This is a genomic window from Brucella sp. MAB-22, from assembly GCF_025908475.1.
Classification (GTDB): domain Bacteria; phylum Pseudomonadota; class Alphaproteobacteria; order Rhizobiales; family Rhizobiaceae; genus Brucella; species Brucella anthropi.
The window spans coordinates 516,334-571,634 of sequence record NZ_CP109782.1 but is presented as its reverse complement, the minus strand read 5'-3'; the positions used below and the strand labels follow the sequence as shown (position 1 = coordinate 571,634).

The following is a 55,301-nucleotide window of genomic DNA, read 5'->3' as shown; positions in this document are numbered from 1 at the left end:
AGGCCGTACCATGTCATTGCATACTGCAAATGGTTGTTGGGAAAATCGATAATCGTCACGCCACCGATAGGCAGACCACCTGGATTGGGTTTGTTATCTGCATCGACGAAGAACGGCACGACCTCATCCAGATTTGGCAGATCGGCGCTTTCGGCCATCGCCGTCCAGTCTTTCCAATAGAAAATATTCTTGGCGATATCGTTGTCTGGAAGGAAAAACCCGGGCTTTGCCGGCAAGGGGTCGCGTGCCAGACCGGTCACACTCACCAGGCCATCGACCTGTCCTTCAACACGTGTTGAAGGATCTTTTTTTTCGTAGGGAACGAAGCCGCGATTAACCAGCACGAAACGCCCATCTTCAAGCATCAATGGCGTATAGACATTATATCCGGCGGCTCCTTCATAGGTGGCCAGAAAATGCCGCTCTCCCTGATGCATGAAAGTGCCCGAGACCGTCACCGGGCGATATTCGACCGATCCCTCCTGCTTGTAGATTTTTTCCATTTCGGAAAGCGGCAAAGGCGCTTCATGAACGCGCTGTTCGGTCGATGCGATCAGCGCTTCCTTCCATTGCAGACGCTCCACCTGCCAGGTGCCAAGCGCCAGCAAAATGACGAGCGCTATGGCGGATGCGATCACCACACCCCACGGAAAGCGATGCGACTGCTGTGCTGTCGTCATTTACTGTCATCCTGTCGGCTGTCTATCCGCCCCGGCGCTGCCTTGTTGCGATATTGCATATTGATAAGGATGCCTTTGGCCCATCGCATGGCGACGAGGCTGAGGATAATGGCGAGCGGCACCCAGAGAATGAAATGTACCCAGAGCGGCGGCCCCACATTCACTTCCATCCAGAGCGCAAGACCAACGACGATGAAGCCTATAATCAAAATGACAAACGCCGCCGGACCATCGCCGGAATCAGCAAACGCGTAATCCAGTCCGCAAGCCGAGCAGCGTGGAGCGACTTTCAGGAAGCCGTCGAACAGCTTCCCCTCGCCGCAACGCGGGCAGTGTCCGGCAATGCCACTCTTTATGGGATCGACCGGCGGATAAATGTTCTGATCCGGCATTACGCTTCCCTTCTCAATATCTTTTCACAAACAAAAGGCGGCCATGTTGCCAGGGCCGCCTCGGAATTTTTACCCGCTAATGATCAGCCGGCGTGCATCGGTGCGCCCCATCCACCCCATACATAGATGGCGAAGAAAAGGAACAGCCAGACCACGTCAACGAAGTGCCAATACCAGGCAGCGGCTTCGAAACCGAAATGCTGCTTTGGCGTGAAGTCACCGCCGATTGCGCGGAAGAGGCAGACCAGAAGGAAGATCGTGCCGACGATAACGTGGAAACCATGGAAACCGGTCGCCATGAAGAAGGTCGCGCCGTAGATCGAATCCTTGAACGCAAACGGTGCGTGGATGTATTCGTATGCCTGCACAAAGGAGAACAGAACACCCAGCGCCACGGTGATTGCGAGACCGGTGATCATGCCCTTGCGGTCATTGTGCAGCAGCGCGTGGTGCGCCCAGGTCAGCGTCGTGCCCGACAGAAGCAGGATCACGGTGTTGTAGAGCGGCAGGTGCAGCGGATCGAGAACCTCGATGCCCTTCGGAGGCCAGACGCCGCCTGTGAACGTGGCGCGCGCTACCTGATGCACTTCATTCGGGAAGAGGCTTGCATCGAAGAACGCCCAGAACCACGCCACGAAGAACATAACTTCCGAGGCGATGAACATGATCATGCCGTAGCGCAGATGCAGCGACACGACGCGGGTATGGTGGCCCTCATGCCCTTCCTTGATCGTATCAGCCCACCAGCCATACATGCAGTAAAGCACGATCGCGAGGCCGATGAAGAATATCCACGGCGTCACAATGTTGAGGCCGAAGAACGGCAGCTCACCGGCATTGATGTAACGCATCCAGGCAATACCGCCGACGGCAAGCACGAATGCACCCACCGAGCTCAGGAACGGCCAAGGACTGGGCGCGATAATATGATAGTCGTGATTTTTCTGATGAACGTCGGCCATGTCTCTCCCCGTAAATCCCCTTAGGGGCTCCTCTCTCGTACCTTCCTGCTCAAACCCCTAACGCGGTGCCAAGCAAGTCTGTCTGTAACAAGCGGTATTTCTTGTCAGAATAAAACCGCTTCATTGTTTTGTCTTTGCGGCATTATGCGCCGCTAGAACATTTCGTGATTCCCTGGATCATTGGAAATGCTCAATCTTCTTGTTTTATGCGCATTATCCTACGCAAAACCGCTCCGCACTTTTGCTGGAAATGCTCGATCTTTTGTTTTTACGCATGTCTCCTGAAACCGGTTCCCACTTTTGGGAGACATGCGCTAGGCATCAGCTTCCGTTGGTTGGCGTCTCGGCCTTGGCATTTGCGACCGGCTTCGGCTTTTCAATCGGAAAGAATGTATAGGACAGTGTTATTGTTTTGACGTCCTTCAGATCGGGATCGTTGACGATCTCCGGATCAACAAAGAACACCACCGGCATTTCCATGTCTTCGCCCGGCTGCAGGGTCGTATCCGTGAAACAGAAGCATTCAACCTTGTTGAAGTAAGCTCCTGCCCGACCTGGCGCGACGTTGAAGCTTGCGCGACCATAGGTCGGCTGATCGAACAGGTTACGCGCTTCATACTTGATCATCGTCGTTTCGCCGATGCGAACCGTGACCTCGCGCTGTACGGGCTTGAAATCCCATGCCAGTCCATTGGCCGTATTCGCGTCGAAACGCACCTTGATGGTCTTGTCGAGGATAGTATCCGAATATTGCTCCACCCGCTGCGTCGTGCCGCCATAGCCCGTCACCTGACAGAAAATGCGGTAGAGCGGAACGGAAGCATAGGCTGCACCGATCATGCAGACAAAGAAAGACAGGCACGCAAAAGCAATCGTCGCATTGGAGCGCTGTTGCTTCTTCAGCTTTTGATCCTTTTCCTGCTGATCCGCCATTTTCTCCTCCCAGATTAAGTTTAAAGCGTATCGCGTATTATCTACTTCATACGACAGGCTTTAAACCGTTGTATGTATGCAGTCTTTATCCCAAGATCGGCTCCCGTGTTTGGGAGACAAGCTAGATCGGCCGCACCAAAACGTTCACACCCAGTTTCGCAATTGTGCCGATGTAAACAAGCAGCACGAACAGCGCCAGAGCGATTGCCAATCCCCAAGAGCGATTGCGCTGGGCTCGCTTCTGCTGTTCCGTCGGAACAATCAGCTCCAGCTCGTTGTCCGTCGGCTTCTGTACGGTTTTATCCATTAGAACCCTCCAAAGGCGATCAACGCCTTCATTACCAGTGCCTCGACAAGCAGCACCGCAAACAATCCCGACAGGTATAGCAGCGAGAAACGGAACAACTTGCGGGCGGCGGCCAGCATTTCAGGCTGTGATCCGGCAACCCACATGCGCCATGCATAGTAAACGAAGGCCAGTCCAAGCAGCGTGGAAATCGCGCCATAGACCGGACCCGCAAAGCCAAGCACCCACGGCAGAACGCCAACCGGCGCCATGATGATCGAGTAGAAGAGTGCCTGACGCCGGGTCGAAAGCTCGCCCTTGACGTTCGGCATCATCGGAATACGCGCCGCTTCATAATCATTGGCTGAAAAGAGCGACAACGCCCAGAAATGCGGAGGGGTCCACAGGAAGATAATCATGAACAGAACGACGCTGTCCCAGGTGATTTCGCCTGTTGCAGCCGCCCAGCCGATCATCGGAGGGAATGCGCCTGCCGCACCGCCGATGACGATGTTCTGTGGCGTCGAGCGCTTCAGCCACATCGTATAAACGACGGCATAGAAGAAAATCGTAAAGGCAAGTAGTGCGGCCGACAGCCAGTTGACCATCAGGCCAAGCGTGACGACTGAAAAGGCTGAAAGTGTCAGGCCGAAGGCCAGAACTTGATTGGGCGCAATAATGCCAGCTGGAATAGGCCGGTTGCGCGTGCGCTTCATCACTGCGTCAATATCAGCATCATACCACATGTTCAGCGCACCAGACGCGCCAGCGCCGACCGCTACGCACAAGATGCTGATGGCAGCGAGCACAGGATTCATATGTCCCGGTGCGACCACGAGACCGACCAGCCCGGTGAAGACCACAAGGGACATCACCCGGGGCTTCAAAAGAACAAGGTAATCCCGCGCAGTCGCTTCGGAGAGAGCGAGCGCGTCGTCGGTACCTGCGTTTTTTTCCACCAGAGACATTTTGACTTTAAAAACCTCAAATTCACCGGTCCGAACACCGCGCCCCTACAGCACGGATCGGCACAATCACAACAATGTCCTCCCGGAAACCGTTCTGTTCCCGCCGGAAATGCCGTGCTTGATGGCCGACTTTTTCGTCTACCGGCGACGGGCGGAACAGAATGCCGCCCGCCCATAGCACATTTTGTAAAGAAGGGCGAAGTCTTTTCCGGACTCCGCCCATCGCACGATTACTTGATGCGCGGCAGCTGTTCCCACTGGTGGAACGGCGGTGGCGACGAGAGCTGCCATTCCAGCGTGGTTGCGCCTTCACCCCATGGGTTTGCACCGGCTTCACGCTTCTTCGCAAATGCCTCGAAGACATTGTAGAGGAAGATCAGGACTGCGAAGCCCGAAATATAGGAGCCGTAGGACGACACCATGTTCCAGCCTGCATAGGCATCCGGATAGTCGATGTAACGGCGCGGCATGCCAGCAAGACCGAGGAAGTGCTGCGGGAAGAAGACCAGGTTCACGCCAACGAAGGTGACCCAGAAATGCAGCTTCGCCGTAAATTCATTGTACATGTAGCCGCTCATCTTCGGGAACCAGTAGTACCAGCCCGCGAAGATCGCAAACACCGCACCCAGCGACAGAACGTAGTGGAAGTGCGCCACAACGTAGTAGGTGTCGTGCAGCGCGCGGTCGAGACCGGCATTGGCGAGCTGAACGCCCGTCACACCACCGACCGTGAACAGGAAGATAAAGCCGATTGCCCACAGCATCGGTGCGCGGAACGTGATCGAACCGCCCCACATCGTCGCGATCCACGAGAAGATCTTGATACCCGTCGGAACAGCGATGACCATCGTAGCGAACACGAAGTAACGCTGCGTGTCGAGTGACAGGCCAACCGTATACATGTGGTGAGCCCAGACGACGAAGCCCACGACACCGATTGCCACCATGGCGTAAGCCATGCCGAGGTAACCGAAGATCGGCTTGCGCGAGAAGGTCGACACGATGTGGCTGACAATGCCGAAGCCCGGCAGGATCAGAATGTACACTTCCGGATGCCCGAAGAACCAGAACAGATGCTGGTAAAGGATCGGATCACCACCACCGTCCGGCGTGAAGAAGGTCGTTCCGAAATTGCGATCGGTCAGCAGCATGGTGATGCCACCTGCCAGAACCGGCAGCGAAAGCAGCAGCAGGAATGCCGTCACCAGAACAGCCCAGGCGAAGAGCGGCATCTTGTGCAGCGTCATGCCCGGAGCGCGCATGTTCAGGATCGTGGTGATGAAATTGATCGCGCCGAGAATCGACGAAGCACCGGAAATGTGCAGCGCCAGAATGGCGAAATCGATTGCCGGACCAGGCTGGCCGGTCGTCGATAGCGGCGGATACAGTGTCCAGCCGCCACCGGGGCCCCAACCACCGGGTGCCGAAGGCATGAACAGCGAGATCATCAGCAGCAACAGCGCAGGCGGCAGAAGCCAGAACGAGATGTTGTTCATGCGCGGGAAAGCCATGTCCGGCGCGCCGATCATCAGCGGCACCATCCAGTTGGCAAAACCACCGATCAGCGCGGGCATGACCATGAAGAAGATCATGACCAGAGCATGCGCGGAGGTGAACACATTGAACATCTGCTTGCCGGCATCAAGCGCGGCATCGCCCTCAACACCGTAAACCATGGACGCCAAGCCATGGAAAATCTGGATGCCCGGTTCCTGGAGTTCAGCGCGCATCGCGATCGACAGGGCGCCGCCGATAATACCGGCGATGATTGCAAAAATCAGGTACAGGGTACCGATGTCTTTATGATTGGTCGAGTATACCCAACGAACCCAGCCGTGCGGCTTGTGGTCGTCGTGAGCACCATGCTCGTGAGCTGCTGTGCCAGCCATGGAATTCGCTCCCGTTTTTCAACAGTCTTGGCGTTCGGGATCAGAGACCCGCCGCAGCCACTTTATCATTTGCGCCACCTTCAACAGCGGCCTGAAGCGCCTTGTTCGCGCCGTTCAGATCCGATCCCGCAGCGGCGATCCAGGTCTGATACTGCTCTTTCGAGACAACGCGCACGGCGATCGGCATGAAGCCATGATCCTTGCCGCAAAGCTCAGAGCACTGACCGTAGTAGAGGCCTTCCTTGTCCGCTTTGAACCAGGCTTCGTTGATACGACCCGGAACAGCGTCCATCTTCACGCCGAAAGCCGGAATGGTCCACGAATGGATCACATCGGCAGCAGTGACGAGAAGACGAACCGTTTCGCCGACCGGAACCACGACTTCATTGTCGACGGCGAGAAGACGCGGATAACGCGCGCGGTCTTCCTTGCCGGCAGCGGCGCGATCGCCATCCTTCAGAAGAAGGGCATCAAAGCTGACCGGATTATCGACCTGATATTCGTAACCCCAATACCACTGATAACCCGTCGCCTTGACCGTCAGCGTCGGATCTTCCGGCGAATACTGCGCCGTCAGAAGCTGGAAAGACGGAACCGCCAAAAACAGAAGAATGATCACAGGCCCGATGGTCCAGACCACTTCAATAGCGGTATTGTGGCTGGTTTTGGACGGCTCCGGGTTCGCGCTCGCACGAAAGCGAAACACCACCCAAAGCAACAAAAACAGAACCAGCAAGGTAATTGGAATGATGAACCAGAGCGTATAGCGCTCAAACCAATGAATCTGTTCGGCAATTCCAGTCGCTGCGTCCTGAAATCTCCATTCCCAGGGACGAGGCTGGTCCGCAAAAGCGGCACCAGTCGTCCACAGCACTGCAAGAGCGCCGCCGAAGGCGCCCTTCGTTGTGGCAACAATCTTATCCACCAGAACTCTCTCCCTTTTCGCCCTTTCGAGCTGGACGCCGGACGCTAAAGACGGCCGCATCCCCCGTCGGCGTTCAAACCACACCTTAGCGCACACCGCAAGGAAGGCGAATATGTTCCTGTGCGGCATTTTTGCGCGCAGTCCATGTGGGAAAGAGCGAATGTCCGAGTTTAATCAATGCGCCGGAGCTGCTCGTTTTCACCGTGAAAACTTGGGAAAACCGTACGAAACCCATAATGAAGCCATGATTTGACAAGACGTTTCCTTTAACGTGCCGCGTGACAATCGACGCAACAGACGGTATCACCGTTGCTATGATGGCCAGGACTGATAATCGCCAATCACGGCGCTTTTCATGGCCAATGCAGCGCGTTAACGTCCCGGTGATTCGATCTGGAGATTTCATGACTTTTCGCATGCTTGCCCGCCGCACGATCAGCCAGCGCCTCGCAACTCTTGCAACAGGCGTCAGCTTGACGCTTGCCGTTGCAACGCTTCCTTCGGTTGCTCAGGAAACACCGGCGCAGTTACAAACCCCACAAGAGGCCCCTGCTGCCCAGTCGCAGGCGGCTCCGAGCAGCCCGCAGCAGAGCGGCAAGCTCAAGTCGCAGCATGGCGCATGGTCCGTTCTGTGTGATACGCCTGCGGGCGCCAAGACTGAGCAATGCGCGCTGATCCAGAATGTGGTCGCCGCAAAGCGCCCTGAACTGGGTCTTTCGGTCGTCGTTCTCAAGACAGCAGACAACAAGGCGCGCATCCTTCGCGTTCTGGCGCCGCTAGGCGTTCTGTTGCCCAACGGTCTTGGCCTCAATGTCGACGGCAAGGATATCGGTCGCGCCTATTTCGTCCGCTGCTTCGAAGACGGCTGCTACGCCGAAGTGATCCTTGAGGATGAACTTCTCAAGACATTGCGTTCCGGCAAGGCTGCGACCTTCATCGTCTTCCAGACGCCGGAAGAAGGCGTGGGCATTCCTGTCGATCTCAAGGGATTCGGTGAAGGCTTCGACGCGTTGCCTTGATCACAACTGAGATGACCGGTTGTTCTCAACCGATTTAAGGCTTACATCCTGCAGCAAACACATGCTGCAGGATTTATTTTATGAAAAGCCTGATCGACAGTTTCGACGCCAGCCGCGACGATATCGAGCGTCTTGTCGCCCAAAGCCTGAAGGGCAGCGACGACGGAGAGCTCTTCGTGGAATATCGCGAGGCGGAGGCGCTTGTTTTCGACAATGGTCGTCTCAAGACCGGCTCCTTCAATCAGGATCAGGGATTCGGCCTGCGCTCGGTCGCAGGCGAAGCAATCGGCTATGCCCACGCGGGCGATCTTTCGCTTGCCGCCTTGAAGCGCGCTTCCGATGCGGTTTCTGCAACCCTTAAGGGCTATGGCGGAAACTATTCGGCGGCACCTGCCGGCACCAACCGTCACCTTTACACGGATGAAAACCCCATCGGTTCGCCGACATTCGATTCCAAGGTGCAGCTTTTGCAGCAAATAGACGCCTATCTGCGTGCCAAGGACCCGAAAGTACGTCAGGTTTCCGTTTCGCTCGCAGGCTCGTGGCAGCAGGTCGAAATTCTGCGCGCCGACGGTCATTTCGTACGCGATATACGACCCATGGTGCGCCTGAGCGTTGCGGTAGTGGCAGGCGATGGCGACCGTCAGGAATCAGGTTCGCATACGGTTGGCGGACGCAAGGGCTTTGGCGAGTTCATCACCGCTGAAAGCTGGCAGCATGCCGCCGATGAGGCATTGCGTCAGGCACTCGTCAATCTGGAAGCTATCCCTGCCCCGGCCGGCACATTCGACGTCGTTCTGGCCAATGGCTGGCCGGGTGTGATGCTGCATGAAGCCGTCGGGCACGGGTTGGAAGGCGACTTCAATCGAAAGAAGACCTCTGCCTTTGCCGGCCTGCTTGGACAGCAGGTTGCCTCCAAGGGGGTCACGGTCGTCGACGATGGCACCATCGCCGAGCGACGCGGCTCTCTCACGATTGACGATGAAGGTACGCCCACCAATCGCACCGTTCTGATCGAAGACGGTAAACTCGTTAATTATATGCAGGATCGCCAGAACGCCCGCCTGATGGGCATGGAAGCTACCGGCAATGGACGCCGCGAATCCTATGCTCACGCACCTATGCCGCGCATGACGAACACTTACATGCTTTCCGGCGACAAGACGCCGGAAGAGATCATCGCCTCCATGAAAAAGGGCATCTATGCCGTTTCCTTCGGCGGTGGTCAGGTCGATATCACCTCCGGCAAGTTCGTGTTCGGCTGTACGGAAGCCTACATGATCGAGGACGGCAAGGTCGGCGCGCCGATCAAGGGAGCGATGCTGATCGGCAATGGTCCGGATGCGATGCAGCGGATTTCGATGATCGGCAACGATATGAAGCTTGATACGGGTAGCGGCAATTGCGGCAAGGGTGGTCAGTGGGTACCTGTCGGCGTCGGCCAGCCGCATCTGCGCATGGATCAGGTAACAGTGGGAGGCACGGCTGTATAAGAGCCCTGCCGTCTTCCGCGCTTTCGCTCAGATGCCTGCTTTTTAGTGTCATCTAACTTGCAGATATCACCGGTAAAGTGCAGGCTATCAGGGTAACAGCCTGCATAGCGATATTCGATGTCAGGCCGATCTGGAGAGAGGAATGCCTGAATCGCCTTACGACTGGACGGGCAAGCGAACGGAAAAACGTGACCGGCAAAAGCGTATGCTGGTCGTGACAGCCATCACGATGGGCGCACTCATTCTTGTCCTCGGCATGGTGGACGGCCTGCTGATCCTGCTAGGCTGATATGCTGCCGATTTACGAAATCGATTGTGCCGGGATAGAAAACCCTGACGATCTTTGGCGACGGTATCTTTCCGCTGTTCCAGCCCAAGACCCGGAATCCTTCGGTTACACACTCGACTCATTCTGGGACGCTGTGCAATGGCAAGGTCCAGGCTGGCCCGGTGAATGCGAACTGGTTTTCAGGAATGCCGAAGCTCTGGGCAAGTTGAAGACACGCGGCGGCAAGCCGTTTCTCGAAGCGTTCAAGCGCCTCGTGAGCGAAACAGATCGGATAGTCGTCAGATTCGCGTAAAAACCGGGTCTCGATTTATATGCCCGGATTTTCTTCCAGCAAACCGGTCACGAAATCGAACAGACCCGGGCGGCGGTCACGGCGAAGACGTTCAGCTTCAATGATCGACTTGATAGCCGCAAAGGAGCGATCAAGATCCTCATTGATGACGATATAATCGTACTTCACCCATTTTTGGATTTCAAAACGCGCATTCTGCAAACGGGTCTCGATGACATCCGCCGTATCTTCCGCGCGACGGTTCAGGCGCTGCTGCAATTCGCGCATGGTGGGCGGAAGAATAAAGATCGACACCACATCGGCTGGCATCTTTGCTTGCAACTGGTCTGCACCCTGCCAGTCAATGTCAAACAGCATATCCTGACCGTCGGCCAGCGCGATCTCAGCCGTTTCGCGCAGCGTGCCATAGAAATTGCCATGGACCTCGGCCCATTCGATCAGCTCATCATTGTCACGAAGACGTTCAAACTCGCGGATCGTCTTGAAATGGTAGTGAACCCCTTCGATCTCGCTCGGGCGGCGCTGGCGCGTCGTCACGCTGATCGACAGCGAGAGGTTCATCTTCTTGTCTTCCAGCAACAGCCGGGCAATGGTGGACTTACCGGCTCCGGATGGCGACGAGATCACCACCATCAAGCCTCTACGTGCGACGCCATTTTCAACCGAAGAGATGGCCATGATACCTGTTACTCCAGATTTTGTACTTGTTCGCGAAACTGGTCCACGACTGCCTTCAGTTCCAGACCGATGGCTGTGATCGACGCTGCATTCGATTTGGAACACAGTGTATTAGCTTCACGATTAAATTCCTGTGAAAGAAAATCGAGCTTGCGCCCGACGGGGCCACCATCCGCCAGAAGCTTGCGGGCGGATGCCACATGGGTCTCCAACCGGTCAAGCTCTTCCTGAATATCGGCCTTGGTCGCCAGAAACGCCGCTTCCTGATAGAGCCGCGTCTCATCAAGCTCGCGTGCGGAATCCATCAGCAGCGCCACCTGTCCAGCGAGACGGGCCTTGATCGCGTCTGTGCTCCGCGACGGGTCGCGGCGGGCATTCACGGTCAGGCGCTCGATACTATCGACATGCGCGGACAGAATAGTGAAAAGAGCCTTGCCCTCCTGCTTGCGGGCATCGGCGATTGCTTTCAGCGTTTCCTCAAAACCTGAGACGACGGCAGCTTCCAGTCCGCCGCGCTCGTCTTCGTCATCAGCCATCTGTGCCTGATCGATGATACCGCGCAATGAAAGAATGCCGTCTACGCTGGCGGGGGCCAGTCCGTGCGTTGCCTGCAAATCCGCACCGAGCTTCAGGATCTCGGCGAGCATGGCCTGATTGATGCTGAAACCAGCCTGCGCCTCGCTGCGCTCCACACTGAGGCTTGCCTGAAAATTGCCACGCGAAAAATGACGCGCCAGCATGGAGCGTACAGGATGTTCGGCGGCTTCAAGGCCTTGCGGCAGACGCAGCCGAAGGTCGAGCCCCTTACCATTGACGGAACGCACTTCCCAGACGATGCGCGCTTCTCCGCCTTCCATGGCATGTTGCACGGCATGGCGTGCAAAACCGGTCATGCTTTGGAGCGCCATGCGTTCCATCCCCTCAACTCACGCCCGCGACAGTGCGGACTTACTCTAAAAACCAATCCGAAGCCGGTGGCGAACACCGGCTTCGGTTACACATTCTCAAACTCACCAAAGCCGTAGCGAAAAGCTACTGCCCCGCGCTTTGGTTTGTATTGCTGCCGCTATTGTTCTGTTGCTCGATATTCTTTTGCTGTTCCACGGAGCGCCATTTACGGACGTTGGCGTTGTGTTCCTGCAGCGTCTTCGAGAACACATGGCCACCCGTGCCATCGGCAACGAAATAGAGGTCTTCCGTATCCAGCGGATTGGCGACAGCTTCCAGCGCAGCCTTGCCCGGATTGGCAATCGGCGTCGGCGGAAGACCGTTGATCACATAGGTATTGTAAGGTGTCGGCTTTTCGATGTCCGACTTGAAGATCGGCCGATCAGAAGGTTTGCCAGCTCCGCCGAACAGGCCATAAATAATGGTCGGATCGGACTGGATGCGCATGCCCTTCTTCAAGCGATTGACGAAGACCGACGCCACATGCGGGCGTTCCGACGCGATACCGGTTTCCTTTTCAACGATGGAAGCCAGCGTCACAAATTCGTTCTTGTCCTTGATCGGCAGGTCGGAACCACGCTTTGCCCAGGCGTCGTCCACGAGCTTCTTCTGGGAGGAGACCATACGATCGATGATTTCTGAACGCGTCGTGCCACGCGTGAAATTCAACGTATCGGTAAAGAGCGAACCTTCCGGCGGCATGTCCTTCGGCATGTCACCAACCAGTGTCGGATCAGCCGAGATACGATCGAAAATCTGCTTGACCGTCAGACCTTCCGGAATGGTCAGCGGATACATGATGGATTTGCCGCTGATGAGGATATTCATCACATCGCGCATCGAAGCGCCCGCCGGGATGGCGTATTCGCCCGCCTTCAGATCATTTTCATGACCGAGCGTCCGCATCCCATAGCGGAAAATACGCGCGTCACTGACGATTTCACGATTTTCCAGGCTGTTGGAAACTTCGGCGATACCAGCGCCGCGCTTGACGAGAAACGTCGTTTCGGCAGTAAGCGGACCTTGTCCGTCAAACTGCATCTTGCCGAAATAGAACAAGGCCGACGCGCCGAGCAGAACAAGCACGACCAGCGACAGCATAAAATTCATGAAAACGACGATCTGGCTGCGCGCATGGCGCGAACGCTTGCGCGGCGGCGGCGTTCCCGGCTCGGGCCGCAGAGCTTCAGACGCGGATTTCGGCACGAACGGCTTTGAAGTCGCGTTCGTTTCCTGCGTCGCGCCTTTGGGCTGCTCGTCTGCAGGGGGTGTTCCGGATGGCGCCTCTGAATTCACTCAATCACCTCGGTCCAGAGTATTTCGTTAGTTTAAATCAAACCACGAGAATGGCTCTGTCTATCTATTTTGGCGAACCTCCCGACACATTGTGCCGAATGCCCGCCCAGAACGGCTTTTTGCACTTATTTCGTCAGAGTGGATAAAACTCTTCGGAGTCGTAACCACACTAACCGCTGTTCGCGATTTTAAACATCGCATCCGGTTTTATTTTGGCAAAAACGCGGAGAAATCCCCGCGTTTTTTTAAATTCGATATTCTATTTTCAGCGATACCGATCAGGAGTATCGGCGCAGGACCAGCGAAGCGTTGGTTCCGCCAAATCCGAAGGAGTTCGACAGAGCCACATCGATCTTGCGTTCACGCGCCTTGTGCGGAACCAGATCGATCTTCGTCGAGACAGCCGGATTATCGAGATTGAGCGTCGCCGGCGCAATATTGTCGCGGATGGCAAGCGTCGAGAAAATCGCTTCGGCTGCACCGGCAGCACCAAGCAGATGGCCGATAGCCGACTTGGTCGAGGACATCGAAATCTTCGACGCAGCATCGCCGACCACCCGCTCGACAGCGCCGAGTTCGATGGTGTCAGCCATGGTCGACGTGCCATGGGCGTTGATGTAGTCGATCTGGTCCGGCGTGATTTCAGCGCGCTTCAGGGCAGCGACCATGCAACGTTCGGCACCCTCGCCGCTCTCGGTCGGAGCAGTGATGTGGTAAGCATCGCCCGAAAGACCGTAGCCGATAACTTCCGCATAGATTTTCGCGCCGCGCGCCAGTGCGTGTTCCAGCTCTTCGAGAACCACAACGCCCGCACCTTCGCCCATCACGAAACCGTCACGGTCTTCGTCATAAGGACGGGAAGCTGCGGTCGGATCGTCGTTACGCTTGGTGGACAGCGCCTTGCAAGCGGCAAAGCCTGCCAGCGAAATGCGACTGACCGGCGATTCCGTTCCACCGGCAACCATGACATCCGCATCGCCGAAAGCGATCAGACGGGCAGCGTCGCCGATAGCATGTGTGCCGGTTGCGCAAGCCGTTACAACCGAATGGTTTGGACCGCGGAGCCCGTGCTTGATGGAAACATGGCCGGAAGCCAGATTGATCAGGCGACCAGGAATAAAGAACGGAGAAATGCGGCGTGGGCCCTTGTCGCGCAGCGTGTAGCCGGCCTCGACAATACCTTCGATACCGCCGATGCCGGAACCGATAAGAACACCGGTACGGACCTGATCTTCGTCACTTTCAGGATGCCAGTCGGCATCGTCCAGCGCCTGATCGGCAGCGCCGACAGCATAAACGATGAAAGGATCAACCTTACGCTGTTCCTTGGGCTCCATATGGAGGTCGGCGTTGAAGGTGCCATTGGTGCCATCGCCAACCGGAATGCGGCAGGCTATCTGGCAGGCCAGATCGTCAACTTCAAATTCCGTGATGCGGCGAGCACCGCTTTCACCGGCAATAAGACGCTTCCAGGTCTCTTCGACACCGCTGGCAAGCGGCGACACCAGACCCAGACCGGTGATGACGACACGCCTCATATCCACCCCTTAAAACTTTGTTATGTCACGAACACCGCCCCGCAGGCTTTAACCGGCAGAACATATGTCCGGGCCTGACTGGAAGGGATGGTGCTCCAATTGTTGAAACCGGAGCCTGCCATGACGAACACGATCTTCGATCAGCGTTCCGGCAGATTCACAAACAGGCCGCTGAACGGCCTTTGTGCATGTGCGTCCCGATCGTGAAGACGAAAGAAACGACTTAAAATAAGCAGGGCCGGGATTCGCGAGAACCCCAGCCCAATGCCCAAGTTCAGATTAGGCGGAAGCCTTGTCGATGAACTTCACAGCGTCGCCGACCGTAAGGATCGTTTCGGCAGCGTCGTCAGGAATTTCAACGCCGAATTCTTCTTCGAAAGCCATGACCAGCTCGACCGTGTCGAGGCTGTCTGCGCCGAGGTCATCGATGAAGCTTGCGCCTTCCGTGACCTTGTCGGCATCTACGCCCAGATGTTCAACAACGATTTTCTTGACGCGCTCTGCGGTATCGCTCATGTCGGAACCTCGACCTGTGTGTTTGTTGCTCTGCCTTGGTTAGCGGCATGCAGGATTGTAATCAAGTTATAAGATGTCTGCCAAGTTTCGAGCGAAGCCGCCCGGACAGTCATCCTGTGGATATTCCTTTCGGAACAGGATCGCGGCACTTCTACTCAGAATGCCGCAATTCTCGATGGGCGCATTACCATGCTTCTTGAGCAAGGCAAAGCGCCTTTTCCTTCTTCAGCCCCCGTATTAAGGCATTTTATACCATAATAGGGAGAAGAAGGAGGGTTAGATCATGGCCATGCCGCCATTGATGTGCAGGGTCTGGCCCGTCACATAGGCTGCCGCGTCGCTTGCCAGATAGACAACTGCCGCTGCAATATCACCACCAACGCCCATGCGCTTCATGGGAATATTGCTCATGATCGCTTCCTTCTGCTTTTCGTTCAGCTTGTCGGTCATGGCCGATTCGATGAAGCCCGGAGCGATGCAGTTAACCGTTACATTGCGGCTGGCGATTTCCTGCGCCAACGACTTGGAGAAACCAATGAGGCCTGCTTTCGACGCGCAATAGTTTGCCTGACCCGGATTGCCGGTCACGCCAACAATCGACGTGATGTTAATGATACGACCATTGCGGCGGCGCATCATCGGATGGGTCAGCTCACGCGTCAGATTAAAAACGGACGTAAGATTAACGTTGAGAACCGCATCCCAGTCTTCGTCGCTCATGCGCACGAACAGGCCGTCGCGGGTAATGCCGGCATTGTTGACGAGAATGTCGACGCCGCCCATTTCCTCTTCCGCCTTCTGGCCGAGAGCCTTGACGGCTTCACGGTCAGAAAGATTGGCCGGAAAGATGAAGGTGCGGTCACCAAGTTCAGCGGCAAGCTCTTTCAGCTTTTCTTCGCGTGTGCCGTGCAGGCCGACGATTGCGCCCTGCGCATGAAGAGCGCGGGCAATCGCTTCGCCAAGACCACCGGTTGCGCCGGTTACCAGAGCCTTGCGGCCAGTCAGATCAAACATGCGAAATCCCTTTTAGCTTCTCAATTTCCATCGCATGATCTTATCCGAAAAGTCTGCAACTTTTCGGGATCAAGCGCCGAGAGCAGCAAGCGCTGCTTCGATTTCTTCAGCCGAACCAACGGCGGCGCCAGTCACATCCTTCGAGATGCGACGCGCCAGACCAGTCAGAACCTTGCCTGAACCTACTTCATAAAGCGTGGTGACGCCATTGGCCGCAAACCATTCGACCGTTTCGCGCCAGCGCACCTGACCTGTAACCTGCTCAACCAGCAGATCGGCAATCTCGTTGGCGTCGGTAACCGGCGCTGCGCGCACATTGGCGATGAGCGGCACGATCGGATTGTGCTTTTCAACCGAAGCAAGCGCTTCACGCATTGCGTCAGCAGCGGGGCTCATCAAAGTTGAATGGAAGGGAGCGGATACGGGCAGCATGATGGCCCGCTTGGCACCCTTTTCGGATGCAAGCTTTGCAGCCAGTTCGACCGCAGCCTTGGAACCGGAAATGACGAGCTGTCCACCACCATTATCATTGGCGATCTGGACCGAGCCGGATGCCTTGGCTTCAGCGCAGACAGCTTCTACGTCGCCATGCTCCAGGCCGATGATCGCAGCCATCGCGCCTTCGCCAACGGGAACAGCCTTCTGCATCGCATTGCCGCGAATGCGCAGGAGGCGCGCCGTATCGGCAAGCGAGAATGTTCCGGCTGCGCAAAGTGCTGAATATTCACCAAGCGAATGTCCGGCAACGTAGGAAACCTTGTCTTTCAACGAAAAGCCGCGCGCTTCCATAACGCGCAGCACGGCCATCGAGACGGCCATCAGCGCAGGCTGGGCATTGGCGGTCAGCGTCAGCACGTCTTCCGGCCCTTCGAACATGGTAGCGGAAAGCTTTTCGCCCAGTGCAGCGTCGACTTCATCGAAAACGGCGCGCGCTTCAGCGAACTGTTCGGCCAGAGCCTTGCCCATACCCACAGCCTGGCTGCCTTGTCCGGGGAAAGTAAATGCTACCGCCATTGATGCCTCGTTCTGGTTTTAAGCATATGATAATGTCGAAACCGATATCCGTTTTCGCCGACATGCCTTGCAATTAAATGCACAATTTGGCGGGATGTGCCTCAGTGAGGGCAGCAAAGTCAAGTATTTCCCGGTTTTTGTGCGGTTTGCGCCTTGCAAAGCCGGGGAAAAACACGTAATAGCCGCCCGTTCATTGCTCGGCACCAGCTGGGGGCTGAACGGAGGGCCGGTTGTTTGTGCAGTTAAATTCACGAACATCCGTAGAAGTCACAAGCGCTTCTGCCTCCCGTGTCTCCGCTCTCGATCGTCTCAGTGAGCGTCCTTTCTTCACCGGTTTTCCGGCAAAAGAGAAGTCGCAGAGGCTTAGCCGTTGGTGTCGGCATGTTGTAACAGAAGAAAGGCAAAGCCAATGGCTCTTTATGAACATGTGCTTCTTGCCCGCCAGGACATTTCCCAGCAGCAGGTCGACGCTCTCGTCGAACAGTACAAGGGTGTCCTCGAAGCTAATGGCGGCAAGGTCGGTAAGGTCGAAAGCTGGGGTCTGCGTCCCCTCACCTACCGTATCAAGAAGAATCGCAAGGCGTATTACACGCTCGTAAACATCGACGCTCCGGCTGCAGCCGTTGCCGAAATGGAACGCCAGATGCGCATCAACGAAGACGTTCTTCGTTTCCTCACCGTTCGCGTTGAAGAACACGAAGAAGGCCAGTCGGCCATGCTCACCCGCCGTGACGACCGTCGCGAACGCGATGGTGATGATCGTCCGCGTCGTCGTGAAGGCGGTTTCGACCGTGGTGATCGCGGTGACCGTGGTGATCGCGGCCCACGTCGCCCACGCGACAACGAAGCTGGTGAAGGAGCATAATCATGGTTGATATCAATCAGATCCCGACCCGTCGTCCTTTCCATCGCCGTCGCAAGACGTGCCCGTTCTCCGGCGCAAACGCACCGAAGATCGACTACAAGGACATCAAGCTTCTGCAGCGTTACATTTCCGAACGCGGCAAGATCGTTCCTTCCCGTATTACGGCTGTCAGCCAGAAGAAGCAGCGTGAACTCGCCAAGGCGATCAAGCGCGCTCGTTTCCTCGGCCTGCTGCCTTACGTTGTGAAGTAAGAACAAGATTCTGGGAGGCGTTCTCGCAGAGATTGCCTCCCAACCCCCTTTCCTTCATTGCGATGGGCGCAATGAAACGTAATAAAAACCCAAGTTGGGGCAGCGGCCTCTAACTGCACGAACCGGCAAGACCGGAGCAGGACAGCGAAACTGATGAAATTCAATAGAACCATTATCGGTATCGGCATATTGGCGGGGCTTGCCTCGGCCTTGATGTCGTCCGGCGTCATCGCCCAGGGTGGCGCGATGGCTGCTATGGCCATGGTTCTCTACTTCCTGACACCACTTCCCATCTTCGTTGTTGCCCTTGGCTGGGGTTCGAGCGCCGGTATCGTTGCCGCCGCCACAGCTACGGTTGCCGTCGGCGTTGTCGCCGTCCCGCTTGCAGCACTTCTGATGGCATTGACGAGCTTCATTCCCGCAGCAACCGGCGCCTATCTGTCCGGCCTCGCGCGGCCAGCCGAAGAACTCGGCGGACCGAAGGATGTTCTGGTCTGGTATCCGCTTTCAGACATTGTGTTCCGGCTTGCCATGATGGTGGCGCTCAGCTTCATCGTCATCGGTGCGATCCTGGGCTTTGGCCCGGACATGGCGCGCGAACTCGCAAATACGCTTATCGACCGGGTTGCCGAAGCCGATCCGCAGTTCACGGCCAGCGATGACATTCGCAACAATGTAACGTCGCTGCTGATGGTCGCCTTGCCTGCAATCCAGCCGGCAACCTGCCTCGCGATTCTCGTTGGCAATCTTTATCTGGCACAGCGCCTGATCTCCATGTCGGGTCGCCTGCGCCGTCCGCGTGATGACTGGCCCGCAACGCTGCGTATGCCGCGCCCGGCCCTGCTCGTCTTCGCGGTCGCTCTTGCGGTTGCATTTCTTCCCGGCGGCACCGGATTGATCGCAACCGTCGTTGCTGGCGCGCTTAGCGCTGGTTTCATGATGTCAGGTCTTGCCATCATGCATTTCCGCACACGCGGCAAGGTGTGGCGCCCGGTAGCGCTATGGCTCGCCTACTTTGCGATCATACTCTTCGCATTCCTGCTTTTCATCTTCATGGTTCTCGGACTTTTCGACACTTCGCGCGGCGCGCCGGTCTCGAAAATGCCGGGCGCTGACAGTCAGTAACCGAATCAGAAACTCGAAAGGAAACTCCAATGGAAGTCATTCTTCTGGAACGCATTGGCCGCCTCGGCCAGATGGGCGAAACCGTCAAGGTCAAGGACGGCTATGCCCGTAACTTCCTGCTCCCGCAGGGCAAGGCTCTTCGTGCCAACGAAGCCAACAAGAAGAAGTTCGAAGGCCAGCGCGCTCAGCTCGAAGCCCAGAACCTGGAGCGCAAGAACGAAGCTCAGGCCGTTGCTGAAAAGCTCAATGGCGAAAGCTTCATCGTTGTACGTTCGGCTGGTGAAACCGGCCAGCTCTACGGTTCCGTTTCGACCCGTGACATCGCCGACATCATCTCGGCCAATGGCTTCACCCTGCACCGCAACCAGGTTGAACTGAACCATCCGATCAAGACGATCGGCCTGCACGAAGTCTCGATTTCGCTGCATCCGGAAGTTCAGGTTCAGGTTACGGTCAACATCGCACGTTCGACCGAAGAAGCCGAACGTCAGGCAAAGGGTGAAGACCTGACCTCGATCGAAGCCATCTACGGCATCGAAGAACAGCCTCTGTCGGAAGAAGTTTTCGACGAAGAGGACGAAGCTGAAGATCAGGCTTAATTTAGCCACCTATTATCTATGGGAATGCAAAGCCAGACAGCACGCATTCCCATCGTGGTAAACTTTATATGATCGTGCCCGGCGGCCTCCGCCGGGCATTTTCTCTTTTCAGATCGGCAAAACTCCTTATTCTACATATTAGTATTGGATTGGAGAGGTGCTGACGGAAACGTCCGCGTTGCTTGGGCATTACTCCCGAGGCCGATTGACCGAGGGGATATTGCCTGAAAATCTGATGACAGAGCGGCTCTGATACTTATGCACCGCCGCCTGCCATGCAAACGCATGGACGTACGCCTGCTTCGATCCCCAAGAGGAGATGGGGCCGATGTATGGAATGATGCGTACTGTTCTTTCGCATATGATTAAAACCGGCGACCTGACGGTCACCGATTCTAGTGGTGCGCTTACCCGGTACGGCGACAGGACTGGCGAACCAGTTCATATACACTTCAAGACGAAGCACGCCGAGCGGGCCGTAGCCCTCGACCCGGAGTTGAAACTCGCCGAGTGTTTCATGGATGGCGAGATCGATTTTTTGAAGGGCGGCATCTACACGCTCCTTCAGGTGGTATTCGAGAATACCGGGCCGACTGCGGCGACCGAACCGTGGATGAAAGCTCTGGCGAAGCTGCGCATTTTTTTCCGTCGCTTCCAGCAGATGAACACGATTTCGCGGTCTTCAAACAATATCAAAAGTCATTATGACCTTTCCGGTGAGCTCTACGATCTGTTTCTCGATCCGGACAAGCAATATTCCTGTGCCTATTTCGATCCGCCAAACGCTACGCTTGCCGAGGCGCAGCTTGCCAAAAAGCGCCATATCGCGGCAAAATTGCTGGTGAAGGAAGGCGACAAGGTGCTCGATATCGGCTGCGGCTGGGGTGGTATGGGGCTCTATTTGGCTCGTTATCTCAAGGCCAATGTCACCGGTGTAACCTTATCCGAAGAGCAGCATGCCATTGCCAATCAGCGAGCGCAGGATGAAGGACTGGCCGACCGTGCGAAGTTCGAATTGACCGACTATCGCAACATCGACGACAAGTTTGACCGGCTGGTATCGGTTGGCATGTTCGAGCATGTCGGGGTCGGGCATTTCGCCGAGTATTTCCAGCACGTCGCTCGCCTGATGAAGCAGGATGGCGTTTTCCTTCTGCATGCCATCGGACGCGCCGATGGGCCGGGAGCGACCAATCCGTTCATCCGCAAGTACATCTTTCCGGGCGGGTATATTCCGGCACTTTCTGAGGTTCTGCCGCATATCGAAAAGGCCGGGCTCTATGTCACCGACGTAGAAATCCTGCGGCTTCATTATGCGGAAACGCTGAAGGCTTGGCGGGAAGCATTCATGGCCAATCGCGACAAGGCCAAGGCGCTTTATGACGAGCGTTTCTGCCGCATGTGGGAGTTTTATCTGGCAGCGTCTGAAAGCGCTTTCCGCTGGCAGAACATGATGGTGTTCCACATTCAGATCGCCCACAAACAGGAATCCGTTCCGCTGACCCGCAACTATATTGAGGCCGAGGAAAAGCGTCTCAAGCGCCTCGACAGCGCGCCCAAAGGCGCCAACAGCGAGGGTCGGGCCGTCAAGAAAAGCATGAACGCCTGAGGTGAAGCCGATCTGCTATAAATAAGGCGGGCTGTTCCGTTGGAGCAGCCCGCTTTCTCTGATCTTATTCCGGCTTTGGCACGCCTGCTTCCCATTTGTCCCAATGGGTGACGATGTCGTTCACGACCGGAGCGCCGACGAGGTAGATGTTTTCGACCGTTTCCGCAAAACCCCCTGCCGTTTCGCCCGGCGCGGGATCCAGATGCTGTAGCGTGGTTTCTTTCGGATTCCCCTGATCGAAGTTCACCGAACCGCGCAGGCTGAGGATGCGGTCTGTACCGTGCTGCCGCTTGATAACGAGCGCAAGCGCTGCGGCTTCCATCTCGGTGGCGAGATAGTCGTCGGCACCATAGAGCTTGGCGATATACTGAGCCTCTTTCGACAGTCCCGGACCGTGGAAGAATGTATCTCCGGTCATATGCGTGCCCGTCTTCAATGCCGGTTTCGCCTGCGCAGCCTTGTCGGGATAACGCATGCGATACGCCTGGGCCTCGGGCGAATCGCGAAGCTCCACATTGGAGCCCAAACGCATTGCCGCCGCGACCAAATCAGGATTAAGCTTGAAAACACGATACTCTTCATATCCCTTTCGCGGGATGAAGACCGGTTCGCCCGGCTTGCCTTCTTCCGGTGCCCAGCGATGGCCCAGATCGTAATCGACGAGCCACGTCGCCCAACTCACATCACCTATCGTACCGCGTGAAGGTGGCGTGCCTGCCACACCGGACAGGATGTAATAAGTTTTGGAGAAGTCGAAGGCTGGGTCGAGCATGATTGCCTGCATGCTGGCCGAGGAGTTCACCTTGCCCATGCCAAGAACTGAGCCGCATACACCGTCATCGTTGCAATAAACGGGTTTCAGCGCCCCTTTGACTTCGATGGGCTTCGCATCCTTCCAGTAATGCTCATACCACCGTTGAAACTCACCGGCCCGGTCGCCACTGTTCTGACCGATCTCGAACATGGCGGCGATAAACACTTTGACCTTGATCGGTTCCGAGGCTGCCGACGAAGCCGTTGATGAAGAAAAGAGAGCCAATGCTGTCAGAAGCCAGGCTGCAATGGTGCGGTGTCGCATGAATATTCCTCGTGAATGTAAGCCGGGCTTTGCTTTGAATGCCCGCACAGATCAGGGAGCTTTGGGTTGGGAGAAGATTAATATCGCCGATTGCTCCCCGCAATCTCCGTCAATAGGAAGTGCATAAAGGCAACGCCTGAACTGTGGATCAGTGTGAATCATGGTATAGGTTTTCTCTTCCAGCAGGAATCATCCGAAGCTGCGTTGCGTTTGGCATCGCTTGAGGGCTAGCTGGGTGCATCAGGGACAGGATTAAGAATCATGGCGGAAGCGGCGGTACGCAAACTCGACGATGCGCGGGATCAGAAAGACGCGCTTTATCGGGAAGCACCCCATAATATTGAAGCGGAACAGGCGCTGCTGGGCGCGATCCTGATCAATAACGATGCCTTTTACCGGGTATCGGACTTCCTCAAGCCAACCCATTTCTTCGAGCCTCTGCACCGTCGCATCTATGAGATCACGACTGATCTCATTCGCGTCGGCAAGATGGCCAATCCCGTAACGATGAAGACCTTCCTGCCAACCGAAGGCAAGGTGGGCGATCTCACGATCTTCCAATATGTGACCCGTCTCGCAACCGAAGCCGTCACCATTATCAACGCCGAGGATTATGGCCGCGCGATTTACGATCTGGCAACACGCCGCGCGCTCATCGGCATTGGCGAAGACATGGTCAATATCGCCTATGATGCGCCAGTCGACAACACGCCGCAGGAACAGATCGAAGACGCAGAACGCCGCCTGTTCGAACTGGCCGAAACGGGTCGCTATGACGGCGGCTTTCAGGCATTCAAGGACGCGGTTACAACCGCTGTCGACATGGCCAATGCCGCCTTCATGCGTGACGGGCATCTTTCCGGTGTTTCCACCGGCATCCATACGCTCGATGGCAAAATGGGCGGCTTGCAGCCTTCCGACTTGATTATCCTCGCCGGTCGTCCAGGTATGGGCAAGACCTCACTTGCCACCAACATCGCGTTCAACATCGCCAATGCCTATGAAAGCGAGCAGCAGGCCGACGGTAGCGTAAAAGCCATAAATGGTGGCGTGGTCGGCTTCTTCTCGCTCGAAATGTCTGCGGAACAGCTCGCAACCCGTATCATTTCCGAGCAGACGGAAGTCTCCTCTTCGAAAATCCGCCGCGGTGACATCACCGAAACCGATTTCGAAAAGCTCGTGGCCTGCTCTCAGGTCATGCAGAAGATCCCGCTCTATATCGACCAGACCGGTGGTATCTCGATTGCGCAGCTCGCCGCCCGCGCCCGTCGCCTCAAGCGCCAGCGCGGTCTTGATGTTCTGGTCATCGACTACGTGCAGCTGATGACCGGTTCGTCGAAAGCTTCGGCGCAGAACCGCGTGCAGGAAATTACCGAAATCACCACCGGTCTCAAGGCGCTCGGCAAGGAGCTGAACGTTCCCATTATCGCGCTTTCACAGCTCTCCCGTCAGGTGGAAAGCCGCGACGACAAGCGACCACAGCTCTCCGATCTTCGTGAATCAGGCTCCATCGAGCAGGACGCCGACGTGGTGCTTTTCGTATTCCGCGAGGAATATTACGTCAAGAACCTCGAACCGCGTGACGAATTCGACCCGAAATATGAAGAATGGAAGCAGCACTTTGAAAAAGTGCGCGGCACTGCTGACGTCATCATCGCCAAGCAGCGTCACGGGCCTACCGGCACCGTCAAGCTCGCCTTCCAGTCTGAGTTCACGCGATTTGCAGATCTGGCCGAAGGTTCCTATCTCCCGGAACAGTATGAATAAGAAGATCACGATCAAGACGGAGCGCGTCTGATGGCCAAGGCGCGCGTTCAATTCATCTGCCAGAATTGCGGCGCGGTTCATTCGCGCTGGGCGGGTAAGTGCGACTCATGCGGCGAGTGGAACACGCTTGTCGAGGAAGGCACCAATAGCGGTATCGGGTCTGGGCCCGGCGCCATGTTGTCCAAGCGCAAAGGTCGCGCTGTAGCCCTCACCTCCCTGTCTGGCGACATTGAAGATGCGCCACGTATCATTTCCGGTATCAGCGAGCTCGACCGGGTTACCGGTGGCGGATTCGTGCGCGGTTCAGCCCTTCTGATCGGCGGTGATCCCGGCATCGGCAAATCCACGCTTTTGACGCAGGCTGCAGCAGCCCTTTCCAATCGTGGCCATCGCATTGTTTATGTTTCAGGCGAAGAAGCCGTCGCGCAGATACGCCTGCGTGCGCAGCGTCTGGGCGTGGCATCGTCAGCGGTGGAGCTTGCAGCCGAAACCAACGTCGAAGACATCATCGCCACCATTTCTGATACCAAGCGACCCGATCTCGTCATCATAGATTCGATCCAGACGCTCTGGACCGATATGGCAGATTCTGCGCCCGGCACGGTCACGCAGGTGCGTTCGTCGGCACAAGCCATGATCCGCTATGCCAAGCAGACTGGTTCCGCAGTCGTACTGGTGGGACATGTTACAAAAGACGGCCAGATTGCAGGCCCTCGTGTGGTCGAACATATGGTCGATGGTGTCCTCTATTTCGAAGGTGAAGGCGGACATCACTATCGCATCCTGCGCACGGTGAAAAACCGTTTTGGCCCCACCGACGAAATCGGCGTCTTCGAGATGTCCGATGGCGGACTGCGTGAGGTTTCCAACCCGTCCGAGCTTTTCCTTGGTGAACGTAACGCCAAGGCTCCCGGTGCCGCAGTTTTCGCCGGCATGGAAGGCACGCGCCCGGTGCTGGTGGAGATACAGGCGCTTGTCGCCCCCTCCTCGCTCGGCACCCCGCGTCGTGCGGTCGTCGGCTGGGACGGCGGACGACTTGCCATGATCCTCGCCGTTCTCGAATCACATTGCGGCGTTCGTTTCGGGCAGCATGATGTCTATCTGAATGTCGCAGGCGGCTATCGTATCAGCGAGCCGGCAGCTGATATAGCTGTGGCTGCTGCACTGGTTTCATCCATGGCCGGTATTGCCCTTCCGCCAGATTGTGTTTATTTCGGCGAAATCAGCCTTTCCGGTGCTGTTCGTGCGGTAACGCATGCAGTACAGAGGCTCAAGGAAGCCGAGAAGCTCGGTTTCCGGCAGGCAGAGGTGCCCGGCGGCAGCGGCGAACTTTGGAAAGATCGCAACTTCCGCCTCATGGAAACTTCGGCCCTGCCCGACCTTGTTGCGCGCATCGCGGCTTCAGGCTCCGGAAAGAAGCAATAAATCTGGAGTTTTTTGACTGGAAGAATCTGTCAACCTTCCGGTGATAAGCTCCAGCATCTTTGACTGCCCCGCGTATTAAAGTGATTGCGCATAATAACTGAGGACAGGCAGAATGCCGATAACCATGCTTGATGGAATTCTACTCGGGATAACGCTGGTTTCAGCCGTTTTGGCGATGGTGCGCGGTTTTTCCCGCGAGGTGCTGTCGCTGGTATCGTGGGCGGCAGCGGCCGCTGCGGCCTACCTTTTCTACCAGCCGGTTCTGCCTTTCGTGCAGCCCTATATTAACAACGAAACCATCGCGAAGATTGCCGCCGCTGGCGCCGTCTTCCTCGTCGTGCTGATCGTCGTTTCGCTGATCACCATGAAGATCGCCGATTTCATCATCGACAGCCGTATCGGCGCGCTTGACCGCACGCTAGGCTTTCTGTTCGGCGGCGTGCGCGGTGTGCTTCTCGTTGTCGTTGCCATGCTGTTCTTCAACTGGCTCGTCCCGACGAACCAGCCAGCCTGGGTGACGAACGCGAAATCGAAGCCAATGCTCGATTCGTTCGGCCAGCAGCTGATCGACCTTCTGCCAGCTAATCCCGACCAGATGATCGACAAGTTCAAGCCGCAGCAGAACGCTCCAGCGTCCGGCGAGCAGGAAGAAGCGCCTGTTCCGGACGATACGCCTGCACAGCAATAAGCTGTTCCGAGATATCGAGAAGCCGTCAGCCCTGCTGGCGGCTTTTTCAATTCTGGAGGCAAAAGCCGACAGATGTGAAATAGCCAAAATGACGCTTACACATTGTCATTTCGGTTCCGCGATCATATTTCAGGCGGGAATTTGCGAGATTATTCGCCGGCATCGTGCGATACTAATGTTCATGAGACTATATCGACGCAGCGGTGAACTCTTCGCTTTTAACAAAAAGCTATCTTGTGATAGAGAGGCGCTTGAAGTCTTTACGCATGTCGTTATCGGAAAACCGGTCTCCACTTTTCCGCGACATGCTTTAGTTGCCTCTGCAATCGAAAGGCCTTGCGGCAATGACCAGCCATTCTTCTGAAAATGCCTCCTTTATGCTGGACGATGACACCCTGCATGAAGAGTGCGGCGTATTTGGCATACTTGGCCATGAAGACGCAGCCGCGCTGACCGCATTGGGCCTGCATGCCCTCCAGCATCGCGGGCAGGAAGCCGCCGGTATCGTTTCCTATCACAATCGCCGTTTTCATTCCGAACGCCATATGGGCCTCGTCGGCGATCATTTCACCGATGCAGCAACGCTGAACCGCCTGCCCGGTGACCGCGCCATCGGTCATGTGCGCTATTCCACCACCGGCGAGACGATCCTGCGCAATGTGCAGCCATTGTTCGCGGAACTGGAAGTCGGCGGCATTGCCATTGCCCATAACGGCAATTTCACCAACGGCATAACGCTGCGCAAACAACTGATTGCTTCCGGCGCAATCTTCCAGGCGACGTCCGATACCGAAGTCGTGCTGCACATGATCGCCCGTTCGCGCCATGCATCCTCGTCCGACCGTTTCGTCGATGCCATTCGTCAGGTCGAAGGCGGTTACGCCATGCTGGCGCTGACCCGCACCAAGCTGATTGCCGCGCGTGACGTAATCGGCATCCGCCCGCTTGTCATGGGTGAGCTCGACGGCAAGCCTATCTTCTGCTCAGAGACCTGTGCCCTCGACATTATCGGCGCGAAGTATGTTCGCGACGTCGAAAATGGCGAAGTGATCATCTGCGAGATCCAGAAAGACGGCTCCATCACCATCGAATCCATCAAGGCTGAAAACCCACAGCCGGAACGGCTCTGCCTGTTCGAATATGTCTATTTCGCCCGCCCCGACTCCGTCGTCGGCGGTCGCAGCGTCTATGTCGCGCGCAAGAATATGGGCATGGAGCTTGCCAAGGAAGCCGGGATCGAAGCTGATGTTGTCGTGCCGGTGCCTGACGGCGGCACGCCTGCCGCTCTCGGCTTCGCGCAGGCCAGCGGCATTCCGTTCGAATATGGCATCATCCGCAATCATTATGTGGGCCGTACCTTTATCGAGCCGACTCAGCAAATTCGCGCTCTTGGTGTCAAGTTGAAGCATTCGGCCAATCGCGCCATGATCGAAGGCAAGCGGGTCGTGCTGGTGGATGATTCCATCGTAAGGGGCACCACGTCCGTCAAGATCGTCCAGATGATCCGCGATGCAGGCGCAAAGGAAGTGCATATCCGCGTGGCAAGTCCAATGATCTACCACCCGGATTTCTACGGTATCGACACCCCCCATGCCGATAAGCTGCTGGCCAACCAGCACAAAGACCTGGAATCAATGTGCCGCTACATCGGCGCGGATTCCCTGGCATTTCTTTCCATCGACGGGCTCTACAAGGCCGTTGGCGGGAAGCCACGTGATCCGAAAGCACCGGCTTTCACCGATCACTATTTCACGGGCGAATATCCGACCCGCCTCCTCGATCAGGAAGGCGAGAGCAATGTGCATACGCTGTCGCTGCTCGCAAGCAACGGCTGATCGCCCAATTCTTCACGCAGGCGGCCCAAAAGGCCGCCTGTTTCATGTTTTTGCATCATATGGGGACTAGATGAGCATCGACCTTACGGGCCGCATCGCACTGGTAACAGGCGCATCGCGCGGTATTGGCTATTTTCTTTCACTTGAACTGGCAAAACGCGGCGCACATGTAATCGCAGTCGCTCGCACCGTCGGCGGGCTTGAAGAGCTGGACGACGATATCCGCAAACTGGGTGGCAATGCGACGCTGGTGCCTCTCGATATTACCGATATGGAAGCGATCGACCGCCTCGGCGGTTCCATTCATGAGCGCTGGGGCAAGCTCGATATCATGGTTGCCAATGCGGGTGTCCTCGGCACGATCTCACCGATCGGCCATGTCGAGGCCAAGACGTTCGAGAAGCTCATGAACGTCAATGTCACCAGCGTATGGCGTCTTATTCGATCCACCGATCCGCTGCTACGGGCTTCCGATGCCGGACGTGCCATTCTGCTCTCCTCCGGTGTGGCACATACCTGCCGCGCCTTCTGGGGGCCGTATGCTGCCTCGAAAGCTGCTGTCGAAGTCATGGCACGCAGCTGGGCTGAAGAAACGAAGCAGATGAAGCTCAAGATCAACTCGGTCAATCCGGGCGCCACCCGCACCGCCATGCGCGCGCAGGCCATGCCGGGCGAAGATCCTGAAACGCTGCCAACACCACAGTCGGTCGCAGAAAAGATCGTCAAGCTTGCCGATCCTGCACTTGACGTCACGGGCAAGCTTTTCGACGTGCGTCAGGACCGCTTCCTCGACTATCATCTGCCGAGCTGATTTCGGTCCTCCGGCCTTGCCTATATGCAAGGCCGGTTCTATGTATTTACTTATTAATGTTTCCCGCCTGGCCATCTGTTGGCTCTTTTTTCAGCGGGCATTTCTCCCCCTCTCAGATCCCTCTGTCACGTGCTGCCAAATTTGGTGCGCGTTCCCTTTGCTATTGGAGAACTTATGACCAAAGATCACCAGCGTTTCATTATTATCAGCGGCGGGCCCGGATCAGGCAAAAGCACACTGATCGATGCACTCGAAAGGCAGGGCTTTCCCCGCACTGTGGAGGCTGGACGTGCCATCATTCAGGATCAGGTCGCCATCGGCGGAAATGCGCTGCCCTGGAGTGATCGCGCGCTTTTTGCGGAGCTTATGCTTTCATGGGAAATGCGCTCGCACACGATGGCGGAACAACAGCGTGGGACGGTCCTCTTCGACCGCGGTGTTCCTGACGTAATCGGCTATCTGATGTTGTGTAACCTGCCCGTTCCGCAGCATATGGAAGAAGCCGCACGGCAGTTTCAGTACAACAGAACAGTGTTTCTTGCTCCGCCATGGGCGGAAATCTTTGGTCAGGATGCCGAGCGGAAGCAGGATTTCGAGGAAGCCGCACGCACATTCGAGGCGATGGATAAAACCTACAAACGGCTTGGATATGAAATCGCGCTCCTGCCAAAATCATCGGTCGAGGAGCGCGTTGGTTTCATCAAACAGGCATTGCCATCAGTTTTCCTCTGACGGTGTATCCTCTTCGGTTCCGGCTTCTTCCTCCGCTTTTCGGTCAGCAGCTTCGCGCTTGTTCCAGGCAGCCAGACTGAACGGAAGAAACACGAGATAGGCGAGCGCCGTGAGGCTCAATGTCTGCCAGGTAAAGCTCATCAGGAACGCGACGTAAACCACCACGAACAGGATGAGCGGCATGACGATATCGCGCCGGACAAGGCTTCCGGCGGACTTACCGTTATAGACCGGCAGGCGGCTTACAAGCAGAAACGCGATTGCGACGGTATAGATCGCCACGCCAAAAGCGAGCGCCCGCGTTGGTGTCAGACCAAGAAAGCCGAGGTAGACCGGCAACAGGACAAGCATGGCGCCTGCCGGTGCAGGCACACCGATGAAATAGTTGCTCTGCCATGCCGGACGGTTCGGGTCTTCGAGCATGACATTGAAACGCGCAAGCCGCAGGCAGCAGGCGATGGCATAAAGAAGTGCAGCAATCCAGCCGAACGAGCGCGCCTGATCGAGCATGAAGGCATAGAGCACCAGAGCGGGTGCGACACCGAAATTGACGATATCGGCGAGCGAATCCATCTGCGCGCCGAACTTCGACGAACCCTTCATCATGCGAGCAACGCGCCCATCAATGCCATCGAGAAAGGCTGCGACGAGCACCATCACGACGGCAAGCTCGAAGCGGTTCTCGAAAGCCAGACGGATGCCGGTAAGACCAGCACAGATGGCGAGAACCGTTATGACATTGGGAATGACGATACGCAGCGGTATCTGCGACAGCTTGGGGCCGCGCGATGAATCCACGCGGCCATTGGGCTCAAAAGGCGGAAAAGGCGTCTCCATCGGCTCAGCCGATCCGCACCACAGGTTCGCCGCGCACGCTGCCATAATCGGCCAGCACGGTTTCACCGGCGACTGCCGTCTGGCCAACTGCAACACGAACGGTCGCATCGGCAGGAAGATACACATCGACGCGCGATCCGAAACGGATCAGGCCGAACCGCTCGCCCACGGACAAATCATCATCCTCGTTCGACCAGCAAACGATGCGCCGCGCGACCAGACCGGCAATCTGGACAACACCGATCTTGCCATGCGGGCTTTCGATAAGGACGCTGTTGCGTTCATTTTCCGTGCTGGCCTTGTCCAGTTCCGCGTTGAGGAACTTGCCCGGACGATGCACGACCTTCTCGATCTTGCCACGCACCGGAGACCGGTTGATGTGAACCGAGAACACATTCATGAAAACCGACACGCGCATGCGTGGTTCAGCGCCAAGATCCAGCTCGGCTGGTGGCACAGCCGGACCGACGAAGGAAACCTTGCCGTCAGCGGGGCTGATGACCAGATCGTCGTCCATCGGCGTCACGCGCTCCGGATCACGATAGAAGTAGATGCACCAGACGGTCAGCACCATGCCGATCCAGAACAACGGGTCCCAAAGCCAGCCCAGAATTAGCGAAACCACGAAAAAGCCCGCGATAAACGGATAGCCTTCCCGATGGATCGGCACGAAAGTATTGCGGATGGTGTCAGTAAGGCTCATCGCTCTTCCTTTGAGTTTGGCCGTTATTTACCTCATCCTATTCAGAATCGAAATCCATTTCGCAAATTATTCACGGCTGTTAGGGCACGTGATCGCGCCCTAATATAACTAGCTGCCGATAAACTGCCTATTCCGCCGCCGGAACACCACGTGTGACGATACCCAATTCGTCGCTTTCGCGAACCTGACGCAGACGCTCTTCCGCCTCATCCGCCTCGCGCTGACGAGCCCACATGGACGCGTAAAGCCCCTTATGCTTGAGAAGCATGCGGTGAGTGCCGCGCTCGGCAATCAGACCGTCCTTCAGAACGATGATCTCATCCGCACTGATGACGGTCGACAGACGGTGTGCGATGACAAGCGTGGTACGCCCACGGCTAACGATGTCGAGTGCAGACTGGATTTCCTGCTCGGTCGCGGTATCGAGCGCGGAGGTCGCCTCATCGAGGATCAGGATCGGCGGTGCTTTCAGGATCGTGCGGGCAATCGCGACACGCTGTTTCTCACCGCCCGAAAGCTTGAGGCCGCGTTCGCCAACCATGGCCTGATAGCCTTCCGGCAGATGCTTGATGAAGCCGGAAATCTGCGCCAGCTCAGCCGCCTTTTCCACTTCTTCGGTCGTGGCATCAGGACGGCCATAACGAATGTTGTAAGCGATCGTATCGTTGAACAGCACAGTGTCCTGCGGCACCATGCCGATGACCTTGCGCAGGCTTTCCTGCGTGACGTCGCGAACGTCCTGCCCGTCGATGGAAACCGATCCCGACTGGACATCATAGAAGCGAAACAGCAGTCGCGAGATCGTGGATTTACCCGCACCCGACGGCCCGACTATCGCTACCGTCTTTCCTGCCGGAACTTCAAAACTGATGCCCTTGAGGATCGGGCGGTTCGCATCATAGGCAAAATGCACATCATCGAAACGGATTGCGCCGTGATCGATTTTCAATGCTGGTGCATTGGGCTTGTCGACGACTTCCTGCTTCACATCGAGGAGATCGAACATCTGCTCGATATCGGTCAAACCCTGACGGATTTCGCGATAGATGAAACCGATGAAATTGAGCGGGATGGATAGCTGCATCAGCATGGCATTGATGAAAACGAAATCGCCGATGGATTGCGTTCCGGCCCGGACTTCCAACGCCGACATGACCATGACTACCGCCATGCCGACACCAAAGATAACGGCCTGACCGAAGTTCAGCCAGCCAAGCGACGTCCAGGTCTGGGTTGCAGCCTTTTCATAGCGAGCCATCGAAGCATCGAAGCGTTTTGCTTCCATGTTCTCGTTGCCGAAATATTTGACCGTTTCGAAGTTGAGCAGCGAGTCGATTGCCTTGGTGTTGGCATCCGTATCGGAGTCGTTCATTTCGCGGCGAATATTGATGCGCCAGTCGCTCGCCTTGATCGTAAACCAGGTATAGAGCCAGACCGTTGCAGCGACCACAAGCAGATAGGAAATGCCGTAAGCGAAGGCGAAAATCACCGCCGTCAGCGCAAATTCGAGAATGGTGGGCAGCGTGTTGAGGATCGTGAAACGAACAATCGTTTCGATGCCCTTGGTTCCGCGCTCAATGACCCGCGAAAGCCCGCCCGTACGCCGTTCAAGATGGAACCTGAGCGACAGCTGGTGCATGTGCACGAAGGTTCGGTAGGCCAGCTGGCGCACCGCATATTGCCCGACGCTTGCAAACAATGCGTCGCGAAGCTGGTTGAGGCCAGCCTGTACGATCTTGGCGCCGTTATAAGCCAGCACAAGCATCACTGCGCCGACCAGAAACAGCGGGATATAATCCGGCGGGTTCAATTGACCGGTCAAGGCATTCGTCACCCATTTGAAGAAATAGGGCACGAGGATGAGCACGATCTTGGAAATCACCAGATAGAACGTGGCCCAGACGACGCGCATACGCAGATCGGGCCTGTCGGACGGCCACATATAGGGCCAGAGATTTCGCAGTGTCTTGAACGTTTCGCCGGAGTCGGCGGAAACCGTTTTGGGGGAACTCATGGTGCGTTCTTTCAAGTCGGTGGGCTCAAGCGATTTCGTACGAGATGAAACTCCGTCATCGCTCTATCTATTTGTATTGACGCATCGCTTCCGAAAGCCACTTCGAGCTTTTCGAGATGCGCTCTATCTCTTTGTTTTCACGCATGTCTTTATCCCGAAACCGGTTCACACTTTCGGGAGACATGCTCTAGCCGCAGCATCTGCTCTTGAAGGAAGCAAAATGCGTGCGGACAGCGTTTAGTTGCTGCCAGTTGACGCTGTAACGCGAGGACTGGCGCTCAGGCCGATAGTCGATAAGACCAGCCTGCACGAGAACCTTGAGGTGTTGGGAAACCGTCGATTGCGCAAGGTCGAGCTTGCCGACAATATCCTTGCAGCAGCAGGCGTCCTCCATCATCAACTGGCGGATAATGCGAATGCGGACAGGATGGCCCAGCGCGGCGCAAATGCGCGCTGCCGCTTCATCGTCAATGCCGAGCTGCGCCAGATCGGCGACAGTTTCGGTCGAGCTTTTGTCCAGAACTATCTTCATCGTATATCGACGATATACGATTATGCTCAGAAGTTCAAGATTTGGAGACGTTCATTCCAGAAAAGACCGCCAAAACGGAAACACACTATCGTGACTGACGTTTATTGCTGAAGCGCACCTCCCTGCGTTGGGAGCCGCGCTTCAGTTCCATGAACTCTCCGTCAGTTAGCGCGATCTTCCAACTGGCGCTTGGCTTCGCCATCGCCCAAGGGTTCCTTTGGCATGTTGAATACCTGACCCGGCCAGATGAGATCTGGATTGCGGATCTGGTCGCGGTTGGCGAGATAGATCGTCGTATATCGCGTACCCTTGCCATAGGCGCGCTTGGAAATCGTCCAGAGATTATCCCCACGCCGAATGATGACGGAGCCATCGACTTTCTGCAGTGGAGTTGCCGACGAAGCGGCCTTATCACCAATCGCTTCCGATGCAGCCGCCGTCTGACCGTCCGTGTCGGAAGCAACAGCCGAGATATTCTCGCCAGCTTCGCGACGGAACGGGACGCGGGCTGTGGCCAGAACCTGATTGGCATTGTCGAGCAGGTCGGCGCGAATGATGTAATCACCAACGCTGAGCGGTTGTTTGCTCTGCACGAGGAAACGGCCATCAGGCGAAATGAGGCTCGCGCCAAGCAATGTATCATTGGCATGGACGATCACGCGATTGCCGCCCTTGGCTTTACCCGCCACGAAAACAGCCTGACCTTCAATCTCCACAGCCTCGATTGCAATCGGCAAATCCTGTGCAGGTTTGGCTTCCGGCTTGTCGGCCTTGGTCGCAGCTTCAGGGTTAGCTTCCGCATTGTCCTGTGGCTTCTCTGCCGTTTCAGGCTTGGTAATCAGGCGGCTTGCCTGGCCCGGCTCCTCAACCAGCGCCAGCACCTGCCCCGACTTGGTTTCAGGCACCGACACGATGGCGGTCTGCGCGGAAGTGGCGACATTGTTGTCAGCACCGGTTGAACGCAAGACCAGCTGATGATCACCTGCCTTCAAAGGATTATCCAGAACAATGGCAAAATCCCCATTAGCTCCGGCCTTGGCTTTGCCCACAACGGTGGCACCTGCGACAACCTCGACATCAGCGTTGGGAAGGGACTTACCTGCGATCACGACCGAACCGTCAGGCTCGACACGAAGGAGATCGAAAACCGGCGTTTTGCTGGCCTGCTCTGCGGGAGCGGCATCAGCCTGCTTGGCTGGCTCTTCGGATTGCACGCCTTGCGGCTTCGCATCGTTTGCCGCAGCATCGCCCGCAGGCTTGGCAGCGTCTGGCGTCTTCGTCTCGGATGGTGTTGCTTCTGGCTGCGCTGGCGCATTGCTCGAAGCTGGTGCAGTGGCATTAGGTTGCGGGGCTTCAACGCGGGATCGTGTTGCATTCCAATAGAGGCCGAGCCCGGCGACGATTGCGACGAGCCCGATACCGAGCAATCCTAAACTGTTCTTTTGCATTTCGTTTCGAAATCCACGCCAGAGACTATAATAGCGGGTTTATAGCTTTTGGCTTCCCCCTACAAGGAATCTGCACCGAAACAGCAAAAGGTACGAGGCTTTTTATTAGCTAGGTTACTGTTCTACACAGTTTGTCGGCTTTGATTGGTCCGGATCGTCCATAAGGTTATAGAGATCGGCCGTTTCGCCCTTGGTCCACCAGATATAGACGCCACCGGCATATTTGGCTCCAGACCCTGAAATGACGTTGGAAGCGACAATAGTCTCGTCTTCGAGCTCCAGCTCAGCAAGCGAAATATCACCGGCATTGTAGTAGGTTACCGAGACATTCTTCTCGCCACATTTATACAGAACGGAGTTGGTCGTTACTTCGGTATCGTCCGGCAGTTTGATGTTGATCTCGCCAGCCGATGCGGATGATGCGGCAAAGGTGAGCCCGAGAAACACAACCCAGTTCTTCATATCCAATCCACTTCTCAATCTGGAGTACATACGGATTGAGATATAACAATCGCTGTGAATGTCCACCCGGAACCTGACGTAAACGTCTCACTGACGGCAATCTTCACCGCAAAATGAAATCGCAGACGCTTGACGCTGAAAGGTCAAAAGCGCACAAGAAAATCATGTCTGAGATTCGATCCATCTGTGTTTATTGCGGCTCGTCTACGGGCCTGAATCCCATCTATCGTGAAGCGGGCGTCACACTCGGCCGGTCCATCGCCGAACATGGTCTGCGCCTTGTTTATGGCGGTGGCACGCGCGGCATCATGGGCGCGGTTGCGCAAGGCGTGATGGAGGCCGGCGGCGAAGTCACCGGCATCATTCCGACCTTCCTGCTCGACAAGGAAGCAAGCCTTGAAAAGGCCGAACAGCTCACCGAACTTATCGTCGTGGGTGACATGCATGAGCGCAAACACCTCATGTTCCAGAAGTCGGATGCGTTCGTCACCCTTCCCGGTGGCATCGGCACGGTTGAGGAAATCGTGGAAATGATGACCTGGGCGCAGCTCGGTAAGCATCGCAAGCCGATGGTGTTCGCTAACATCAACAATTTCTGGCAGCCTATGCTTTCGCTTCTTGAGCACATGACGACCGAAGGCTTCCTGCACACCGCACATCAGGTAAAGCCGCTGGTCATCAACAAGGCGGAGGACATCGTTCCCGCCATTATCGCTGCCAACGGCAAGGCGCATGAAGGCGACCAGAAGATCATCGAAAAGATGTGATTGCGGCTTTCGCCCAAAACACAAAACCGAGTAACAAGGGCGGAGTGATCCGCCCTTAATTTTATCCGGGAGGGGTTGATGAAGACGATCGGGCTTATAGGCGGGATGAGCTGGGAAAGCTCGCAGGAATATTATCGCATCATCAATCAGGAAATCCGCGCACGGCTCGGCGGCACGCACTCCGCCAAGAGCCTGATGTGGTCGATGGATTTTGGTGAAATCGAGCAGCTTCAGCATCAAGGCAAATGGGACGAGCTGACCAGGCTCATGATCGAGGCCGCGCAGAACCTTGAAAAGGGCGGCGCAGATTTCATCCTGATCTGCACCAACACCATGCATAAAATGGCCGCTGACGTTGAAAACGCCACATCGATCCCGCTTGTGCATATTGCTGACCCGACGGCGAAAAAGATCAAGGCCGCAGGCTTGTCCAAAGTCGGGCTCCTAGGCACCGCCTTCACGATGGAGCAGGATTTCTACAAAGGCCGCCTCGCGGCCAAACATGGGCTTGAGGTTCTGACGCCCGACGATACCGACCGCAAAACCGTGCATGACATCATCTATCACGAGCTGGTTGTCGGCGAAGTACGCGATGCGTCACGCGAAAAATACCGTGCTGTCATCAGTCGTCTGGTTGAGCGCGGCGCCAAAGCCATCATTCTCGGCTGCACCGAAATCATGCTGCTCATCGGCCAGCAAGATAGCCCCGTGCCAGTATTCGATACGACGCGCCTACATGCAGAAGCGGCGGTGGATTGGGCGTTGATTTAAACGCTCACTTCTTCACCAGCGTCGCCACGGCCTCAACATGTGGCGACCAGAGGAACTGGTCAATCGGCGTGACACGTGTAACGCGATAGCCGCCCTTCACCAGAATGGCCAGATCGCGGGCGAGCGTCACCGGATTGCATGAAACCGCGACAACCTTCTCCACTTTGGATTTTGCCATTTCAAGCGCCTGTTCTTCCGCACCTGCGCGCGGCGGATCGAAAACCACGGCGTTATAAGGCAGCAACTCCTTCGGCATCAGCGGACGGCGGAACAGGTCGCGACGTTCGACCGAAACGGGCTTCAATCCCTGCACATGGCGCACGCCACGGTCGAGAGCCGCAAGGGCCAGCGCGTCGTTTTCAACGGCATGAACAGCGCTTTTTTCTGCAATCCGCAGCGCAAATGTGCCGACACCGCAGAAGAGATCTGCCACACGCTTGGCCTTACCGACATGGTCCAGAACAAGCTGCACCATTGCTTCCTCGGCATCGGCCGTTGCCTGCAAGAAGCAACCCGGCGGAACCGGAACCGGCACCTTGCCGAAATGGATGAGCGGCTTCTTCGGCTCGACAATGATCTCGCCTTCATGCGAAAGGCGCGCAAAGCCCTTTTTCATGACAAGCGCGGTCAGCGCGCGCCGTTGCTCATCGCTCAGCTTACCGCAACCGCTTGCCGCAAGATCGAGGCCGGATTCCGTCTGCGTCGCTGCCAGCTTGAACGGTTTGGAACCGGGTGCAATCAAGGCCCCGACTTCACGCAGATCATCAAGCCGCGCAATGATTTCCGGCACCGTGACCGCACATTCGACAATATCGATGATTTCATGGCTGAGGTGACGGTTGAAGCCGAGCAACACGCCCTTCTCCGTCTTGCGCGCCGCAAAAACAGCACGGCGGCGTGTCCGCGGCTGGCAAGCCACCAGCGGTGCAACCTCCGTGTCGATCCCCCTGCCCTTCAGCGCGGAGACAACCAGTTCTCGCTTCCACAGGCGATAGGGTTCATCCTGCCAATGCTGCAGCGCGCAGCCACCGCAATCCTCGAAATGCTGGCAGGCAGGCGCCTGCCGCTCGGGCGATGTTTCGAGAAGCGCCATAACCGTTGCGCGGTTCTTGTCGCGCGCAACATTGGCCACTTCGCCCGGCAGTGTGAAAGGCACATAAATCTGGCCATCAGGAAGGTTGGCGACGCCATCGCCGCCCGCACCAATCGAGCGGATTGTTATTTGCCCCATTGCCTGCGTTGTCATAGGTCCTTCTTTCCTGCCAGGAGATATTCACGATTGCCATCGCCGCCTTCGATGGGTGACGGGCAGAGGCCGAGCGCGCGCCAGCCGGGCAGCGTCTCAAGCCATGATTTCAGTTCTTCTGCTATGCGTTCGCCATCTTTCGGATCGCGCAAAATGCCGCCCTTGCCGATAGCCTCGCGGCCCGCTTCAAATTGCGGCTTTACGAGAAGCGCGCAGATAGCACCTTTTTGCGCAAAGGCCAATGCCGGAGGCAAGGCAAGTTTCAGCGAAATAAAACTCACGTCCGAAACCACGCAATCGATTTCGCGTCCATCGAGATGGGAAAGTTCCAGAGCACGAGCGTTGAGCCCTTCCTTGTTGGTGACGCGAGGATCGGCGCGCAAGCTTTCGTGCAACTGGTCGTGGCCGACATCAATGGCAAGAACATGGCTTGCGCCGCGCTCCAGCAAAACTTGCGTGAAACCGCCTGTCGAGGCACCGATGTCAAGCGCGGTACGCCCCTTCACATCAAGCTCGAAATGGTCAAGCGCCGCGATAAGCTTCAAGGCAGCGCGGGAAACGTAGGCACTCGCCGGATCATCCACGGCGATCTTTGCGGTGCGCAAAGCCGTCTGGCCCGGCTTGGTGACGGGCTTGCCGTCCACCTTGACCGTGCCTCGCTGGATTGCATCACGCGCCCGCGAACGCGTTGCAAACAGTCCAAGCTCCACCAGCAGCTGATCGAGCCGCAGGTTCTTGTCGCTCGTTTCTCCGCTCATCGGTCAGGCGCTAAACGGCGCTGCAACGGCCTCGCGGCCAAGAGCTGCAAACACCGCATGCACGATGCCTGTCCGGTCAAGACCGGCCTCGGCATACATGGCATCCGGCTTGCCGTGGTCCTGATAAGTATCCGGCAAGGTCAAAGCCCGCACCTTGAGGCCACGATCCAAAAGGCCGTCAGTCGCAAGGAATTGCAGCACGTGGGAAGCAAAGCCACCGACAGCGCCTTCTTCCACCATCACCAGCACTTCATGCTCGCGTGCCAGACGACGGATCAGATCGTGGTCGAGTGGCTTGGCAAAGCGTGCATCGGCAACCGTGGTGGAAAGACCGGCTGCACCCAGCTCATCGGCGGCGGCAAGACATTCCTGCAAGCGCGTTCCGAAGGACAGCAGAGCAACCTTCGTGCCTTCGCGCACGATGCGGCCCTTGCCGATTTCGAGCAGTTGTCCGCGCTCTGGCAGGTCAACACCGACACCATCGCCGCGCGGATAGCGGAAAGAGATCGGGCCTTCATCATATTCGGCAGCCGTGCGCACCATATGGCGCAGTTCGGCTTCATCCGATGCAGCCATCACCACGAAACCGGGAAGAGCTGCGAGAAAGCCCGTATCGAAGGAGCCTGCATGGGTCGGGCCATCGGCACCAACCAGTCCGGCGCGATCAATGGGGAAGCGCACCGGCAGATTCTGGATCGACACGTCATGCACGACCTGGTCGTAACCACGCTGCAGGAAGGTGGAATAGATCGCGCAGAACGGCTTATAGCCCTCGCTAGCCAGACCGGCGGCGAAGGTTACCGCATGTTGCTCGGCAATACCGACATCGAATGTGCGCTGCGGAAACACTTCGCCAAAAAGATCAAGCCCGGTGCCCGATGGCATGGCAGCGGTGATCGCCACTATTCTGTCGTCGTGACGGGCTTCTTCGATCAGGCTCGTGCCGAAAATCTTGGTGTAGCTCGGCGCATTTGCAGGGGGCTTCGACTGCTTGCCGGTGATGACGTCGAACTTGTTGACGCCGTGATATTTGTCGGCGGCAGCTTCTGCGGGCGCATAACCCTTGCCCTTCTGCGTCACCACATGAATGAGCACCGGGCCTTCCTGCGTATCGCGCACGTTTTTCAGGATCGGCAGCAGATGATCCAGATTATGGCCGTCGATAGGACCGACATAATAGAAGCCCAGCTCCTCGAACAGGGTGCCGCCGGTGAAGAAGGCACGCGCATATTCTTCCGATTTGCGGGCCTTGTCCTGCAAAAACTTCGGCAGTTTCTTGGCGACCTGCTTGGCAGCCTCGCGAACGCTGCGATAGGTCTTGCCGGAGACAAGACGCGCCAGATAGGCGCTCATCGCACCGGTCGGCGGCGCAATCGACATGTCATTATCGTTGAGGATGACAATGAGGCGCGCGTCGAGCGCACCAGCATTGTTCATAGCCTCATAGGCCATGCCTGCCGACATGGAGCCATCGCCAATGACGGCAATAACATTGCGCTTTTCGCCCGAAAGATCGGATGCGACCGCCATACCGAGGCCGGCGGAAATCGATGTCGATGAATGTGCAGCGCCAAAAGGATCATATTCGCTTTCAGTGCGCTTGGTGAAACCCGAAAGGCCGCCGGTCTGGCGCAACGTGCGGATACGGTCGCGGCGCCCGGTCAAAATCTTGTGCGGATAAGCCTGATGACCAACGTCCCAGATAATACGGTCGTGCGGCGTGTCGAAGACATGGTGCAATGCCACTGTCAGCTCCACCACTCCCAGTCCCGCTCCCAGATGCCCGCCTGTCGTTGAAACCACGTCGATCAGCTCTGCACGCAATTCCTGCGCGAGCTGCGGCAAATCGGATTCCGGCAATGCGCGCAGGGCTTCCGGGATCGGTGCCTTGTCAAGCAATGGGGTCGTGGGTCGGGACATTAAAACAACCTGTTTCTGGTTCGGTTTTGTTGTCGGTATAGCAGCAACGCGACAGGATCAAGCAGGGCGGGACATCGTGTCCTACAGCGGGAGGCAATCCACATTATTCAGGCAGAGGTATGAAATCCTTCTCGTCACCGGGCACGATATCGAAACGCCCGCTACGCCATTCTTCCTTGGCCTGCTCTATCCTCTCTCGCGATGAGGATACGAAGTTCCACCATACATAGCGCTTCGAGCCGAGAGTTGCACCGCCAAAAAGCATAATATGAGCACCTTCCGGCCCGGCCTGCACGACAATATCGTCACCAGGGCGGAATGCCAGCAAACGGTCCGGCGGGAAGACCTCACCGCCAATGCCGACATTGCCCTGCAGCGTATAGATGGCGCGTTCTTCGGCCACGGGCGGGATCGGAAAGCGCCCGTTCGGTTCTATACGAATATCCGCATAAAGCGTATCGGCGTGCTGGATCACCGGAGACTTCAGCCCCAGCATGGAACCCATGATCAGCCGACCGGAGAAATCGCGATCCTCCATCACCGGCAGTTCTGGCGCATTGGTGTGAAAAAATTCCGGGCTGATTTCTTCCAGCACATCGGGCAGCGCGAGCCAGGTCTGAATGCCGGAAATGGACAGTGGTCCGTTGCGCTCTTCTTCTGGCGATCGTTCGGAATGCACAATGCCACGACCGGCGGTCATGAGGTTCACATCACCGGGACGAATAACCATTTCGGTGCCGAGACTGTCTCTGTGGCGGATATGTCCGTCAAACAGATAGGTCACGGTCGAAAGGCCGATATGCGGGTGCGGGCGCACATCCAGCGCATCACCATCCCGCAAAACGGCGGGTCCCATGCGATCAAAGAAAATGAACGGCCCGACCAGACGGCGGCGCACGGTCGGCAAGGCTCGCCGCACTTCCAGTCCACCGATGTCGCTTGTGCGTGGAATGACCAGCGTTTCAATGCTGTCTACCGACGTCTTGTCGCCAAGAACCGGATCAGGACACGGAAAGAAACTCATGCAACGCAACTCCAGCTATTGCTCTACAACGCTTATATAAGCGGCGCCGTCATTTTATCGAATGTAGCTCCAAAACAAAACCGCACCGACAAGCGGTGCGGTTCGATCAGGATGCAAATTCTGTCAGCGCCCCTGCAACAGCTTGGAAAGCGAGCTGGCGTCAGGTACCTGTCCGTTGGTCGTCAGCTTGTCCACCAATCCCGGCAGAACCTGCGACAGCTGATCCAGAAGTTCCTGCTGGTCGATACCGGCGTGCTGAGCAATTTCGCTCAGCGTTTTCTGGCCGATTGCGTCGCCAAGCTGGCCCGGCTCGATTGAATGATTGGTTCCCTGTCCGACCCAGGAATCCACCTTTTCACCTAGGCCAGCCTGTTTCAACTGATCAAGGAGGCCGCCAAGACCACCGCCCAGCGAACCCGGAGCCGAGGGAGCTGCTGAGGCATTTCCGGCAGCCGCACCGCCAAGCAGGCCGCCAAGCCCGCCAAGGATACCGCCGAGCAGGCCGCCGCCCGCTTGCGACTGATCCGGTACTGGTATGGGCTGCGCCTGAGTGGCCTCCGTCTCTTCGCTATTACCCTTCAGCATCTTGCCGATCAGCAGGGCGCCGAGCGCAATCAGAACCGGTTTCGCGAGGCTTCCGCCGGGAATGGGCGAATTGCCTGAGTTGTCGTCATAACTTCCCATCACACGATACTCCCTGTTATCCGATGCCAACTGTGCATTCGGTAAGTTAAAGTTAAATGGGTTTCCCGATTTGACAAGCATTATACCTTGCAAATTTTATAGCAGTGTGAAAATTTCCTAAGTGCGTGATGCAAAAGTGTATTTACGCATCGGGAGATATTAGATGTCTGTTATAAGCTGGATAATACTAGGCTTGATTGCCGGCTTCATCGGCAGCAAGATCGTTAATAAAAGTGGCCAGGGCCTGTTCCTGGATATTGCTCTCGGCATTGTCGGTGCCATTGTCGGCGGTGTGATCTCGTCTCAGCTTTTTGGACGTGGCGTCACTGGCGCATTCGATCCGATCAGCCTTGTTATCGCGATCATCGGCTCAATAATCGTGTTGTGGGTATACCACGCAATTACCGGCAAGCGTTCCATCGGCTGATGTGATAGTTACAGATTTCAGGCTCCGGCTCGTCCGGAGCCTTTTTAGTTCTGTCGGCCGAAAGACCTGCCAATCAATGAGCTTTCTGGAACCATATATTGCAGCCTATGGCGCGCTTGCGCTTTTCGTAATCGTATATTTCGAATCCTTCGGTGCACCATTGCCCGGTGAGAGCGCCCTTATAGCAAGCTCGCTGCTTGCCTTGCATGGAACGCTCAATATCGAAGCCGTACTGATTGCCGTATTCATCGGCGCCATACTTGGCGATTGCACCGGATACCTGATCGGCCGTTTCGGTGGCCGCCGCCTGATCCTGCGATACGGGCACCTCGTCAAGCTGACGCCTGAACGGCTGGAACAGTTCGAGAAACTTTTCGACAGCAAGGGAATTTACGTGGTCGCGACGGCTCGCTTCGTCGTGCTCCTGCGACAGCTCAACGGCATCGTTGCGGGTTCGATGAAAATGAACCCGCTGCATTTTCTGGCGGCCAATATCGTCGGAGCTGCAGGATGGACACTGGTCTGGGGCCTAGGTCCCTACATGCTGAGCGGGATTCTCGCGCCTTATGTCACCCAGCTCAAAACGCTGTTCTGAGCAGAATTATTGGACCAGTTTATTCCGGATCGAGCGGTTCGGTTCCGACCGGCTGGCCGTCGCGGCCAATGCGAATCTTCTCCACCTTGTCCTCGGCAGACTTCAGCAGCGTGTCGCAATGCTTTTTCAGAGCCTCGCCACGCTCATAGATGCGAATGGACTCTTCCAGCGGCACGTCGCCCCGCTCCAGATCGTCGACGATCTTCTCAAGCTGCTTCAACGCATCCTCGAAGCTCATTACTGCAATGTCGGCGTTGGACGGTTCGGTTACCATGATTCATCCTTTCAACAGCCGCGTAATATGCGTAGACGCGGACTGCGACAAGCCCTCTAGATCATATCCACCTTCAAGCACACTCACTAGCCGGTGATCGCAGAACCTTTCTGCCCGCTCCATGAGTTTGCCCGTCGCCCAGTCAAAATCCGCTTCATCAAGATTGAGCTCGGCCAGCGGATCGCGAAAATGAGCATCGAAGCCCGCCGAAATAAGGATCAAATCTGGCCGGAAATTGTCCAAAGCGGGCAATACACGACTATTAAATGCCTCGCGGAATTCGCGGCTTCCCGTATCGGGGGAAAGCGGTGCATTGAAGATGTTGCCGACGCCGGTTTCGTCCTTCGACCCCGTTCCGGGATATAAAGGAAACTGATGCGTCGAACAGAACAGAACGCTTGGATCGTCCTTGAAAATATCCTGCGTTCCGTTGCCGTGATGGACATCCCAATCGACGATGGCGACACGTTCCGCGCCGTGACGCTGCTGTGCATGACGGGCCGCAATCGCAATATTGTTGAAAAGGCAAAAGCCCATCGCAGTGGAAAGCTCGGCATGATGTCCCGGCGGGCGGGCTGCAACGAACACGTTGTTTGCTGCACCGGAAAAGACATCATCGACCGCCGCCGTCGCCGCACCAATCGCTGTCAGCGCTGCATCCAGACTTTTCGGGCTGACATAGGTGTCGCCATCAAGCTTCACCACGGGCGCTGGCGCTTCCTCGTCCGAAGCAGGCTCCGGTATTCCGGCGCGTATGGCTTCCAGATGTTTTTCCGGATGGGCAAGCAACACTGACGCCTCGTCGCCGCGCGGCGCTTCCACCCGGTCGAGCCGATAGAAATCCGGCCCCTCCAATTCGCTCATCAAGGCACGGATACGATCCGGGCGCTCGGGATGGCCGGGTGGGGTCAGATGTTCGAGATAGATCGGATGCCAGTAAAGCCGTGTCGTCATCGATTCACTATAGCATCTCACTGGCGCATGACCATGACGGTCATGCGCCAGCTTTGTCTGAAGGAGATTAGATGATTTCCGTACGGGCGATGTGGATGCCGAAACCTTCAAGGCCGACATAGTGGCGCTCACGCGATGCCAAAAGCACAATCGACGTGATTCCGAGATCCTTCAATATCTGCGCACCAAGGCCGATCTGACGCCATTCCTCCTCGCGGGCAACCGCTTCGGCATGGCTTTCATGCTCGCTCTGGATCGCGTCACGGGCGCGGGTGTCGTGGTGATCGGAACGCACGCCAACAGAACCTTCGCGCAGATAGACCAGTACGCCGCGACCTTCCTTGCCCATCTTTTCCATGATGGCATCGAGATTGCTGCCGCCTTTGCCAAAGACATCGTTCAGCACATCTTCGCGATGCAGGCGGACCGGCACTTCCTCGCCGTCACGAATATCGCCGAACACGACGGCTACGTGCTGCATGGGTTCCCATGGCAGTTCGTAGGTGTAGGCATGGGCCGCACCTGCACAGGTCTTGACCGGTGCATCACCAACGCGCTTGACCAGCGTTTCCTTGCGCTGGCGATAGGCGATGAGGTCGGCGACCGTAACCCGATGCAGCGTGTGCTTTTCAGCAAAGGCCTTCACGTCCGGACCACGCATGACGGAACCGTCATCGTTGACCAGTTCGCAGATAACGCCGATGGGCGGCAGGTTTGCGAGCTTGCAGAGGTCGACAGCGGCTTCCGTATGGCCGGAGCGCATCAAGACGCCGCCTTCGCGGGCAACCAGCGGAAAAATATGGCCGGGACGCACAAAATCCGAAGCACCGGCATTCGGGTTCGCCAGATTGCGCACGGTCAGCGTGCGGTCTTCTGCCGAAATGCCGGTCGTCGTGCCATGGCGGTAATCAACCGTCACAGTGAACGCTGTTGTGTGAGCGGATTCGTTTTCGGCAACCATCGGCGCGAGGTTGAGACGCTTGGCTTCGTCGCGAGTCATCGGCGTACAGACGATGCCGGACGTATGGCGGACGATAAAGGCCATCTTTTCCGGCGTGCAATGCACGGCGGCAACAATCAGGTCGCCTTCGTTCTCGCGCCCGTCATCATCCATGACCACAACGATTTCGCCGCGTTCGAAAGCGCGAAGCGCATCCACGACCTGTTTCTGGTTATAGCTCATTTCGACCTCTATGTGTCAGGCAACCAACGGGCCCTATCGTCGGTCAGATATGGCCAATATGGCCGAATTCAATCAGATGCGGCCAGTCTGGCCCCAAATTGTTTAGACGCGGCCAGTTTGGCCCCAAGTTAGTCAGACGCGGCCAGTCTGGCCGCGGTGACGCAGATAATGATCTGCAATCGCACAGGCCACCATCGCCTCGCCGATCGGTACGGCACGAATACCCACACACGGATCGTGACGGCCCTTGGTCATCACATCCACTTCCTTACCGTCCTTGTCGATGGAGCGACGCGGGGTCAGGATCGACGAGGTCGGCTTGACGGCGAAACGCGCCACAACCGGCGCACCGGTCGCAATGCCACCCAGAATGCCGCCCGCATGATTGGACAGGAACAGCGGCTTGCCGTCATTGCCCATGCGCATTTCGTCGGCGTTCTCTTCGCCGGTAAGACGGGCAGCCTCGAAACCGTTGCCGATTTCCACACCCTTCACGGCGTTGATCGACATCAGCAGGCTTGCAATATCCTGATCGAGCTTGCCGTAGATCGGCGCCCCGATACCAGCAGGCACACCTTCAGCGATAATCTCGATGACTGCACCGACCGACGATCCACTTTTGCGAATGCCATCAAGATAGTCTGCGAACAGCTCGACCGAACCCGCATCCGGCGAGAAGAAAGGATTGTTGTCCACTTCCGACCAGTTCCAGCGACGGCGGTCGATACCGTGCACGCCCATGGCCACCAGCGCGCCCTTGACCTCAAGCCCCGGCACGACCTTGCGCGCTATGGCGCCTGCTGCCACACGAGCTGCCGTTTCGCGCGCCGACGAACGTCCGCCGCCGCGATAGTCGCGAATGCCGTATTTGACGTCATAGGTATAATCGGCGTGGCCCGGACGATATTGACGGGCAATCTCGCCATAATCCTTCGAGCGCTGATCGGTGTTCTCGATCATCATCGAGATCGGTGTGCCAGTCGTCGTCATGGTCACGCCGTCGTCGCCCAAAAGAACACCGGAAAGCACGCGCACCTGATCCGGTTCGCGGCGCTGCGTCGTATATTTGGACTGGCCGGGCTTGCGCTTGTCGAGATAGGCCTGAATTTCGGCTTCTGTGAACGTAATGCCGGGCGGGCAGCCGTCAACAACGCAACCGAGCGCCAGACCGTGGCTTTCGCCCCAGGTGGTTACGCGGAACAGATGACCGAAACTATTGTGAGACATGCGCGACGCCTGAATAAATTGTCCTTGTCCGGAGCAGGTCAAGGAGAGAGCAGCTACTTTACGGCCCGGTTTTATTGAGCTTTTTGACGCCGGTCAAATCAAGCTCCTCGAGGACGTAAAATTTCCTTCTGAAGTTCGATATCCGGCATTTTTTTTGACACATTCCGCACGCTACACTGTGGGATATCCGGCGCGACGCGCTGAAAATCGCAATCACGACAATCGTGTCGAATCGGTCAGGCGACAACCCAACCCGAGGCACAACCAAAGGAACGGAAAGTCATGCATTATCTGGTCGGATTAATTCTCATCGTGGCGTCGCTTTTCTCGACGGTAGCGATGGCAGACGATGCCGAAGGCAAGATCACCGGTATCAACAAGGACAGCGAAACCATAACGCTGGATGACGGCCAGACATACAAGCTGCCCGGTGAGTTCGATTACAGCGCGATCAACAAGGGCATGAAGGTCCTTATCATTTATGACATGGTCGACAGCACGCGCTTCATCACCGACATTCAGGAAGCGCCGTAAGCACGCCCCCAGAAAGAGAATGAGCGGCTCATAAGCCGCTCTTTTCATGTGGGCTGAAACCAGCCACTTCTGACAACACGCGCCCAATCGGCACGACCGTTGTTTTCCGCCATCCGGACCATCCGCGCCGTATCGTAGGGAATATTGCGCAGGGTTATCTGCCAGCCGGTCCCGGTCTGTTCGATGACAGCGTAGGATGCATTGGGATTGCCGGTCTGGACGACGTGCGGAACCGGATGATCGTCGTCGTAACCGGGGCAACCCACGCTTCCCGGATTGACCAGCATTCGCCCATCTCCCAGGCGAACGATCCTCGGCGTGTGCGTATGCCCGCAAAAGATCAGCGACGCAGCTATCTCTTCAGCTTCCGCCTCGATCTCATCTCAGGTTCGCAGAACGACTTCGCCGTTCGCGGTCACTTTCTCCATCCAGTAGGTGGTATCGCTTGACGGTGTCCCGTGGCAGATGAATATCCGTCCATCGGCCAGAGACTGAGATGCGGGCATTGCAAGCAGCCATTCGATGTGTCGGTCATCAAGCTGCTCGCGCGCGACCCGATCCGACGGCCCCATATCTGCGAGCGGCTTTTCGACAAGCCAGCGATCATGATTGCCACGAATGCAGATCATTTCTCGCGTCATCAGCATATCTGCTGTCTCACGCGCGGCCAAAGGACCACTTAGATGATCGCCGAGATTGATAATCGTCTGGATTTGCAAAGCATCGATATCGGCCAGCACTGCAGCCAAGGCGTCACTGTTGCCGTGAATATCCGATATGACCGCGAAACGTTCGAAGGGCATAAAACGCCTCCACCGCTGGCAAAATTATGTTTACGGTCACTATAGACTGATTTGCGGGATCAAACCCACTCCAGCTTGCCGTTTGCAAACTTCAGAATTTTGTCCTGCGGGATGGAGAGATTGGCAGCGGCGTGGCCGTCCATGTCCCCGTAGAGGTAAAACAGCGTGCGGATGCAGCCACCATGCGTCACGCAGATAGTCGGCCATTCCACGGCTTCCACCCAGCGCCCGATGCGGCGCGACAGGCCCATGTAGCTCTCGGCGGTTGTGCCCGGCGGCACGAAATTCCACTTGTCGCGGGCGCGCGCTTCCAGAAGGTCTTCACGCTCTCTGGCAATGTCTTCCATCATGAAGCCCTGCCAGTCGCCGAAATTGACTTCCATCAGTTGCGGATCGGTGCGGTATTCATACGGATCAAGACCCATACGCAAACGGATACGTTCCATCGTCTCACGCGTGCGTCGCAGCGGGCTTGCAACGAAGTCGAAGCCTGCACCCTCGCCAATCAGCGATTTCAGCATATCGCCGTTGCGGTCGGCCTGGCTGCGCCCATTATCGTTGATATCGATATCAAGCTGCCCCTGAATACGCTGCGAAACATTCCAGTCTGTCTCGCCGTGACGCGAAAAGTAGATGATCTCCCGAGCCACAGCCCTACCCCTATCTGCCGCCAATGAATAATCTGGACAACTTCCCCGCAGCGGGAAAGACAAAGAAAAATCCCGAAAAGCCGATCAGCCTTTCGGGATTTTGTATTCGCTGCTTCAGTCTTTCACGACCGAAATATCCGGAGCGTCAACCGCTTTCATGCCGATGACATGATAGCCGCTATCCGCGTGGTGAACTTCGCCAGTCACCGAACGGGACAGGTCGGAAAGGAAATAGAGGCCGACATCGCCCACTTCCTCGATGGTGACGGTACGGCGCAGCGGCGCGTTGTACTCGTTCCACTTGAGGATATAGCGGAAGTCGCCGATGCCCGAAGCGGCAAGCGTCTTGATCGGGCCAGCCGAGATTGCATTGACGCGGATGTTCTGGGGGCCGAGATCGACGGCCAGATACTTCACGCTTGCTTCGAGAGCAGCCTTGGCAACACCCATGACGTTATAGTTCGGCATGACCTTTTCGGCGCCGTAATAGGTCAGCGTCAGGATAGATCCGCCGTCCGCCATCAGCTTTTCCGCGCGACGCGAAATAGCCGTCAGCGAATAGACCGAGATCAGCATCGTGTTGGTGAAGTTGGCTTCCGACGTATCGACATAACGACCCGTCAGCTCATCCTTGTCGGAAAAGCCGATGGCATGCACCACGAAATCGAGCTTGCCCCACTTCTTTTCAAGCGTCTCGAAAACAGCGTCCATGCTGGCAGCATCAGCCACATCGCAATGTCCTGCCACGAATGCGCCAAGCTCTTCAGCCAGCGGTTCGACACGCTTCTTCAATGCATCGCCCTGATAGGTGAATGCGAGCTCTGCGCCTGCATCACGAGCGGCCTTGGCAATACCCCATGCGATGGAGCGGTTGTTGGCGACGCCCAGAATCAATCCACGCTTGCCCTGCAACAAACCTGACTGTGCGGTCATTAGGGGTCCTCATTGAAAACAATTAACTTGTTGCCCTATCGCACAGGCTCGGCTCTCCTTCAAGCAATTGCAGTGAAAAAGCCGGGCATTGTCACTTTACTGCCGCAAAGAGACAACACCCGGCTTTAAACGATTGAAGTCGAGTTGGTTAAGCCTGTGCGGCGATTGAGCATTTTCAGGGCGTGATGCGTTAGCGTCTCAGCGCCCTGGTATCAGGCGACTTTGCGCTTTTGCAGGAATTCTTCCAGTTCCTTGTCGCCGCCTTCCGGCAGCATGATCCGCACATGAACGTAAAGATCGCCGCGCCCATCAGCTTTCAACGGGAGGCCTTTTTCTTTCAGGCGCAGCACGCGATCGGAACTCGACCAGGCCGGAATTTTGACTGCGATACGCCCATCCAGCGTTTCGACTTCCTGCTTGCCACCCAGAACCGCATCGGCAAGCTCGACCGGCAGATCTACATGGACATCACGTCCTTCGAGGCGAAACCGCGGATGCGCCTTGAAGTGTATCGTGACCAGCGCATCGCCTGCCGTTCCGCCCATCAACGGCTCGCCCTGCCCTTTCAGGCGAATGGTCTGACCGTCTTCAACGAATCTCGGCAATTTGATCTTCAGGTGCTTGCCATTCGGGAAGATCGCCTCGACCTTCTCCGCACCGGCCGCCTGCTCCAGCGTAATATTAATAGACGCGGAAAGGTCAGCTCCCTTGGCCGGGCCGCGCTGACGCGCACCACCACCAGCACGGGCGCCTCCACCGAAAGCACCGCCGAAAAGGTCGTTCAGAATATCCTCCGCGCCGCCGAAACCGCCGCCTTGCTGAAAGCCGCCGGGACCAGAACGGAATTCAAAGTGACTGTTGCCGTCGCCACCTTGCCGGAAACCGGCAAACGGGTCGCCATGAGCGCCGCCGAAGCCCTGTCCGCCGGTGAAACCCTGAAAGGCGGGCTTGCCTTCGGCATCGATCTCGCCCCGGTCAAACTGACCACGCTTGTCCTTGTCGCCCACAATTTCATAGGCCTGGTTTAGTTCTGCAAAGCGCTCCTGCGCTTTCGGATCATCCTTGTTCTGATCCGGATGGTGCTTTTTGGCCAGTTTGCGAAAAGCCGATTTTATTTCCTCGGGCTTCGCCGTTTTGGCGACGCCCAGCACGCTATAGGGATCGCGCATATAGTTCCTCTTTCAGGAAAATAACTATGAGATGAGTAAGACTCGTTGCCCATAATATGCGCATATGGCCGGAAAAGTTCCAGTCAGGCCGGGCTTTTCTTTTCAAATGGGCGCGAACGAAGTCACCGTCCATTGACCACCACGCTGCATGCAGGTTTCGCCGCGATAGATGGAAACACCGTCAAAAGCTTCACGCGAGGTTTCGAATTCGCGGCAAAGCTGGTTGTTCTTGCTGTTCTCGGCAATGGTGGTGATCGTGCCCTGGCTGCCCGTATCGGGATTGGCCCACGGTACGGGCTTCTTGCCCCATTCCGTGAAATTGAGCGCGGAAACAACGTTCCTGATCGCGGATTGGTCGGAAAGCTTGCCAGTATCGGTCTCAACCGGCTGCAGCTGTTTCACCGATCCGGTGATCGTGGAAGAATCGGGAACCGCCTTTTCAATGCTCACGCCACCCATGGCGCAACCGGCAAGCGAGAGGATGCATATGCCAATCGCGGCCTTGCGCAGCGCATTTGCGCGGCAGCTCAGGCTCCAGAGATTGTCCTTGTGGCGAAGCGTCTCGACAGCCAACGCTATTCCCTTATTTTTACACGCTAAAGATGCAGGGATTATGAGTGAACTTGAGTTAACAAGCAGTGTGCCGGAAAGGTAAACAAATCGGAATCAGAGCACAACGCCCAACTCCGCACTTTAATCAGCCATCAAACGATGTGCCCGGTTTTCTGCATCCGGTTCGAGAAAGGCCAATCAACCGGCAGCTCGTTGCCTTTCCGAAAATGAAGAGCGTGGCGCGTTCACCGTCGCCGTGCGTGTTGCGTAGCCGTTCCGGCCAGCCTGCTTTACCTTGTAAAGCGCAAGATCGGCCCGGGCAAAAACGTCAAGGTCACTCGTTTCGTTGTCGCGTTCCTCACTGGCAATGCCGATACTGACAGTCATGACGAGTTTCTGTCCATTGAAGGCAAGCGGGGCATCGTTGATCGCCCTGACGATGTCGCGTGCGATTTCCGTCGCTTCCTGCTCGTCCATCTTTGTCAGCAGAATGGAAAACTCATCACCGCCGAGACGTGCCAGCACACCGCGCCGATTAAGGACGTCGACCGCCACATCGGCAAAATGCACGAGCGCCTGATCGCCCAGCGCGTGACCATAGGTGTCGTTCCATTGTTTGAAATTGTCTATGTCGATCAGCATGACGCTATAGGCTGTACCGTCCTCGCTGAACGCCAACTCCGCCCTTGCGAGTCTTTTCATGAAATGACGGCGGTTCGGAAGCCCGGTCAGCTCGTCCGTTTCTGCTACCTTGGCCATATCGCCATGCAAGCGGTTCATCGCCATGACGATAAAGCCGAAATTCCAGATCATGCCACTATAGATCACACAGACAAGCGCATAGCTTTCGATGGTAAAATAGAGCGACTGGTCGAACTCACCCACCCATGCGGCGATGTTCAACGAGGTCTCAATGGCGTGCCCAATGATACCGAGCAAAAAGGCCATGATAGCAATCTGACCGCCGAGACCAATGCCCTTCTGCCGGGCCAGATAGAAAACCGTCATCCCCATGGGCACTGACTGCCCCACGGCATAAGCAATGTTGCGCCCCTGCCAGCTCGAATGAAATGCCGCCATGACGGCGAAACTTGCGAGCGATATTCCCATCGCCAGCCGCCAGCCGCCTTTGTGGCCATAGAAATAACGCGCACCAACCCAGGCAAGGCAGAAACCGTAAATGATGATGGTATTACCGGTGACCGCAGGCCAGAACGCGCCCTCATTACCCTGCAGCGAAAGCACGAAGCCTCCGACCAACAGAAGCGTCGTCGAAAGAAGCCAGATTCTGGCAGGCCGGAATTTGCGGTAAGAGAAGGCGATGGCGGTCCAGATGATGCAGACCGTCAGAGAATTTAAGAGAATTACAATAAAAAGCGTCAAAAAATCGAGTTTTGGCATAGCCCCCACCTTGACCGGCGCCCTACAAGAAGTTGCCCGCTAAGTAAAGCCATGTCGAACCCTGCGACGACACATCCCGGCAAGACCATGGACAAAATGCCGGTTATGGAAGAAGCTCCCTCCCGACCCGCCCCATTGGGGTTTCTTTGGCGGGGATTCCCTTGCAGGATGATCCGCAAATTCCGACAGGCTTTGAAATATCCAAAATGACAAACGCAAGCGACGACTTCACCGAATCCTCCCAGCCGTTCAAACTTTTTGCAGACTGGCTGACCGATGCCAAAGCAAGCGAGCCGAACGATCCCAATGCGGTCGCGCTGGCAACAGTCGATCCCGACGGCCTACCCAATGTGCGCATGGTGCTGTTGAAGGATTTCGACGAACAGGGGTTCGTCTTCTACACCAATTATGAAAGCACCAAGGGCAAGGAAATCCTGTCAGCGGAAAAGGCCGCGATGTGCTTCCATTGGAAGACGCTGCGCCGTCAGGTGCGCGTGCGCGGCGCGGTGGAGAAAGTCAGCGATGCCGAGGCCGATGCCTATTATGCTTCGCGCCCGCGCGGCAGCCGCATCGGCGCCTGGGCATCCAAGCAGTCACGCCCGCTGGAAAGCCGTTTCGCGCTGGAAAAAGCCGTTGCGGAATATACCGCAAAATATGCCATCGGCGACATTCCACGCCCGTCCTACTGGTCGGGTTTCCGTATTCGTCCGGTCTCGATTGAATTCTGGCATGACAGGGCCTTCCGCCTGCATGACCGCGTTCTGTTCACACGCCCCGCACCTGAGGGCGACTGGAACAAGGAACGGCTTTATCCGTAACCGCGAAAGACAGCCCGAGCCCCGCCCTCATCCTGAGGTGCAGAGCGCAAGCGGAGCCTCGAAGGATCACGTTAAGATAGCCCCGTGCTTCGAGGCAGGCTTCGCCTGCACCTCAGCATGAGGGGCTATCGCCATATCCCTATACCAGCGGCTTGACCGCCACCCAGAGACTTCCGAGAACGAGCCCGAGGAAAATCAGCCAGCCAACAATATTGTTGGATTTGAACAGTTTCAGGCACTGGTCGGGATTGTCGATATCGAGCACGATGATCTGGCGATAAAGGTGTACGCCTGCTGCGAGCAATCCAGCCAGTGCTGGCATCGGCACCTGCGCCACGGCGAAAGCCGCCGCGAAGAAACCAATAGCGCCGCCATAGAGGATCATCAGCGCCGTCTTGGTGTGCTTGCCGAACAGGCGCGCCGTGGAGCGCACGCCCACCAGCGCATCGTCTTCCTTATCCTGATGCGCATAGATCGTGTCATAGCCGATCGTCCACAGGATCGCGCCGATATAGAGAAGCACCGGTGCAAGGCTGAGTGAACCTTCCACCGCAGCCCAGCCCATAAGGGCACCCCACGAGAAAGCAAGACCAAGAACGAATTGCGGCCAGTTGGTGATGCGCTTCATGAAAGGATAGGCGGCGACGATCAGAAGCGAGAAAATGCCGAGCCCGACTGAGAACCAGTTGAATTGCAGC

58 protein-coding genes and 1 pseudogene (2 of these 59 only partly in view) are annotated in these 55,301 nt (G+C 56.6%); 21 read left to right on the top strand and 38 right to left on the bottom strand.

What is annotated here, in order from left to right; all coding sequences use genetic code 11:
• The 8 genes from OHI65_RS12230 to coxB form a co-directional block, all read right to left on the bottom strand.
• Positions 1–680: the 5' portion of an SURF1 family protein gene (locus OHI65_RS12230; RefSeq protein ID WP_094514873.1), read on the bottom strand. The gene continues 115 nt to the left of window position 1, outside the view; 680 of the gene's 795 nt are visible here — the first part of the coding sequence; its start codon is at positions 678–680; the stop codon falls past the left edge of the window.
• Complete coding sequence (locus OHI65_RS12225) at positions 677–1,072, bottom strand: DUF983 domain-containing protein (RefSeq protein WP_010658403.1); 396 nt, start codon at positions 1,070–1,072, stop codon at positions 677–679. The genes OHI65_RS12230 and OHI65_RS12225 overlap by 4 nt, the downstream gene beginning before the upstream one ends.
• Positions 1,073–1,155: 83 nt before the next feature.
• Positions 1,156–2,034, bottom strand: coding sequence for a cytochrome c oxidase subunit 3 (locus OHI65_RS12220; protein WP_012090850.1), 879 nt, complete (start codon positions 2,032–2,034; stop codon positions 1,156–1,158).
• Positions 2,035–2,355: 321 nt separating this feature from the next.
• A complete protein-coding gene (locus OHI65_RS12215) occupies positions 2,356–2,967 on the bottom strand; it encodes a cytochrome c oxidase assembly protein (protein WP_036585944.1) in 612 nt (203 codons plus the stop codon).
• Between the two features lie 121 nt (positions 2,968–3,088).
• Positions 3,089–3,274, bottom strand: coding sequence for a hypothetical protein (locus tag OHI65_RS12210; protein WP_010658400.1), 186 nt, complete (start codon positions 3,272–3,274; stop codon positions 3,089–3,091).
• Positions 3,274–4,221 carry a heme o synthase gene (locus OHI65_RS12205; RefSeq protein ID WP_012090848.1) on the bottom strand — a complete coding sequence of 316 codons (948 nt, stop codon included), beginning with the start codon at positions 4,219–4,221 and terminating at the stop codon, positions 3,274–3,276. The genes OHI65_RS12210 and OHI65_RS12205 overlap by 1 nt, the downstream gene beginning before the upstream one ends.
• Before the next feature lie 230 nt (positions 4,222–4,451).
• Complete coding sequence (gene ctaD / locus OHI65_RS12200; RefSeq protein WP_010658398.1) at positions 4,452–6,110, bottom strand: cytochrome c oxidase subunit I; 1,659 nt, start codon at positions 6,108–6,110, stop codon at positions 4,452–4,454.
• A gap of 40 nt (positions 6,111–6,150) precedes the next feature.
• A complete protein-coding gene (coxB, locus tag OHI65_RS12195; protein WP_010658397.1) occupies positions 6,151–7,035 on the bottom strand; it encodes a cytochrome c oxidase subunit II in 885 nt (294 codons plus the stop codon).
• A 404-nt stretch (positions 7,036–7,439) separates the two neighbouring features.
• Here coxB and OHI65_RS12190 point away from each other — a divergent pair, with 404 nt between their 5' ends.
• The 4 genes from OHI65_RS12190 (at position 7,440) to OHI65_RS12175 (ending at position 10,128) form a co-directional block, all read left to right on the top strand.
• Positions 7,440–8,054, top strand: coding sequence for an invasion associated locus B family protein (locus OHI65_RS12190; protein WP_012090846.1), 615 nt, complete (start codon positions 7,440–7,442; stop codon positions 8,052–8,054).
• 80 nt (positions 8,055–8,134) lie between these two features.
• Positions 8,135–9,547 carry a metalloprotease TldD gene (tldD, locus tag OHI65_RS12185; protein WP_264358917.1) on the top strand — a complete coding sequence of 471 codons (1,413 nt, stop codon included), beginning with the start codon at positions 8,135–8,137 and terminating at the stop codon, positions 9,545–9,547.
• 142 nt (positions 9,548–9,689) lie between these two features.
• Positions 9,690–9,836, top strand: a complete 147-nt coding sequence (locus OHI65_RS12180) for a hypothetical protein (protein WP_158304317.1) — start codon at positions 9,690–9,692, stop codon at positions 9,834–9,836.
• Position 9,837: 1 nt separating this feature from the next.
• The gene (locus OHI65_RS12175; RefSeq protein WP_264358916.1) at positions 9,838–10,128 is read left to right on the top strand and encodes a barstar family protein; all 291 of its coding nucleotides are present in this window, start codon (positions 9,838–9,840) and stop codon (positions 10,126–10,128) included.
• A 15-nt stretch (positions 10,129–10,143) separates the two neighbouring features.
• On the opposite strand, the gene gmk is transcribed toward OHI65_RS12175, so the two are convergent.
• The 7 genes from gmk to fabD form a co-directional block, all read right to left on the bottom strand.
• Positions 10,144–10,806 (bottom strand): guanylate kinase, encoded by a 663-nt coding sequence (gmk, locus tag OHI65_RS12170; RefSeq protein ID WP_010658393.1) that lies wholly within the window; start codon positions 10,804–10,806, stop codon positions 10,144–10,146.
• Positions 10,807–10,814: 8 nt separating this feature from the next.
• Entirely contained in the window at positions 10,815–11,714 is a 900-nt protein-coding gene (locus OHI65_RS12165; protein WP_029925522.1) for a YicC/YloC family endoribonuclease, read from the bottom strand.
• A gap of 124 nt (positions 11,715–11,838) precedes the next feature.
• Positions 11,839–13,050 carry an endolytic transglycosylase MltG gene (gene mltG, locus OHI65_RS12160; protein WP_151688997.1) on the bottom strand — a complete coding sequence of 404 codons (1,212 nt, stop codon included), beginning with the start codon at positions 13,048–13,050 and terminating at the stop codon, positions 11,839–11,841.
• Between the two features lie 278 nt (positions 13,051–13,328).
• The gene (fabF, locus tag OHI65_RS12155; RefSeq protein WP_010658390.1) at positions 13,329–14,588 is read right to left on the bottom strand and encodes a beta-ketoacyl-ACP synthase II; all 1,260 of its coding nucleotides are present in this window, start codon (positions 14,586–14,588) and stop codon (positions 13,329–13,331) included.
• A 279-nt stretch (positions 14,589–14,867) separates the two neighbouring features.
• Complete coding sequence (locus tag OHI65_RS12150; RefSeq protein ID WP_002963616.1) at positions 14,868–15,104, bottom strand: acyl carrier protein; 237 nt, start codon at positions 15,102–15,104, stop codon at positions 14,868–14,870.
• Positions 15,105–15,380: 276 nt separating this feature from the next.
• A complete protein-coding gene (fabG, locus tag OHI65_RS12145) occupies positions 15,381–16,118 on the bottom strand; it encodes a 3-oxoacyl-[acyl-carrier-protein] reductase (RefSeq protein ID WP_010658389.1) in 738 nt (245 codons plus the stop codon).
• 69 nt (positions 16,119–16,187) lie between these two features.
• On the bottom strand, positions 16,188–17,132 hold the full coding sequence (fabD, locus tag OHI65_RS12140; protein ID WP_264358915.1) for an ACP S-malonyltransferase: 945 nt from the start codon (positions 17,130–17,132) through the stop codon (positions 16,188–16,190).
• Between the two features lie 409 nt (positions 17,133–17,541).
• Here fabD and rpsF point away from each other — a divergent pair, with 409 nt between their 5' ends.
• The 5 genes from rpsF (at position 17,542) to OHI65_RS12115 (ending at position 21,581) form a co-directional block, all read left to right on the top strand.
• Positions 17,542–17,997, top strand: a complete 456-nt coding sequence (gene rpsF, locus OHI65_RS12135) for a 30S ribosomal protein S6 (protein ID WP_010658387.1) — start codon at positions 17,542–17,544, stop codon at positions 17,995–17,997.
• A gap of 2 nt (positions 17,998–17,999) precedes the next feature.
• Entirely contained in the window at positions 18,000–18,248 is a 249-nt protein-coding gene (rpsR, locus tag OHI65_RS12130) for a 30S ribosomal protein S18 (protein WP_006466219.1), read from the top strand.
• A gap of 153 nt (positions 18,249–18,401) precedes the next feature.
• A complete protein-coding gene (locus OHI65_RS12125) occupies positions 18,402–19,373 on the top strand; it encodes a DUF2232 domain-containing protein (protein WP_125333777.1) in 972 nt (323 codons plus the stop codon).
• A gap of 29 nt (positions 19,374–19,402) precedes the next feature.
• On the top strand, positions 19,403–19,972 hold the full coding sequence (gene rplI, locus OHI65_RS12120; protein ID WP_010658385.1) for a 50S ribosomal protein L9: 570 nt from the start codon (positions 19,403–19,405) through the stop codon (positions 19,970–19,972).
• A 328-nt stretch (positions 19,973–20,300) separates the two neighbouring features.
• Positions 20,301–21,581 (top strand): SAM-dependent methyltransferase, encoded by a 1,281-nt coding sequence (locus tag OHI65_RS12115; protein WP_125333776.1) that lies wholly within the window; start codon positions 20,301–20,303, stop codon positions 21,579–21,581.
• Between the two features lie 64 nt (positions 21,582–21,645).
• On the opposite strand, the gene OHI65_RS12110 is transcribed toward OHI65_RS12115, so the two are convergent.
• Positions 21,646–22,659 carry a purine-nucleoside phosphorylase gene (locus tag OHI65_RS12110; RefSeq protein WP_043062670.1) on the bottom strand — a complete coding sequence of 338 codons (1,014 nt, stop codon included), beginning with the start codon at positions 22,657–22,659 and terminating at the stop codon, positions 21,646–21,648.
• Positions 22,660–22,920: 261 nt separating this feature from the next.
• Between OHI65_RS12110 and OHI65_RS12105 the strand changes: the two genes are divergently transcribed.
• From OHI65_RS12105 to OHI65_RS12080, 6 genes are all read left to right on the top strand, one after another.
• A complete protein-coding gene (locus OHI65_RS12105; RefSeq protein WP_264358914.1) occupies positions 22,921–24,426 on the top strand; it encodes a replicative DNA helicase in 1,506 nt (501 codons plus the stop codon).
• A 30-nt stretch (positions 24,427–24,456) separates the two neighbouring features.
• Positions 24,457–25,851, top strand: a complete 1,395-nt coding sequence (gene radA / locus OHI65_RS12100) for a DNA repair protein RadA (protein WP_012090832.1) — start codon at positions 24,457–24,459, stop codon at positions 25,849–25,851.
• Between the two features lie 112 nt (positions 25,852–25,963).
• Positions 25,964–26,539 carry a CvpA family protein gene (locus tag OHI65_RS12095; RefSeq protein WP_043062671.1) on the top strand — a complete coding sequence of 192 codons (576 nt, stop codon included), beginning with the start codon at positions 25,964–25,966 and terminating at the stop codon, positions 26,537–26,539.
• A gap of 344 nt (positions 26,540–26,883) precedes the next feature.
• On the top strand, positions 26,884–28,374 hold the full coding sequence (purF, locus tag OHI65_RS12090) for an amidophosphoribosyltransferase (protein ID WP_125333774.1): 1,491 nt from the start codon (positions 26,884–26,886) through the stop codon (positions 28,372–28,374).
• Between the two features lie 70 nt (positions 28,375–28,444).
• Positions 28,445–29,185, top strand: a complete 741-nt coding sequence (locus OHI65_RS12085) for an SDR family NAD(P)-dependent oxidoreductase (protein ID WP_029925545.1) — start codon at positions 28,445–28,447, stop codon at positions 29,183–29,185.
• 174 nt (positions 29,186–29,359) lie between these two features.
• Positions 29,360–29,917 carry an AAA family ATPase gene (locus OHI65_RS12080; RefSeq protein ID WP_151690284.1) on the top strand — a complete coding sequence of 186 codons (558 nt, stop codon included), beginning with the start codon at positions 29,360–29,362 and terminating at the stop codon, positions 29,915–29,917.
• On the opposite strand, the gene pssA is transcribed toward OHI65_RS12080, so the two are convergent.
• The 6 genes from pssA to OHI65_RS12050 form a co-directional block, all read right to left on the bottom strand.
• Positions 29,903–30,754, bottom strand: coding sequence for a CDP-diacylglycerol--serine O-phosphatidyltransferase (gene pssA, locus OHI65_RS12075; RefSeq protein WP_029925549.1), 852 nt, complete (start codon positions 30,752–30,754; stop codon positions 29,903–29,905). The two genes, OHI65_RS12080 and pssA, sit on opposite strands and share 15 nt — an antisense overlap.
• 4 nt (positions 30,755–30,758) lie before the next feature.
• Complete coding sequence (locus OHI65_RS12070) at positions 30,759–31,457, bottom strand: phosphatidylserine decarboxylase (RefSeq protein WP_012090826.1); 699 nt, start codon at positions 31,455–31,457, stop codon at positions 30,759–30,761.
• Between the two features lie 127 nt (positions 31,458–31,584).
• Entirely contained in the window at positions 31,585–33,471 is a 1,887-nt protein-coding gene (locus OHI65_RS12065; protein WP_029925553.1) for an ABCB family ABC transporter ATP-binding protein/permease, read from the bottom strand.
• A gap of 187 nt (positions 33,472–33,658) precedes the next feature.
• Positions 33,659–34,003, bottom strand: a complete 345-nt coding sequence (locus OHI65_RS12060; protein ID WP_010658373.1) for an ArsR/SmtB family transcription factor — start codon at positions 34,001–34,003, stop codon at positions 33,659–33,661.
• Between the two features lie 161 nt (positions 34,004–34,164).
• The gene (locus tag OHI65_RS12055; protein WP_043062674.1) at positions 34,165–35,451 is read right to left on the bottom strand and encodes an Ig-like domain-containing protein; all 1,287 of its coding nucleotides are present in this window, start codon (positions 35,449–35,451) and stop codon (positions 34,165–34,167) included.
• A 114-nt stretch (positions 35,452–35,565) separates the two neighbouring features.
• On the bottom strand, positions 35,566–35,913 hold the full coding sequence (locus OHI65_RS12050; protein WP_029925558.1) for an MliC family protein: 348 nt from the start codon (positions 35,911–35,913) through the stop codon (positions 35,566–35,568).
• A gap of 164 nt (positions 35,914–36,077) precedes the next feature.
• Between OHI65_RS12050 and OHI65_RS12045 the strand changes: the two genes are divergently transcribed.
• Together OHI65_RS12045 and OHI65_RS12040 are read left to right on the top strand one after the other, a co-directional pair.
• Positions 36,078–36,680: a TIGR00730 family Rossman fold protein gene (locus OHI65_RS12045; protein WP_041545285.1), complete on the top strand. Its 603-nt coding sequence runs from the start codon at positions 36,078–36,080 to the stop codon at positions 36,678–36,680.
• Between the two features lie 78 nt (positions 36,681–36,758).
• Positions 36,759–37,451, top strand: coding sequence for an aspartate/glutamate racemase family protein (locus tag OHI65_RS12040; RefSeq protein WP_264358913.1), 693 nt, complete (start codon positions 36,759–36,761; stop codon positions 37,449–37,451).
• A gap of 4 nt (positions 37,452–37,455) precedes the next feature.
• Here OHI65_RS12040 and OHI65_RS12035 read toward each other — a convergent pair whose 3' ends face one another.
• The 5 genes from OHI65_RS12035 to OHI65_RS12015 all read right to left on the bottom strand — a co-directional run bounded on the left by OHI65_RS12035 (position 37,456) and on the right by OHI65_RS12015 (position 43,083).
• Positions 37,456–38,697: a class I SAM-dependent RNA methyltransferase gene (locus OHI65_RS12035; RefSeq protein ID WP_043062677.1), complete on the bottom strand. Its 1,242-nt coding sequence runs from the start codon at positions 38,695–38,697 to the stop codon at positions 37,456–37,458.
• Positions 38,694–39,455: a TlyA family RNA methyltransferase gene (locus OHI65_RS12030; RefSeq protein WP_151688986.1), complete on the bottom strand. Its 762-nt coding sequence runs from the start codon at positions 39,453–39,455 to the stop codon at positions 38,694–38,696. Before OHI65_RS12030 ends, OHI65_RS12035 begins: the two co-directional genes overlap by 4 nt.
• Before the next feature lie 3 nt (positions 39,456–39,458).
• Positions 39,459–41,375, bottom strand: coding sequence for a 1-deoxy-D-xylulose-5-phosphate synthase (gene dxs, locus OHI65_RS12025; RefSeq protein ID WP_012090818.1), 1,917 nt, complete (start codon positions 41,373–41,375; stop codon positions 39,459–39,461).
• A 103-nt stretch (positions 41,376–41,478) separates the two neighbouring features.
• Positions 41,479–42,399: a pirin family protein gene (locus OHI65_RS12020; protein WP_264358912.1), complete on the bottom strand. Its 921-nt coding sequence runs from the start codon at positions 42,397–42,399 to the stop codon at positions 41,479–41,481.
• Positions 42,400–42,522: 123 nt separating this feature from the next.
• Complete coding sequence (locus tag OHI65_RS12015; protein ID WP_029925573.1) at positions 42,523–43,083, bottom strand: YidB family protein; 561 nt, start codon at positions 43,081–43,083, stop codon at positions 42,523–42,525.
• A gap of 163 nt (positions 43,084–43,246) precedes the next feature.
• On the opposite strand from OHI65_RS12015, the gene OHI65_RS12010 reads away from it, so the two are divergent.
• Complete coding sequence (locus OHI65_RS12010) at positions 43,247–43,510, top strand: GlsB/YeaQ/YmgE family stress response membrane protein (RefSeq protein ID WP_006466196.1); 264 nt, start codon at positions 43,247–43,249, stop codon at positions 43,508–43,510.
• A gap of 76 nt (positions 43,511–43,586) precedes the next feature.
• Positions 43,587–44,105 (top strand): DedA family protein, encoded by a 519-nt coding sequence (locus OHI65_RS12005; protein WP_151688983.1) that lies wholly within the window; start codon positions 43,587–43,589, stop codon positions 44,103–44,105.
• Positions 44,106–44,124: 19 nt separating this feature from the next.
• Here OHI65_RS12005 and OHI65_RS12000 read toward each other — a convergent pair whose 3' ends face one another.
• From OHI65_RS12000 to aroC, 4 genes are all read right to left on the bottom strand, one after another.
• The gene (locus OHI65_RS12000; protein ID WP_002963588.1) at positions 44,125–44,379 is read right to left on the bottom strand and encodes an exodeoxyribonuclease VII small subunit; all 255 of its coding nucleotides are present in this window, start codon (positions 44,377–44,379) and stop codon (positions 44,125–44,127) included.
• Positions 44,380–44,382: 3 nt separating this feature from the next.
• Positions 44,383–45,333, bottom strand: a complete 951-nt coding sequence (locus tag OHI65_RS11995) for a histone deacetylase family protein (protein ID WP_151688982.1) — start codon at positions 45,331–45,333, stop codon at positions 44,383–44,385.
• Between the two features lie 67 nt (positions 45,334–45,400).
• Positions 45,401–46,516 (bottom strand): 3,4-dihydroxy-2-butanone-4-phosphate synthase, encoded by a 1,116-nt coding sequence (gene ribB / locus OHI65_RS11990; protein WP_012090813.1) that lies wholly within the window; start codon positions 46,514–46,516, stop codon positions 45,401–45,403.
• Positions 46,517–46,648: 132 nt separating this feature from the next.
• Complete coding sequence (gene aroC / locus OHI65_RS11985; protein ID WP_010658360.1) at positions 46,649–47,743, bottom strand: chorismate synthase; 1,095 nt, start codon at positions 47,741–47,743, stop codon at positions 46,649–46,651.
• A 282-nt stretch (positions 47,744–48,025) separates the two neighbouring features.
• Between aroC and OHI65_RS11980 the strand changes: the two genes are divergently transcribed.
• Complete coding sequence (locus OHI65_RS11980) at positions 48,026–48,277, top strand: DUF1344 domain-containing protein (RefSeq protein WP_010658359.1); 252 nt, start codon at positions 48,026–48,028, stop codon at positions 48,275–48,277.
• 44 nt (positions 48,278–48,321) lie between these two features.
• Here the strand turns inward: OHI65_RS11980 and OHI65_RS11975 are convergent.
• The 6 genes and pseudogenes from OHI65_RS11975 to OHI65_RS11950 form a co-directional block, all read right to left on the bottom strand.
• Positions 48,322–49,080: pseudogene (locus tag OHI65_RS11975) on the bottom strand (metallophosphoesterase family protein).
• Positions 49,081–49,139: 59 nt separating this feature from the next.
• Positions 49,140–49,730 (bottom strand): histidine phosphatase family protein, encoded by a 591-nt coding sequence (locus OHI65_RS11970; protein ID WP_036581416.1) that lies wholly within the window; start codon positions 49,728–49,730, stop codon positions 49,140–49,142.
• Between the two features lie 114 nt (positions 49,731–49,844).
• Positions 49,845–50,663, bottom strand: a complete 819-nt coding sequence (gene fabI, locus OHI65_RS11965; RefSeq protein WP_010658356.1) for an enoyl-ACP reductase FabI — start codon at positions 50,661–50,663, stop codon at positions 49,845–49,847.
• A 212-nt stretch (positions 50,664–50,875) separates the two neighbouring features.
• A complete protein-coding gene (locus tag OHI65_RS11960; RefSeq protein ID WP_264358911.1) occupies positions 50,876–51,832 on the bottom strand; it encodes a DnaJ C-terminal domain-containing protein in 957 nt (318 codons plus the stop codon).
• A gap of 102 nt (positions 51,833–51,934) precedes the next feature.
• Positions 51,935–52,363 (bottom strand): RT0821/Lpp0805 family surface protein, encoded by a 429-nt coding sequence (locus OHI65_RS11955; RefSeq protein WP_255414753.1) that lies wholly within the window; start codon positions 52,361–52,363, stop codon positions 51,935–51,937.
• A 219-nt stretch (positions 52,364–52,582) separates the two neighbouring features.
• Positions 52,583–53,785 carry a GGDEF domain-containing protein gene (locus OHI65_RS11950; protein ID WP_264358910.1) on the bottom strand — a complete coding sequence of 401 codons (1,203 nt, stop codon included), beginning with the start codon at positions 53,783–53,785 and terminating at the stop codon, positions 52,583–52,585.
• Positions 53,786–53,991: 206 nt separating this feature from the next.
• Between OHI65_RS11950 and pdxH the strand changes: the two genes are divergently transcribed.
• Complete coding sequence (gene pdxH, locus OHI65_RS11945; RefSeq protein WP_029375899.1) at positions 53,992–54,603, top strand: pyridoxamine 5'-phosphate oxidase; 612 nt, start codon at positions 53,992–53,994, stop codon at positions 54,601–54,603.
• A 139-nt stretch (positions 54,604–54,742) separates the two neighbouring features.
• On the opposite strand, the gene ubiA is transcribed toward pdxH, so the two are convergent.
• Positions 54,743–55,301 carry the 3' portion of a 4-hydroxybenzoate octaprenyltransferase gene (gene ubiA / locus OHI65_RS11940; RefSeq protein WP_264359159.1) on the bottom strand. Its footprint extends 443 nt past the window's final position, so the window shows 559 of its 1,002 coding nt (coding positions 444–1,002); the start codon falls outside the window, past its right edge; its stop codon occupies positions 54,743–54,745.

What these genes read in the sequence shown, in the direction of transcription:
- rplI (WP_010658385.1), top strand. Translation starts at nt 19,403, where the DNA reads ATGGAAGTCATTCTTCTGGAACGCATTGGCCGCCTCGGCCAGATGGGC.
- radA (WP_012090832.1), top strand. Translation starts at nt 24,457, where the DNA reads ATGGCCAAGGCGCGCGTTCAATTCATCTGCCAGAATTGCGGCGCGGTT.
- aroC (WP_010658360.1), bottom strand. Translation starts at nt 47,743, where the DNA reads ATGTCTCACAATAGTTTCGGTCATCTGTTCCGCGTAACCACCTGGGGC.
- OHI65_RS12000 (WP_002963588.1), bottom strand. Translation starts at nt 44,379, where the DNA reads ATGGTAACCGAACCGTCCAACGCCGACATTGCAGTAATGAGCTTCGAG.
- OHI65_RS12030 (WP_151688986.1), bottom strand. Translation starts at nt 39,455, where the DNA reads ATGAGCGGAGAAACGAGCGACAAGAACCTGCGGCTCGATCAGCTGCTG.
- OHI65_RS11960 (WP_264358911.1), bottom strand. Translation starts at nt 51,832, where the DNA reads ATGCGCGATCCCTATAGCGTGCTGGGCGTCGCCAAAACGGCGAAGCCC.
- OHI65_RS12005 (WP_151688983.1), top strand. Translation starts at nt 43,587, where the DNA reads ATGAGCTTTCTGGAACCATATATTGCAGCCTATGGCGCGCTTGCGCTT.
- ribB (WP_012090813.1), bottom strand. Translation starts at nt 46,516, where the DNA reads ATGAGCTATAACCAGAAACAGGTCGTGGATGCGCTTCGCGCTTTCGAA.
- OHI65_RS12215 (WP_036585944.1), bottom strand. Translation starts at nt 2,967, where the DNA reads ATGGCGGATCAGCAGGAAAAGGATCAAAAGCTGAAGAAGCAACAGCGC.
- OHI65_RS12125 (WP_125333777.1), top strand. Translation starts at nt 18,402, where the DNA reads ATGAAATTCAATAGAACCATTATCGGTATCGGCATATTGGCGGGGCTT.
- fabI (WP_010658356.1), bottom strand. Translation starts at nt 50,663, where the DNA reads ATGACCGCACAGTCAGGTTTGTTGCAGGGCAAGCGTGGATTGATTCTG.
- OHI65_RS12070 (WP_012090826.1), bottom strand. Translation starts at nt 31,457, where the DNA reads ATGAGCCTTACTGACACCATCCGCAATACTTTCGTGCCGATCCATCGG.
- OHI65_RS11980 (WP_010658359.1), top strand. Translation starts at nt 48,026, where the DNA reads ATGCATTATCTGGTCGGATTAATTCTCATCGTGGCGTCGCTTTTCTCG.
- OHI65_RS12225 (WP_010658403.1), bottom strand. Translation starts at nt 1,072, where the DNA reads ATGCCGGATCAGAACATTTATCCGCCGGTCGATCCCATAAAGAGTGGC.
- dxs (WP_012090818.1), bottom strand. Translation starts at nt 41,375, where the DNA reads ATGTCCCGACCCACGACCCCATTGCTTGACAAGGCACCGATCCCGGAA.
- OHI65_RS12085 (WP_029925545.1), top strand. Translation starts at nt 28,445, where the DNA reads ATGAGCATCGACCTTACGGGCCGCATCGCACTGGTAACAGGCGCATCG.
- fabG (WP_010658389.1), bottom strand. Translation starts at nt 16,118, where the DNA reads ATGTTTGATCTGACTGGCCGCAAGGCTCTGGTAACCGGCGCAACCGGT.
- OHI65_RS12105 (WP_264358914.1), top strand. Translation starts at nt 22,921, where the DNA reads ATGGCGGAAGCGGCGGTACGCAAACTCGACGATGCGCGGGATCAGAAA.
- rpsR (WP_006466219.1), top strand. Translation starts at nt 18,000, where the DNA reads ATGGTTGATATCAATCAGATCCCGACCCGTCGTCCTTTCCATCGCCGT.
- OHI65_RS12110 (WP_043062670.1), bottom strand. Translation starts at nt 22,659, where the DNA reads ATGCGACACCGCACCATTGCAGCCTGGCTTCTGACAGCATTGGCTCTC.
- OHI65_RS12015 (WP_029925573.1), bottom strand. Translation starts at nt 43,083, where the DNA reads ATGGGAAGTTATGACGACAACTCAGGCAATTCGCCCATTCCCGGCGGA.
- OHI65_RS12205 (WP_012090848.1), bottom strand. Translation starts at nt 4,221, where the DNA reads ATGTCTCTGGTGGAAAAAAACGCAGGTACCGACGACGCGCTCGCTCTC.
- gmk (WP_010658393.1), bottom strand. Translation starts at nt 10,806, where the DNA reads ATGGCCATCTCTTCGGTTGAAAATGGCGTCGCACGTAGAGGCTTGATG.
- OHI65_RS12180 (WP_158304317.1), top strand. Translation starts at nt 9,690, where the DNA reads ATGCCTGAATCGCCTTACGACTGGACGGGCAAGCGAACGGAAAAACGT.
- rpsF (WP_010658387.1), top strand. Translation starts at nt 17,542, where the DNA reads ATGGCTCTTTATGAACATGTGCTTCTTGCCCGCCAGGACATTTCCCAG.
- OHI65_RS12065 (WP_029925553.1), bottom strand. Translation starts at nt 33,471, where the DNA reads ATGAGTTCCCCCAAAACGGTTTCCGCCGACTCCGGCGAAACGTTCAAG.
- fabD (WP_264358915.1), bottom strand. Translation starts at nt 17,132, where the DNA reads ATGGCGGTAGCATTTACTTTCCCCGGACAAGGCAGCCAGGCTGTGGGT.
- OHI65_RS12045 (WP_041545285.1), top strand. Translation starts at nt 36,078, where the DNA reads ATGTCTGAGATTCGATCCATCTGTGTTTATTGCGGCTCGTCTACGGGC.
- OHI65_RS12035 (WP_043062677.1), bottom strand. Translation starts at nt 38,697, where the DNA reads ATGACAACGCAGGCAATGGGGCAAATAACAATCCGCTCGATTGGTGCG.
- OHI65_RS12020 (WP_264358912.1), bottom strand. Translation starts at nt 42,399, where the DNA reads ATGAGTTTCTTTCCGTGTCCTGATCCGGTTCTTGGCGACAAGACGTCG.
- pdxH (WP_029375899.1), top strand. Translation starts at nt 53,992, where the DNA reads ATGACAAACGCAAGCGACGACTTCACCGAATCCTCCCAGCCGTTCAAA.
- OHI65_RS12175 (WP_264358916.1), top strand. Translation starts at nt 9,838, where the DNA reads ATGCTGCCGATTTACGAAATCGATTGTGCCGGGATAGAAAACCCTGAC.
- OHI65_RS12165 (WP_029925522.1), bottom strand. Translation starts at nt 11,714, where the DNA reads ATGGCGCTCCAAAGCATGACCGGTTTTGCACGCCATGCCGTGCAACAT.
- OHI65_RS12190 (WP_012090846.1), top strand. Translation starts at nt 7,440, where the DNA reads ATGACTTTTCGCATGCTTGCCCGCCGCACGATCAGCCAGCGCCTCGCA.
- OHI65_RS12080 (WP_151690284.1), top strand. Translation starts at nt 29,360, where the DNA reads ATGACCAAAGATCACCAGCGTTTCATTATTATCAGCGGCGGGCCCGGA.
- OHI65_RS12220 (WP_012090850.1), bottom strand. Translation starts at nt 2,034, where the DNA reads ATGGCCGACGTTCATCAGAAAAATCACGACTATCATATTATCGCGCCC.
- OHI65_RS11995 (WP_151688982.1), bottom strand. Translation starts at nt 45,333, where the DNA reads ATGACGACACGGCTTTACTGGCATCCGATCTATCTCGAACATCTGACC.
- OHI65_RS12150 (WP_002963616.1), bottom strand. Translation starts at nt 15,104, where the DNA reads ATGAGCGATACCGCAGAGCGCGTCAAGAAAATCGTTGTTGAACATCTG.
- ctaD (WP_010658398.1), bottom strand. Translation starts at nt 6,110, where the DNA reads ATGGCTGGCACAGCAGCTCACGAGCATGGTGCTCACGACGACCACAAG.
- OHI65_RS12040 (WP_264358913.1), top strand. Translation starts at nt 36,759, where the DNA reads ATGAAGACGATCGGGCTTATAGGCGGGATGAGCTGGGAAAGCTCGCAG.
- OHI65_RS12095 (WP_043062671.1), top strand. Translation starts at nt 25,964, where the DNA reads ATGCCGATAACCATGCTTGATGGAATTCTACTCGGGATAACGCTGGTT.
- pssA (WP_029925549.1), bottom strand. Translation starts at nt 30,754, where the DNA reads ATGGAGACGCCTTTTCCGCCTTTTGAGCCCAATGGCCGCGTGGATTCA.
- OHI65_RS12050 (WP_029925558.1), bottom strand. Translation starts at nt 35,913, where the DNA reads ATGAAGAACTGGGTTGTGTTTCTCGGGCTCACCTTTGCCGCATCATCC.
- fabF (WP_010658390.1), bottom strand. Translation starts at nt 14,588, where the DNA reads ATGAGGCGTGTCGTCATCACCGGTCTGGGTCTGGTGTCGCCGCTTGCC.
- OHI65_RS12055 (WP_043062674.1), bottom strand. Translation starts at nt 35,451, where the DNA reads ATGCAAAAGAACAGTTTAGGATTGCTCGGTATCGGGCTCGTCGCAATC.
- OHI65_RS12115 (WP_125333776.1), top strand. Translation starts at nt 20,301, where the DNA reads ATGTATGGAATGATGCGTACTGTTCTTTCGCATATGATTAAAACCGGC.
- tldD (WP_264358917.1), top strand. Translation starts at nt 8,135, where the DNA reads ATGAAAAGCCTGATCGACAGTTTCGACGCCAGCCGCGACGATATCGAG.
- OHI65_RS12210 (WP_010658400.1), bottom strand. Translation starts at nt 3,274, where the DNA reads ATGGATAAAACCGTACAGAAGCCGACGGACAACGAGCTGGAGCTGATT.
- OHI65_RS11950 (WP_264358910.1), bottom strand. Translation starts at nt 53,785, where the DNA reads ATGCCAAAACTCGATTTTTTGACGCTTTTTATTGTAATTCTCTTAAAT.
- OHI65_RS12010 (WP_006466196.1), top strand. Translation starts at nt 43,247, where the DNA reads ATGTCTGTTATAAGCTGGATAATACTAGGCTTGATTGCCGGCTTCATC.
- purF (WP_125333774.1), top strand. Translation starts at nt 26,884, where the DNA reads ATGACCAGCCATTCTTCTGAAAATGCCTCCTTTATGCTGGACGATGAC.
- OHI65_RS12060 (WP_010658373.1), bottom strand. Translation starts at nt 34,003, where the DNA reads ATGAAGATAGTTCTGGACAAAAGCTCGACCGAAACTGTCGCCGATCTG.